Source organism: Paenibacillus cellulosilyticus (assembly GCF_003182255.1).
Classification (GTDB): Bacteria; Bacillota; Bacilli; order Paenibacillales; family Paenibacillaceae; genus Paenibacillus_T; species Paenibacillus_T cellulosilyticus.
In genome coordinates this window covers 42,876-85,859 of record NZ_QGTQ01000026.1, presented here as the reverse complement: position 1 = coordinate 85,859, position 42,984 = coordinate 42,876, and the positions used below count along the sequence as shown (strand labels likewise).

37 protein-coding genes and 1 rRNA gene are annotated in these 42,984 nt (G+C 50.8%); 6 read left to right on the top strand and 32 right to left on the bottom strand.

Going from position 1 to position 42,984, the window contains the following annotated elements:
* The 4 genes from DFQ01_RS23890 to DFQ01_RS23875 form a co-directional block, all read right to left on the bottom strand.
* Positions 1-241, bottom strand: a 16S ribosomal RNA gene (locus DFQ01_RS23890); the annotation flags it as partial.
* A gap of 327 nt (positions 242-568) precedes the next feature.
* Complete coding sequence (locus DFQ01_RS23885; protein WP_110046420.1) at positions 569-6,799, bottom strand: glycoside hydrolase family 78 protein; 6,231 nt, start codon at positions 6,797-6,799, stop codon at positions 569-571.
* A gap of 672 nt (positions 6,800-7,471) precedes the next feature.
* Entirely contained in the window at positions 7,472-8,596 is a 1,125-nt protein-coding gene (locus DFQ01_RS23880) for an S-layer homology domain-containing protein (protein WP_174812823.1), read from the bottom strand.
* Positions 8,597-8,917: 321 nt separating this feature from the next.
* Positions 8,918-9,796 (bottom strand): nucleotidyltransferase-like protein, encoded by an 879-nt coding sequence (locus DFQ01_RS23875; RefSeq protein WP_110046418.1) that lies wholly within the window; start codon positions 9,794-9,796, stop codon positions 8,918-8,920.
* A 151-nt stretch (positions 9,797-9,947) separates the two neighbouring features.
* Here DFQ01_RS23875 and DFQ01_RS23870 point away from each other — a divergent pair, with 151 nt between their 5' ends.
* The gene (locus tag DFQ01_RS23870; protein WP_110046417.1) at positions 9,948-10,346 is read left to right on the top strand and encodes a DUF2614 family zinc ribbon-containing protein; all 399 of its coding nucleotides are present in this window, start codon (positions 9,948-9,950) and stop codon (positions 10,344-10,346) included.
* A gap of 105 nt (positions 10,347-10,451) precedes the next feature.
* Here DFQ01_RS23870 and DFQ01_RS23865 read toward each other — a convergent pair whose 3' ends face one another.
* From DFQ01_RS23865 to DFQ01_RS23785, 19 genes are all read right to left on the bottom strand, one after another.
* Positions 10,452-12,170: a glycosyl hydrolase family 18 protein gene (locus DFQ01_RS23865; protein ID WP_174812824.1), complete on the bottom strand. Its 1,719-nt coding sequence runs from the start codon at positions 12,168-12,170 to the stop codon at positions 10,452-10,454.
* Between the two features lie 353 nt (positions 12,171-12,523).
* The gene (gene perR / locus DFQ01_RS23860; protein ID WP_110046416.1) at positions 12,524-12,946 is read right to left on the bottom strand and encodes a peroxide-responsive transcriptional repressor PerR; all 423 of its coding nucleotides are present in this window, start codon (positions 12,944-12,946) and stop codon (positions 12,524-12,526) included.
* Between the two features lie 114 nt (positions 12,947-13,060).
* Positions 13,061-15,133: a DUF4097 family beta strand repeat-containing protein gene (locus DFQ01_RS23855; RefSeq protein ID WP_110046415.1), complete on the bottom strand. Its 2,073-nt coding sequence runs from the start codon at positions 15,131-15,133 to the stop codon at positions 13,061-13,063.
* The gene (locus DFQ01_RS23850) at positions 15,130-15,834 is read right to left on the bottom strand and encodes an MgtC/SapB family protein (protein WP_110046414.1); all 705 of its coding nucleotides are present in this window, start codon (positions 15,832-15,834) and stop codon (positions 15,130-15,132) included. Before DFQ01_RS23850 ends, DFQ01_RS23855 begins: the two co-directional genes overlap by 4 nt.
* 147 nt (positions 15,835-15,981) lie before the next feature.
* Positions 15,982-17,421, bottom strand: a complete 1,440-nt coding sequence (gene gatB, locus DFQ01_RS23845) for an Asp-tRNA(Asn)/Glu-tRNA(Gln) amidotransferase subunit GatB (protein ID WP_110046413.1) — start codon at positions 17,419-17,421, stop codon at positions 15,982-15,984.
* Positions 17,422-17,693: 272 nt separating this feature from the next.
* A complete protein-coding gene (gene gatA / locus DFQ01_RS23840) occupies positions 17,694-19,151 on the bottom strand; it encodes an Asp-tRNA(Asn)/Glu-tRNA(Gln) amidotransferase subunit GatA (protein ID WP_110046412.1) in 1,458 nt (485 codons plus the stop codon).
* A gap of 39 nt (positions 19,152-19,190) precedes the next feature.
* A complete protein-coding gene (gene gatC / locus DFQ01_RS23835) occupies positions 19,191-19,478 on the bottom strand; it encodes an Asp-tRNA(Asn)/Glu-tRNA(Gln) amidotransferase subunit GatC (RefSeq protein WP_110046411.1) in 288 nt (95 codons plus the stop codon).
* 197 nt (positions 19,479-19,675) lie between these two features.
* Positions 19,676-20,059 carry an ATPase gene (locus DFQ01_RS23830; protein WP_110046410.1) on the bottom strand — a complete coding sequence of 128 codons (384 nt, stop codon included), beginning with the start codon at positions 20,057-20,059 and terminating at the stop codon, positions 19,676-19,678.
* 484 nt (positions 20,060-20,543) lie between these two features.
* On the bottom strand, positions 20,544-21,818 hold the full coding sequence (locus DFQ01_RS23825; protein WP_110046409.1) for a M24 family metallopeptidase: 1,275 nt from the start codon (positions 21,816-21,818) through the stop codon (positions 20,544-20,546).
* 60 nt (positions 21,819-21,878) lie between these two features.
* Positions 21,879-22,361 (bottom strand): hypothetical protein, encoded by a 483-nt coding sequence (locus DFQ01_RS23820; protein WP_110046408.1) that lies wholly within the window; start codon positions 22,359-22,361, stop codon positions 21,879-21,881.
* Positions 22,362-22,384: 23 nt separating this feature from the next.
* On the bottom strand, positions 22,385-22,810 hold the full coding sequence (locus DFQ01_RS23815) for a hypothetical protein (RefSeq protein ID WP_110046407.1): 426 nt from the start codon (positions 22,808-22,810) through the stop codon (positions 22,385-22,387).
* 68 nt (positions 22,811-22,878) lie between these two features.
* The gene (locus tag DFQ01_RS31235) at positions 22,879-23,025 is read right to left on the bottom strand and encodes a hypothetical protein (RefSeq protein ID WP_174812825.1); all 147 of its coding nucleotides are present in this window, start codon (positions 23,023-23,025) and stop codon (positions 22,879-22,881) included.
* A 34-nt stretch (positions 23,026-23,059) separates the two neighbouring features.
* Entirely contained in the window at positions 23,060-23,209 is a 150-nt protein-coding gene (locus DFQ01_RS31230; RefSeq protein ID WP_174812826.1) for a hypothetical protein, read from the bottom strand.
* Positions 23,210-23,246: 37 nt separating this feature from the next.
* Positions 23,247-24,146 carry a hypothetical protein gene (locus DFQ01_RS23810; protein ID WP_110046406.1) on the bottom strand — a complete coding sequence of 300 codons (900 nt, stop codon included), beginning with the start codon at positions 24,144-24,146 and terminating at the stop codon, positions 23,247-23,249.
* 55 nt (positions 24,147-24,201) lie between these two features.
* Positions 24,202-25,143 carry a type II secretion system F family protein gene (locus tag DFQ01_RS23805; protein WP_110046405.1) on the bottom strand — a complete coding sequence of 314 codons (942 nt, stop codon included), beginning with the start codon at positions 25,141-25,143 and terminating at the stop codon, positions 24,202-24,204.
* Positions 25,140-26,594 (bottom strand): ATPase, T2SS/T4P/T4SS family, encoded by a 1,455-nt coding sequence (locus tag DFQ01_RS23800; protein ID WP_110046404.1) that lies wholly within the window; start codon positions 26,592-26,594, stop codon positions 25,140-25,142. Before DFQ01_RS23800 ends, DFQ01_RS23805 begins: the two co-directional genes overlap by 4 nt.
* On the bottom strand, positions 26,591-27,436 hold the full coding sequence (locus DFQ01_RS23795) for a CpaE/TadZ family protein (RefSeq protein ID WP_245946852.1): 846 nt from the start codon (positions 27,434-27,436) through the stop codon (positions 26,591-26,593). Before DFQ01_RS23795 ends, DFQ01_RS23800 begins: the two co-directional genes overlap by 4 nt.
* Positions 27,433-28,164, bottom strand: a complete 732-nt coding sequence (locus tag DFQ01_RS23790; RefSeq protein ID WP_110046403.1) for an SAF domain-containing protein — start codon at positions 28,162-28,164, stop codon at positions 27,433-27,435. The genes DFQ01_RS23795 and DFQ01_RS23790 overlap by 4 nt, the downstream gene beginning before the upstream one ends.
* A 214-nt stretch (positions 28,165-28,378) precedes the next feature.
* Positions 28,379-29,284, bottom strand: a complete 906-nt coding sequence (locus DFQ01_RS23785; RefSeq protein ID WP_110046402.1) for a LysR family transcriptional regulator — start codon at positions 29,282-29,284, stop codon at positions 28,379-28,381.
* A 115-nt stretch (positions 29,285-29,399) separates the two neighbouring features.
* Here DFQ01_RS23785 and DFQ01_RS23780 point away from each other — a divergent pair, with 115 nt between their 5' ends.
* The 3 genes from DFQ01_RS23780 (at position 29,400) to hxlB (ending at position 32,118) form a co-directional block, all read left to right on the top strand.
* Positions 29,400-30,776: a uracil/xanthine transporter gene (locus DFQ01_RS23780; RefSeq protein ID WP_245946851.1), complete on the top strand. Its 1,377-nt coding sequence runs from the start codon at positions 29,400-29,402 to the stop codon at positions 30,774-30,776.
* A 145-nt stretch (positions 30,777-30,921) separates the two neighbouring features.
* A complete protein-coding gene (gene hxlA / locus DFQ01_RS23775) occupies positions 30,922-31,554 on the top strand; it encodes a 3-hexulose-6-phosphate synthase (protein WP_110046401.1) in 633 nt (210 codons plus the stop codon).
* A 3-nt stretch (positions 31,555-31,557) separates the two neighbouring features.
* Entirely contained in the window at positions 31,558-32,118 is a 561-nt protein-coding gene (hxlB, locus tag DFQ01_RS23770) for a 6-phospho-3-hexuloisomerase (RefSeq protein ID WP_110046400.1), read from the top strand.
* Between the two features lie 106 nt (positions 32,119-32,224).
* On the opposite strand, the gene DFQ01_RS23765 is transcribed toward hxlB, so the two are convergent.
* The 3 genes from DFQ01_RS23765 to DFQ01_RS23755 form a co-directional block, all read right to left on the bottom strand.
* Complete coding sequence (locus DFQ01_RS23765; protein WP_245946850.1) at positions 32,225-32,998, bottom strand: IclR family transcriptional regulator; 774 nt, start codon at positions 32,996-32,998, stop codon at positions 32,225-32,227.
* 184 nt (positions 32,999-33,182) lie between these two features.
* Positions 33,183-33,548 carry a hypothetical protein gene (locus tag DFQ01_RS23760; RefSeq protein ID WP_110046399.1) on the bottom strand — a complete coding sequence of 122 codons (366 nt, stop codon included), beginning with the start codon at positions 33,546-33,548 and terminating at the stop codon, positions 33,183-33,185.
* A 69-nt stretch (positions 33,549-33,617) separates the two neighbouring features.
* Entirely contained in the window at positions 33,618-35,561 is a 1,944-nt protein-coding gene (locus DFQ01_RS23755) for a primary-amine oxidase (protein ID WP_110046398.1), read from the bottom strand.
* A gap of 308 nt (positions 35,562-35,869) precedes the next feature.
* On the opposite strand from DFQ01_RS23755, the gene DFQ01_RS23750 reads away from it, so the two are divergent.
* Both DFQ01_RS23750 and DFQ01_RS23745 read left to right on the top strand, forming a co-directional pair.
* Positions 35,870-37,219, top strand: a complete 1,350-nt coding sequence (locus DFQ01_RS23750) for an ammonium transporter (RefSeq protein WP_217490361.1) — start codon at positions 35,870-35,872, stop codon at positions 37,217-37,219.
* Between the two features lie 6 nt (positions 37,220-37,225).
* Positions 37,226-37,573, top strand: a complete 348-nt coding sequence (locus DFQ01_RS23745) for a P-II family nitrogen regulator (RefSeq protein WP_110046396.1) — start codon at positions 37,226-37,228, stop codon at positions 37,571-37,573.
* 124 nt (positions 37,574-37,697) lie between these two features.
* Here DFQ01_RS23745 and DFQ01_RS23740 read toward each other — a convergent pair whose 3' ends face one another.
* From DFQ01_RS23740 to DFQ01_RS31420, 6 genes are all read right to left on the bottom strand, one after another.
* Positions 37,698-38,384, bottom strand: coding sequence for a type 1 glutamine amidotransferase (locus DFQ01_RS23740; protein ID WP_110046395.1), 687 nt, complete (start codon positions 38,382-38,384; stop codon positions 37,698-37,700).
* A gap of 245 nt (positions 38,385-38,629) precedes the next feature.
* Positions 38,630-38,980, bottom strand: coding sequence for a type II toxin-antitoxin system PemK/MazF family toxin (locus DFQ01_RS23735; protein WP_040711809.1), 351 nt, complete (start codon positions 38,978-38,980; stop codon positions 38,630-38,632).
* A gap of 3 nt (positions 38,981-38,983) precedes the next feature.
* Positions 38,984-39,265 carry a CopG family ribbon-helix-helix protein gene (locus DFQ01_RS23730; protein ID WP_110046394.1) on the bottom strand — a complete coding sequence of 94 codons (282 nt, stop codon included), beginning with the start codon at positions 39,263-39,265 and terminating at the stop codon, positions 38,984-38,986.
* A gap of 238 nt (positions 39,266-39,503) precedes the next feature.
* The gene (gene alr / locus DFQ01_RS23725) at positions 39,504-40,682 is read right to left on the bottom strand and encodes an alanine racemase (protein WP_110046393.1); all 1,179 of its coding nucleotides are present in this window, start codon (positions 40,680-40,682) and stop codon (positions 39,504-39,506) included.
* A 266-nt stretch (positions 40,683-40,948) separates the two neighbouring features.
* Positions 40,949-42,160, bottom strand: coding sequence for a LolA family protein (locus DFQ01_RS23720; protein WP_110046392.1), 1,212 nt, complete (start codon positions 42,158-42,160; stop codon positions 40,949-40,951).
* Positions 42,161-42,707: 547 nt separating this feature from the next.
* Positions 42,708-42,984 (bottom strand): hypothetical protein (locus DFQ01_RS31420; protein ID WP_219993712.1); only part of this gene is annotated, 277 nt, incomplete at its 5' end.

Genomic DNA, 42,984 nt, shown 5'->3' with positions numbered 1-42,984 from the left:
CCATCCACAGGTGACAGATTGCTCCGTCTTTCCCGATCTCCCCATGCGAGGAAATCGATTATCCGGTATTAGCATTCGTTTCCGAATGTTATCCCGGTCCTGCAGGCAGGTTGCCTACGTGTTACTCACCCGTCCGCCGCTAAGCAGTTTGAAAGCAAGCTTTCAAACTACTCCGCTCGACTTGCATGTATTAGGCACGCCGCCAGCGTTCGTCCTGAGCCAGGATCAAACTCTCCATAAAAGTTATGGTAAAGCTTGTTTAGCTCATTTAAAACATTTAAACTGACAGTTTCGCTCGTTGTTCAGTTTTCAAAGAACAATTGTTGTGATGTTTTATGTTTCTTTCGTTCGTCCGCTTCGTCAGCGGCGACCTTCATAATGTATCACATTCACCTACTCGATTGCAAGCACTTTTTTCAAAGTTTCTTTAGCTTGTTTTCTTTCGTGTGCCCGCTTCAAAAGCGGCGAGATTTAATTTATCATGAACAGCCCATAACAGTCAATACCGTTTCGACATTTTTTTCACAAAAGTTCGAACCGCCTCTGTTACGGGCTGCACAACATGGTTTTATTGCCTTCTATGTACGCCAACCACACTATATACCGATCCGATGATTCGAATCGGAACATCTGTGAACTTGGTTGTACCGTTGGCATAAATAACTGTGAACCGTAGCGTATAGAGCCCTTTCGGCAAACCTTCCTGGAGTGAGGCCCATTTTGAATCAAACAATTCTGCTTCGAATCGATCTGACGCACCAGATGTACTCATTTGCCACTCATGAGATAGATCACCACCATCGAGTCCGGTTGCAGTAAGTTTCACTGTAACCTTCCTTACTGGGGCATCCGCGGTTGTTCGAGCACTCGCCTGTATAATCTCCCCTGCATAAAAATCTTTAGGATTCGTACTTGTCTCATGACCCTCTAGATCATGGACCTTCTTCCACTCGTCAGTATGACGAACATCGGCTTCAATTGATAACGGAAGCACCACAATGTCAGAAGAAGTACTTGCGCTCGCTTTCCCATCTGAGACTTCTAACGTAACTTTATATGTTCCCGGCTCAGCTTGAGCAAATGAAGGTGTATCCGTGTAGGTCTTCACTATTCCTGATGGCGTTAGGAGCGTCCATAGTGAGGTTATCGAATCCCCATCTGGATCACTGGACAAATTGATCAACTGCAGCGGATCACCTTCCCATGCCGGCTTCGGTGTCCAATCGAATTGAGCGATCGGCGGACGATTCGTTTCAATATAGAAGTACTTAGGTGCACTCCAATCGCTCCAATCGTAACCATCGTAAGCCCGTACCAGGACGTACATGTTCACATTCTCCGGAAGATCCGCATTATTCACAAACGTTACTGCAGAACCTTCTCTAGCGTACGTATCTGCCTGCAGAATGCCGCCATAACGATAGATGCGAAGCTGGTAATAAGCTTGAGCATCCCCGTCCGCATCGCTATACGTCCATTTGAACGTTGGGCGCAATGTATCGAACTTCGTCGGGTTGGTTTGATCACTGCTGGATGGTGTCGTAATGTTTGCAATCGGAATCCTGTTCTCGATCGTCACCTGCAGCTCGAATTGATCTGATGCCCCAATCGAATCCTCAACTACTTGTCGAATTTTAAAAGTACCCAGCGTGGAGAACGTCTTCGTCCAGTTCGTTCGACTGTTGCTCGCAAGTGATTCTGCCGAATTGGTTGTGAGATTTTTCAGATACCACTCATGCGGCAGATTCTCACGTGCGCCGTCTTCCTTATCATAGGCCGTTGAATCAAACGTGATCGGGACGCCGCGATATGTCGTTACATGTGTTGTCGTAAATCCAGCGACTGGCGGTGTGTTTAATATCGCTTTCATGCTCACATCGAGCATCTTAACCGTGTAATTGCTCCACGCCCCGTATTCGTCGCGAACCGCCATCCCTACTTCGTACTGGCCTATTTCTTGCGGCGTTAGCAGCTTCTCCGCAACGTAGTCACCGCTAGGTGTGACGTAGTAGAAGCGTTTCTCTAATATGCCTCGGATCGTTTTGTAATCGATCCCTGTATCCTCGGTTGAATACTTCGTTGCACTCTCGTATCGATCGGGATCGTAACTGTGATCTGTCCACTTCACAACACCATTGCTGTCTTGTTGGACAATCTCATAGTCAGATACCGGACGTCGGTGAACTGTGATTTGGCGAATGAAAGGATCTGATTCTGCACGGTATTCGTCAAAATCATTCGCAGGCATCAAATACGATGGGTTAGGATCATCTTGTCCCTGCATGGATACCAGATAGTCGCCCACCTTATCAAACGTGAGCTGCGGCGATGTGAATGTCTTTCCGTCGAGTACCGATAGACCTTGGTTATTAATGAAACGCGGCGTATGTGTGATCGTCCATTGATAGTCTCCGCTCGATGGATCGTTCTCTGGATCTTCAAACGTAATATCCTTGTACGTAACTTCGGCTGTCTGCGTCGTTTCGTCCCAAATCGCATAATCCGTAGACCACTGTCCGGTGTCGGCTAGCGCCTTATACTGGATAGAACCGAAGGTAACAAAGGATTTATCGCTAAAGTAGCCGTATTTTCCTTTCGTATACGATGAATCTTTCACATCAAACAAAGGCACGTTACCGATGTATGCCTGCAGACGGTCATCCCTCGTCAGCAGCTTAACCGAATAAGACTTTCCATCCTCAAAGGCGTAGGTACTCGAATCGAGTACTGTCCGCTGACCCTTCTCGTACTTGGCTAGCATTACGTTCGAACCGTCCGTTTCAAACGCATACCGGTCTTCAGGATTTTGCATCCGGAAGGAGAAGCCCAGCGTTTCCTTATCGTAGCTCTTATACTTCATGGTGAAGCTGATTTTCATTTCGGCATTCGCCAGTTGATCGGTCGAATAGAACTGGCCGCTCGTAAACGATTTTCGAACAACTGGTGTTGTTGTCGGCGTTCCCTTTGACAACGTGAGATAGAAACCATCAGCGGTACCAGTGGTCTCATTTTTCGTGAGAGAGGCATAAATGCCATCCCCTACGTATTCGCCGAAAATCTGGAACGTGCCTATACAAGTAACTCCAGCTCGGCCTACTTCTTGTCCTGCATCGTTGCGAACGCTATTGTAGCCAATTTTTACGCCAGTGACATTGTAAGCACTCGTACACGTAGCCTCTTTACGCGACGTATGATAGCCGTCAATCGTCGTTGTGCTTGGATTTCCGCTGGTCGTAGTGCCGTCATGGTTTACGTAAAACTTAGCCGCTGCTTCTATATAACCATCGCTGTACGCATACATATCGAGACTATCGCCATTTTCTAGTGACTTCGTCTGCTTGATTGCGCCTGTCTTCGTGTTAATGACATATACGTTTTCGCCCGCGCTCGCTGTCACCTGCGACGTACTTGTTCGATAGTCATAATACTTCTTGGCGTACAAGGTGCTCGCATCATAGTTAATCATGAGGCTCGCTACATTGTTTGGGTACACATAAGTGGCGTTAGTGGTAGCGGTATAAGCCGGCCCCCCTGATCCAAGCGCGGTACGCCATGCAAACGTGTAGTCTGCATTGTATTTCGTAACGTACAGTTCTGAGAACGTAGTCGCACTTGAGGTCGCACCATATCCCTCGTAAAAATACATGGCTCCGGTTGGATCAAAGAACATATCACTAACCTGAACATAAACGCCTGCCGTTGAGCCCAGCTTCGGTGCTGTGCTCCAAGTCGCCTTGTATTGAACTGACAAGTCTGGAAGCAACTCGAACAATACCTTATAAGGAACTTCTGAAGATGTGCCGCCTATCCTTTCTTCGAATACGACACGATCACCATTCGTTGAAATGATCTTCATTAACGACCCAAGTCCGTAGGTACCCGTGCTTCCGGAAATATCTTGAATCGCCGAAATCTGTTCTTGCAGATCCTCGTTTGCTGAATAACGATCAATCAGCGATCCAGTGAAGGCGTCGTAGATGAGCAGATCATAGACACTGAATGTCTGCGTTTTCGATGAACTTTCTCCGGCTGGGGTGTACTTATTTGTCGCTTGGAACAACGCTCTTGCATAGATCTTATCTCCTGCAAGCTCCCATTCATTAATTTCGATGAGTGAATAGGTTAGAGGCCCTGTTGCTGTACCGGTCTTGGTATTATAGGTTGTGGTCTTTGAAAAACTGGGTAATCCAATGATCTTAAATGCAAACGGCGTTGTACCGCTTTCGTACTTCGGACAGATTACCCAGCCACACACTTCGTAACTCAGCTGCGGAAGGTTGTTTATATCGACTGCGTAAAGCGCTGACACGTCAGTAGTGGAATTGTACGTATCGTAATAAATGAATTTTTTATTGGACCGAATCCGACTCACAGTACCTTGCGCTGCGAGTTTCCATGCTGCAGCGGTTTCATTGAGAATAGGGTTCGTCTGTGTTGAATCATAGTCCGTGCTGCTGCGCCAAGGTGAAAGGTTATTCGGTCCATACCCATTGTCTTGGAATCCTGCTGGCAGTGTTGTATACAGGTTTGCGCTGCCTCTTGTATAATTAAAGCCCTTGAAATATTGATGCGGACTGCCGGAGTTGCGCGCTTCCCCGCTGATAAGATTATTGCCGCTTACCCGCCATAAATTATGCTTGTTGAATACTTCCGTTGATGTTCCTGTTACATAGACCGGCCAGCTGAGCATCGTTTCAGGCTTCACCTGCGTATAAGGCTCTAGATCGGGCTGTTCGTTCTTTCCTTCGACTGTAAAAGATACATACGGAGCATTGTTGACTACGTCCATCACGAGTCCGTCAGAAACTAAAACATTCGTCTCGGCTGTCAGCCCGTATTCGTCGGTGACTTTCACGTAAAACCAATACTTACCTACCTTCGACGGGGAGTAAACAATGCGCTGCATGCTGCCGTATACCTTCTGCCAAGCATCGTCATCAAAACCGTTGTTTGCTGCGTCGTACTTGAACTGATACTCAGCCGTTACGATGTCGTCGCCATCTGGCGAATACGATTCATTCAGGATGGTTGCCGATTCGTCACGAACAGCCTTCGCCGGTACATTCAGCTTCGCGATCGGTGGAAGGTCAGGCTTAACGATAATGACGCACTGCGCGTTCGTAAGTGAATGTAATCCTTTTTCGTCCGTTACGCCTAGTTCCACGATGACTGTAATATTATGATCAGTATCGTTCGTATACGCCGTTTGCTTGTTCACCCATTCGTCGAGCGTATGGTCGATCTTGCGGCTAATGGGACTATAGCTCTTCGAAGCATCGAATAGAGATTGATCGACCGGATGATTAGCGGTGACGACATCTGGACAATACGCTACTGGAACAGGGTTCTTCGGCACAACTTCGATATATGTCGTTGCTTTTGCCATCGCGCCAAGTGAATCTCTCATGTAGGCTGTTATGTAATGAAAACCTATTTCATCCATTGTAATACTAGGAATTATGTATGAAGTAGTGTAGTTATAGCCACTGTTGTTGATCTTGTTCTGCAGCCATTCGTCAGCCGAATTGATATCGTAACCGGCGAAAGTGATCGTATCACCATTGGGATCGTATGGCGTCGGTACCGACGAATCCATAATGACGGTCAGATCCATAATCGCCCCCTCAGTTACTTGGGCAATTGGCTTTGTTCGAGCAGTATTATATACAAATCCTAGCTGAAACTCCGGTGGATCATTATTAGAATCTTCAGTAACAGTGAGCGTCTTCGGACCGATCCAGTTGCTTGTTCCGCAACTCGTGACCACTTTCATATAGACCTCGTGATCCCCTACCCCAATATTCCACGGATAGCTTGAATAGGTGTACGAACTGTCCGTTGTCATGCCATTGATCGTCGAGGAAGTCCACGTTGAACCATCACGTTCGATCTTGTAGTAGTGTCCTGCATAAGTACAGCCGTTAAGAACAAAGTCCTTAGGGTGGATTTTGAAGGATTCACGGTATTTAATCGATGATGGTGTTACATCGAAATCTGCAGTAAAATCGGCGGCCTTCTCATAATAGAATGAAACCCATGCTTCGTTGCTGCTCCTGGTTAACGATACGGTTACCGTGCTGCCGCCGATCGTTATAATCGAATCGGAATACCCGCCTGATTTACTGGAACTACGTCCTTGGTACGTACCATATGACGTATTTGCAGATAGCGACTTTGTCGTTTCGGCGTCTGTTAGATTTGGGACGACAACCGTCTCCTCGCCAGCTTTCGTATAGGTTCCCGTTGAGCTAGTTCGTACCATATGACGAACATGAATCGTACCCATACCCGCTTGGATGTCTACGTCGTATACATAATACAGATAGAGCGTACTAAAGCTGCCATCGTATGGTGCGATTTTCGGAAACTCACCGTCTGCCGGATTTGTAAAGTCGGTGGGTTCGACGCCCGTGGTCGTCTTGACGTAACCGGCGTATGTATATCCGGTAGGTGGTGTACTAGATGTGGAGCTGAAATCTTGTTTCAGCTCCAAAATTTCTTCTCTATCGGTTAGGCCGGGAATCGGAATGCCATTACGGTCAACGTGGCGAATGATTGCTTTACCACCTGTCCCTGACGTTCTTTCGTAGGTCACTACAATATCGAATCCAAGTTCGTATGTTGTAGCGGCCCATGTAGTGTCCGAGTCCATGAGATACTTTCTACCTTCAATTACACCTGATGAACCCGCAAGCTTCTCATAATGAACGCCTTCAATGTTATAATTTCCAGTCATTAATGTATGAGCCTTAATATAGCCATACCCGTCAGCACCTTTGCCAAAGTAATCGATTTTCATCCCTTCCTGTACTTCTTTGGCTGCTGTAATGGTTATAGACTTTTGGTTGATAAATTTACCGTCGATCTTTTTTTCTTCTGATGTGTAAAAAACATCTGGTGGTCCTAACTTGTCTGACCAAGCAGCAGCAGCACCATTAGAGTATCTTAACTCTGCAGGGATAGCCTTTCCGCTATCATCTTTTGCTGGGAACAGCCCAGGATACTGAGAGACTCCATTTATGTAGGTGGAAGAGCTTGTAAAAGTATAGCTAACTACGCCATCTAAGCTAGTCGTCCACTGTTTCCCTGTACTGTTCCGCCATATTGAATGGTACATGTGAGATTCACGAGTTCCTGTAAGAGCGACAGCATCGCCGTTTATTTCAGCGATATTAATTTTGTGAGCTGTCTCGTCATATTTACCAAGTTGCCCCTTGTTTATGCCATTCTTTTTCGTTAATACCCACGATTTCACCTCGTAGTTTTCATACTGAGGTACGCTTATAGATAGACTCCTTACATTTTCAGAATAGTATTTCTCGTAGCCTGAAATTTTGTCGCTATTAATCGTTTCTGTATAAGTAGTCGCTGCCGCAGATGCATCATCGTTTTGAAGCGGTAGCAACGTGACCAGTATAGACATTATTAGAAAAATGGATAGAAATCTCTTCATATACATTTGTCATCCCCTTTAATTGGAGAAGAGTGTTCCATCTTCTGAAAGTTTAATGGAATATCCCATATTAGTATCGAAGTACCAAAAAGTACTGTTGACAGTTTTCTTATGTTCAAGATCTTCCTTACTAATTGTTAATAGATGCCATGTTGTAACTTTATCGAGTTTATCCAATTGCAATGGGGTTCTTGTACTAATAGGCGATGTTTTATCTTGAATAATAGCTCTCTTGAAGGCTGTATTGCCCAATAAATCGTAGAAATAAGCAGTTGTTCCCTTTGCTGCCGTTTTGGTATTTTGCATTGTTACTTTCATTGCGATGAGATAATCGTTACTCCAATCTTTAGTGTTAACTTTGATTAAATCCGGCACCCAACTCCGGTACGGACTGTTTTTATCAGAAAGATCGATAATTAGAATCTCTTCGAACGTACCATTCACAGTCCAAGAAAATTGCATTGACAAAGGCAGTGCTTTCATCTTGCCGCCCCACATCGTTTCGATATTCGTGTGATGCCATGCGACTTCTGCATATGATGCAGCACGTTTGTCAGCCTGCAGCGTGCCACCATTTTCAACCGTCAGTACACGTTGGGTAATAACGACAGCCTGCGCTCGCGTCGAGTTCTGATCGATCCCAAGCTCACCATTAGAAAGGCCACTAATCAAACCTTGCTTTGTTGCTTCGTACATGAGCTGCGTACTGGTCTCTTTGCCGGTGCGCAGCTCTTTTGTTGTTGCGCGAACGGCAATCTGAGCAATTTCTTGTCTTGTAATCGGACGATCGTAGTTAGCGTTGAAATCCTTTGTATTATGGATGCCGGCTGCAACAGCCGCATTGACGTAAGGGACGTACCATTTTCCCGTAGTGCTGGTGTCGACCTTCAGCTCCATTGCATTAACAACCATTTTCAAAAATTCAGCGCGTGTAATCGTAGCGTTCGGCTTAAATGTGCCGTCAGGATAGCCGCTAACGTAGCCTTTGCTGATCATGCTCGTAATGCTTGATTCGGCCCAGTGACCAGCAATATCCTTGACGGTCGTTGCGCTAACCGTTGCAGCATTGGTCGAGCCGACTGTATTCATCGAAGCGGTGAGAATTGTAATAGCAGTCATAATGGAAAGCAGTCGTTTTTTCATCCTAATCAACCTCTCAATTGGGAATTTATCATGCATTATTGATTTGATCGTTCTATGAATTAATCTTACAAAATTAAAATACTCAATTATTACCATGGTAACATTAGATGGTTTTGGCGAAAACAAGTTTTATTGCAATATTCGACAAAAATGGATGACTCATCATTCATCACTCCTGATACACAAAAAAAGCACCCGCCCGCACACGACTGAATAAAACAGTCACATGCGAGCAGGTGCTTCCTGCCCGATTGATTGATATGTCAATTATTATAAGTGCTCGACATTCATTCGACAAGAGGGATCTTGTACGCTCTGCTCCTATTGAGAAACGACCGTATAACGAAGCTCGAGCGCTTCCTGGTCGCCGGACTCGGAGAGGTAGGCGACTTCACGGACGAAAGAGCGGTTGACAAGCTTCTGCAGCACGAGCGATAGATCGACGTGCAGGTCACAGAAGTTCGGGTGATGCTGCAGCTCCATGATGCTCCACGGCTCCTCACGGCTTGCGAGCGTACGTAGGAGATGCGAGCAGCAAGTTTTCATTTTGCTCATAACGGTGAATTCACAGGCCAGCAATACGAGCTGAACACGCTGTTCGAGCGTCTCGGCACTCGTTGTCAGCTCTTCATACAGCTTGTAGATGCCCGGATGCACGCGCCGGATCTGCCGCCATACGGTGAGCTCTGGATGCTGTCCCTCTTCGATGAGCGCAATGTGTGCCCAATAATGCAAACCTGACAAAATGCTCGTATAAGCATCCAGAAGGTTGCCGTCCTGAATATCCTGCTTCGCTTGCAGATAGGTACGGATATAGGCAGCGAATTCAACGAAGAGTCGCTGCTCCCGCCATAGATCAGGGAAGTGCAGCAGGTCGTTTCGAATGTTCCCTAGGTAGCCGTCGCGGTCGATAAGCAGTTGCCCCCGTTCCAACCACTGAATAATGTTCCGATTCTCTCCGCCGTAGATCCACCGGCGAAGCATCTCCTTGTCAACCGTTCGAACAAGCACACGTCGACCATCAATGCGTAAATGCTCTGTTCGGCCAACACGAGACTTTTCTTCCGTAACGATCAACAGCAGCAAATCATGTCCATCGATCAACGGATTATAAGGAACCGGGTTCTCGATCGCAGCGAGGCTGACCAATCCAGTGTCGGCAGAATAACAATCGATAAAGTGTTGTTTGATATTTTCCAACGTGAGGCCTCCATATAGCTTCACCGCGAGGTTTCGGCTATAATATTAGTCATCAGTATGTAGTTGTTCGACATATATCGGACGGATTCCTGCTAATTTTACGGATTTCACAAACGGGTATTTTCGACAATTACTGGAAGGAGATTCTAAATTGTTCTTCAAAACGGCTAAAATCAACGAATTTCGTCTTTGGGGTCTATTCTTCATGCTTGCTGGTATGGGACTGATGATATTCGGAACCGCTGGCATCGTATTTTGGGGCGGCCTCGCCGGTAAGATATTTGCCGGTACCTTCATGGTGCTCGGCTCGATTCTGCTGCTAGTCAGCTGTGGTATCTACTTCTGGGCTGGCATGATGTCGACTAGTGTGAAGACGATTGAATGTCCGGCATGTCAAAAACCAACGAAGATGATCGGCAAGACTGACCGCTGCATGCATTGCAAAACGAAAATGTCGTTCGATGAATCGCTCGCGAACGATTTCAGCGCTTATGAGGACGAGCCTGCAGCACCAAACGCTCCGGTAGTCGCTGCTCCTCCGCAATCCTAGTCGCAAATGAAAATGAAAAACCCCAAGCTACGACTGCATCCGCAGCGCGATAGCTTGGGGTTTTTCATTTGAATATAACGAATAATAGCTTATTGATTCTTCAATTTACTGATTCTTCAATGCGTTCTCGATCGTCGTCCACACGGTTCCGCCCTGGAACGCTCGCTGCCAAGTTGCAACACCGGCCAATCCGTATTTGTGCGCCAACGCAACCCTTGCTTGGAGCGAAACCTCGTCCTCAATCCAGATTCGCTGACGCGCATCGCCTTCCGTGTATTCCACATAGTTCTGTCCAGTCGCTTCGTCCAGCGTAGGTGTGAGCTTCTGTTCTTCAATAATGGAAGCGACCTTGTCCATTCCAATCGCTTTGGAAGAAACTTTGCCGTCCGCCTCCGTCCATAGACGCGTATAGAGTGGCATGGCAAGAACGAGCTTCTGCGCAGGAACCTTATCTTCATTCAAAATGCGGGTGATAGACTGCTCCGTCCATGGCAGCGATGCAACCGATCCAGCTGTCGGACTCGATGCCCAATGCTCGTCGTACGCCATCAGCATCATGTAATCGACGGTCTTGCCAAGCGCAACCCGATCCAAGAACATCGACCAGGTCGGGCTTGTCGATTTCGGTGTCACATCTATCGATACAACAAGACCCTGCTCATGCAGCAGCGGCGTCAGCTCGCGAATAAACTGCACCAGATTGTCTTTGTCGGATACATTCACATTCTCAAAATCGACGTTGATCCCTTGCAAATCGTACAGTTGAGCAAATGCGAGAATTTGCTGAATCATTTTGAACCGCGTTTCAACCGTTGCGAGTGCTTCCGTTGTCCGCTCTTGCTCAAATCCGTTGCTGAACAATGCCCAGACCTGCATTCCTCGATTGTGAGCCCATGCCACATACTTTGCATCTGCTTTGCTTCGGATATCACCTTGCCCATTCTGAAGCTCGAACCACGTTGGACTTACAACGCTAACCCCCGGCATATCACCAATCTTGGCCGTATTCGTCGGGTTGTCATATACCGCTTCCCAAGTCATATTGAGCTTCCCACCTGCTAGAGCTGGCGCTTCGAAAGGTTCCGGACGCTCCGGCGTTGGCACGGTTAGACTATCCGCGGCTTGCAGCTGAGATAACTTGGCGTACCCAACCGCTCCGTTAGGTCCTTGTACAACTGCCCATTTGTCGTTCTCTTGCTGCCACTGCTTAATAAGTCCATCTCCGGTTACAAGTTCAACAATTGGAGCTTTAATCGACGGCTCGGTACGAATAACAACCCCGCTGGTGCTGTTCGCGGGCTTCGCTCGTTGAATCTCATCCCCCGCCTGCATTAGCGTAACTGTGCCACTCGCGGATTGGTATTCCGCTTGCAAACCATATAGCTGTGTTAATGGTGCAGCAGGCAAGTAGACGTCGTCGCCTTTCTTCTCAGCCGCAACATGAAGCTCGTATTCCTTACTATTCAAAGTAGCCGTCAACTCATCCGTCTTCATACGGAGTACATGATCGGCTGTCGTCATTATGATCGAGCCACTTGCTTCTTCATATCTTATGAGGTTGTCATCGAACACTTCTTCCAGCGCTGACAGAGGCAGCTTCAGCTCGTCTCCGTCCATGATCGCATTTTGTTCCAGACGAACTCCTTCATAGAAAAGGGCATAAGCATCACCGTAATCCGGTTTTACCTGCGTTTTATTCGGAGCGAACTGCATCCAGCCAATCCATATCCCGAGGGCTAGTCCAATCAAAACTAGTACAATAATTGCAGTAAAACCGCGCCGGCGCCGTCTACGGCTGTTGACGCGCAGTCGTATCGTTTCCACCAATACACGCTCCTAAAAGTAATTTGCTCACTTCCTCGAATATACTACTGTAAGCAAATTGCTTGCTTCGTAAGCATACGCTTAGCAATTTGCGCTTCATCGTTACTTCTACTTGTAAGCAAATTGCTTACTTCGTAAGCACACGCTTAGTAATTTGCTCACTTCCTCGAATATACTACTGTAAGCAAATTGCTTGCTTCGTAAGCATACGCTTAGCAATTTGCGCTTCGTCGTTAGTTCTACTTGTAAGCAAATTGCTTACTTCGATAAATAAAAACGTGCAGCGGGAAGTCTAGCCTCCATCTGCACGTTATTCACGCAGAATATTCAATCTTGAAACATCATGCGCGCTCCTATTTCACACATTGCTCGCATACGCCGTAAATTTCCATCCGATGACCCTCGACGGTAAAGCCCGTCGTCTGCGACGCCGCTCGTTCGACCTCCAGCAATGGAGGATATTCGAAATCGACGATTCGGCCGCAGCATTTGCAAATCGCATGGTAATGATCGGACAAATCCGCATCAAAACGGCTGGAGGCATCTCCATAAGTCAGCTCGCGTACAAGCCCAGCTTCAACGAACAGCCTTAGGTTGTTATAAATCGTCGCAACACTCATGCTAGGGAAGCTTGGCGACAGCGATTTATAAATTTCATCGGCTGTCGGATGAGACATCGCATTCATCAAATAGCTCAAAATCGCATGACGCTGAGGAGTCATTCGGACGCCGTTATTTTTCAGTTGTTCTAGTGCTCTCTCAACGGTCGCACCCATACCTTTCACGCCCTTCTGCATCGTTAAAATTATTGTACGTGCAGATTAAACTTTTTGTCAATGTAAGCGCTCAGCTGAACAAGCATAAATAGGAATTATTTGTATGGAATCTTGTCAATATGGCGCAATCGAAATACTGTTGTTCGCGTTAATATAAATGCGATGTTCGCCGCTTCCGGCAATGCCTCGAACGGTCTTCTTCGTTGTCGTTAGCGGCAGTTCAGGCTTACTATCAATGGTTCCAAAAGTAACCGATCCATTCAGTTCATAATCCGCCTCAATCGGCAGCTTCAATCGAATATCGCCGACGAGTCCCACGATGTCCCAATCGCCGCCTACGGTTGCACTGATGACCTCGATTGAACCGTTAAGCGTGTCCGCTTTGACCTGTCCGCCCGCTTCATGGATTGTAATTTCTCCATTCTTCGTATCAACCTCAACATCGTGTGCCACATCATTCAAGTGTATGCCGCCGTTGGCAGTAGATGCTGTCACATTACCCGAGGCTGTCTTCACATCTATCGAACCGTTGCTAACGGATGCAGCCACGTCCCCGTTGATTCGAGCCAATTCAATGCTGCCGTTCACTGTTTTGACCGTAACATTACCGGTTATATCCGATGTCTTAATTCTACCGTCACCAACTTCAACGGACAACCCAATCGGATTGGTAATACTGCTTATATCCGCATCACCAAGTTGAATGGAGACATGAACATCAAGTGGCGGTATGACCGGCTCCTCATCCTGGCTCGGCTCCGTATCATCCGTAGTTGCGGAAGGCTCGTCCGATTCTGCAGAATCATTTGCATCATCTTCATCTGTCTGAATGGCTGTATCCGTTGATGCAGCCTCCTTGGAACCTGTTGCTGCCTCTTGAGATACAGGCCCCTCTGTATCCGCAACCGTATCGACCGGATCGGTGGATGCGGCTTGATCTGTATCGACATTTATACCAGTGTCCGCACCAGCGCTGCTGCCATCATCTGACGTCGGAGGCTGTGTCGTGTCCACCGGCGGAGGCACAGGCGCATCTGCCAGCGAAGGCGGCAAATAAACAATGACATTCACACGAGGTTGACGATCACCTTTGTCACCAAAGCCTACACTCTTCGTTACAATGGTTGTCTCTTCACCCACTGTCAGCTCGACATTCGTCTGTTCAGCAGCATGATCTGCCGTTTCCTTATCGCCGGAATCAATCCAGACCGTTGACTTCACGATAATTTGTTCTTCTGTTCCGCGCAGCAAACGGACATTTCCGTTCGGATTATCGATCGTAATCCGTTTCATATCGTCGACGCGATCCGCTGTAATATCAGGCTTGGTGTAGTTGAACCCTTTCTCCTCACCAAAATTGGTGTATCCGTTACGCTGCGCAGCCCACTGATCGAGCCAGCGATAAGGAAGCTCAGCATACTGCGTAACACTGTAAGCTGTAATAGCGATTACTGAGGCCCATATAATTCCGGATGCATCAGCGGAGAGTCGCGGCAGTGGCTTCTTGCGTCGCAGCGTATGCACGAGCAGTTCGATGCCAATTAGAACGAATAGGACAGGCCACCAAGTGCCGAGCAAAGCAATCCGCTCTTGACCTGTCCATTCATCGAATAGCAACAGCCCGCCTGTTGCAAATGTTGCGATTGCTGCTGTCCAGCGGCCAAGCCTTGGACCATTCGAACGTTTACGCACAAGAATCCATCCCGCCACAGCGAACAGCAAGATCGGGGCGCCGAAGCCCCCTATCTCATCCAAAGCAGGACGAAGCTTGTCCGGGGTGACAAGCAAAGAAGTAAGCAGCAGCCCCGCCGCCACAATGCCGATTGCATTGCGAACCCGCTGTCTGTAGCTGCTGTCGTCATCATTTGGCCCCGAGTCACGCGACTGCACGGAACGATCACCTGTATGATTCATACCCGTTGTTTGCAAAATATCGAATACACCATAAAAATAAAGAACAGGCAGCACGATGCCCAAATAAACAATAAGAAGCAGATGCTTGCCTCCCGCCGCATCCGCCAGCCGAACAATCATCGCTGCATCCAGCACAGCAATCGCCATCAGCAGCAGTCCGCGCGCATGCCGCCCCATAATAAAATGACCTGCTCCGGGCAGGAGACAGGAGCTGAACACAGCTGCCCAGCGTCGCATAGCGTAGCCGAAGCTTCGCCTCTTCCATTCACTCATTCTGCACTTACTCCTCTTACGCCTCCGACATCGTTAATCTCATTCACGAGCAGCATAATCGACAACTGCTTCGGCAGCGTCACATACATCTGGACCATCACACGGCCTTCGTGAATGTCAGTCTGATCACTAACGGTCATTTTACGGACAACGATATCCTGCTCCTGAATGATCGCATTTATCGCCTGCAGCAGCGTGCTCCGATCATCCGCGTAGATACGTATCATCTGCTCGCGTTTTCCTTTAAGAAACCGTTTCTCGATCTTGTTCATCGCCCACAATATGAAATAAACCGAACCCGTAGCCGTCACCGCGGCCAAATAAAAACCCGCCCCTACAGCGAGGCCAATCGCCGAAACAACCCACAGCGAAGCCGCCGTCGTCAGACCTGTAATGGACTTCCCTGTAAAAAGTATCGTGCCCGCTCCAAGAAATCCGATTCCGGTTATCACTTGAGCCGCAAGACGTGCAGGGTCGAGCCGGACATTCGTTTCATTCGCAAAATCGCCAAAGCCGTACATGGACAGCATCATCAGCAAGCAGGAGCCGAGACAAACAAGCGTGTTGGTCCGAAGTCCCGCTGCATGATTCGATTGTTCCCGCTCGAAACCAATCAGGCCGCCAAGCAGCAGTGCAAGCCCCATACGCAGCAGCATGTGCGTATTATCGATAAACCAAGGACTAGCGACCCCATTCGTCATATAGCCATCCATCCTTTCGGTTAAAAATGATTGTATCATATCGTATGCATCACGATGAACTTATCAGCTTTTTCTTAATAATTAAAAAAGAGGCGGCTATTCGCCACCTCATTTGTGTAGATCATATAGGTTCCGTCATTGCCTTGCTTATAGCGAGGACAATACTTCGACCAGCAATTTGTTCGCGAGTGCAGGGTTTGCTTTGCCCTTCGATGCTTTCATGACTTGGCCGACGAGGAAGCCGATCGCTTTCTCTTTGCCCGCTTTGTAGTCCGCAACCGATTGTGGGTTCGCCGCAACGATTTCTTCGCAAATCGCCTTGATCGCACCTTCGTCGCTAATTTGGACTAGTCCTTGCTCTTCAACGATCTGCTTCGGCAGCTTGCCCGTCTCGAGCATCGACTTGAATACGGTCTTCGCGATTTTGCTGTTGATCGTATTCGATTCCAGCAGGCCGATCATCTCACCAAGGCCCTGAGCCGTCAGCTTGATATCGCCGAACTCCAAGCTGTTCGCGTTCAGGTAGCCAAGCAGGTCGCCCATAATCCAGTTGGAGACAGCTTTGGCATCCTTCGTGTAGTTCAGGCTCTCTTCGAAGAAGTTCGCCATCTTCATCGAAGACGTCAGCACTTCCGCATCGTACGATGGCAGCTCGTATTCCGCGATGTAGCGCGCTTTGCGAGCATCCGGGAGCTCAGGAATCGAAGCGCGGATGCGCTCCTTCCACTCCGCGTCGATTACGACTCGAACGAGGTCCGGGTCCGGGAAGTAACGGTAGTCGTGCGCTTCTTCTTTGCCGCGCATCGACAATGTTTTCCCTTGTGCTTCATCCCAACGGCGCGTCTCTTGCACGACCTCGCCACCGCTGTTCAGAATGTCCGCTTGACGCCATTGCTCATATTCAAGTCCGCGCTGTACACCGCGGAACGAGTTCATGTTCTTGAGCTCCGCGCGTGTACCGAACTTCTCTTGTCCGTATGGACGAAGGGAAATGTTCGCGTCACAGCGCATGCTGCCCTCTTCCATCTTCACGTCAGAAACGTCGCAGTACTGCATGATCGCGCGAATTTTCTCGAGGTAAGCTTTCGCTTCCTCTGGCGTGCGGATGTCCGGCTCGGATACGATCTCGATGAGCGGTGTTCCGACACGGTTGAAGTCGACGAGCGATGCATAGCCGCCATCAACATGCGTCAGCTTACCTGCATCTTCCTCGAGGTGAACACGCGTAATGCCGATACGCTTCGTTTCGCCATTCACTTCGATATCGATCCAGCCATGCTCGCCGACCGGTTGGTCGTACTGCGAGATTTGGTACGCTTTTGGGCTGTCCGGGTAAAAATAGTTTTTGCGGTCGAATTTGCTCACGTCTGCAACGGTGCAGTTGAGCGCCATCGACGCTTTCATCGCATATTCCAGCGCTTGACGGTTCAGAACCGGAAGCACGCCTGGATGGCCAAGGCAGATCGGGCACGTATGCGTATTCGGCGGAGCGCCGAACGCTGTGGAACAGCCGCAAAAGATTTTGCTGTTCGTGTGCAGCTCGACGTGCACTTCAAGACCGACGACTGTCTCGTATTGGGTCGACATGGTTTGATCCTCCTGCTATTTCTCGCAAGCTCGATGTCGTCTGGCTCGCTGCGCGTGCGGATCATTCCTCCGATCGCTGTTGTCCTCGGATTGTTCTGATTATATAAATTCAGAAGCGGTAACAATCCGAGTGACAAAGGCGAACACTACGTTTCTCCGGAATGATTCCGCCCTCTTCGCGAGCGACGATCATCTTGCTTGAAGTTTTTATTAATTTAGTCGCACCGATTTAAACCGATCAGTGCTCCTAATAAGTTAGTTACTTGTAAGGCCTACAGCTGTGGGCGAGCTTTGTGGTGGTCGGTGTTCTGCTCGAACGCGTGTGCTGCGCGCAGAACCGTTGACTCGTCGAACGCTTTGCCGATGATTTGCAGGCCGACAGGCATGCCTTCTGCAAGTCCGCATGGAATGCTGACTGCCGGTACGCCTGCAAGGCTGACTGGAATCGTCAGGATGTCGTTCAAGTACATCGTCAGCGGATCGCCAACTTGCTCGCCGATACGGAATGCCGTTGTAGGCGCCGTAGGTCCGATCAGAATGTCGTACTTCTCGAACGCTTGGTCGAAGTCACGTTTGATCAGCGTACGAACTTGCTGCGCTTTCTTATAATAAGCATCGTAGTAGCCGGAGCTGAGCGCATACGTACCAAGCATGATGCGGCGCTTCACTTCGGAGCCGAAGCCTTCGCTGCGCGATTTGCGATACAAATCGATCAGGTTCTCCGGGTTCTCAGCGCGAACGCCATAGCGTACGCCGTCGAAACGAGCCAGGTTGGAGGATGCTTCGGACGATGCGAGCAGGTAGTACGTTGCAACCGCATATTCCGTATGCGGCATCGACACTTCTTCCCACGTTGCGCCGAGGCTCTCGTATACTTTGAGCGCTGCGAGTACAGCTTCTTTGACCTTTGGATCTACGCCTTGGCCCATGTATTCCTTCGGAACGCCAATGCGGAGACCTTTCACGTCGCCCGTGAGGGCAGAAGTGTAATCCGGAATTTCAACATTCGCCGAAGTGGAATCCATCTGGTCGTAGCCAGCGATCGCCTGCAGGACGTATGCGGAATCCTCTACATTTTTCGTAAGAGGACCGATCTGGTCAAGCGACGAAGCGAACGCTACGAGACCGAAACGCGATACGAGACCATACGTTGGCTTCAGACCAACGATACCGCAGTAGGAAGCCGGCTGACGGATCGAACCGCCTGTGTCGGAACCGAGCGAGAAATACACTTGACCAGCTGCAACCGATGCAGCGGAACCGCCGCTGGAGCCGCCTGGTACATATTCTGTATTCCATGGGTTGCGGGTCGCGAAGAAGCTAGAGTTCTCGTTGGAACCGCCCATCGCGAATTCGTCCATGTTCAGTTTACCGATCGCAACCGATTGTGCAGCCTTCAGCTTGCGAACAACCGTTGCATCATAGATTGGATCATAGTTGCGCAGGAATTGGCTCGCACATGTCGTACGCAGCCCTTCCGTCACGATGTTGTCCTTGATGCCCGCGGGCAGACCAAAGAGCAGACCGCGTTCGCCGCCTGCCTGCAGCTGCTTGTCGAGCTCTGCCGCTTGAGCGCGAGCGCCCTCTTCATTCAATGTAAGGAATGCTTGAACTGCCGAATCCGTATCAGCAATCCGTTTGAACGAAGCTTCTGTCAATTCGGATACGGAAAACTGCTTGTCCTTCAATCCGTTATGTATATCCTGCAAGCGCAAATCAAACTGTGCCAACAGTCGTTCCTCCCTTCATCTATCAAACCGGTCAGCGTGCTACTCGAGCACCGCCGGCACTTTAATTTGTCCATCCTCTTCATCAGGCGCATTGCGCAGTACTGCTTCGATCGACAGCGATTGACGCACTTCGTCAGCGCGCATCACGTTAGCGAGCGGCAGCACGTGGCTCGTAGGCTCAACGCCATCCGTATTCAGCTCGTTCAGCTTCTCGGCATATTTCAAAATCGCGTTAAGCTGACCCGTGAACGTTTCTTTCTCTTCGTCCGTCAATGCGAGGCGTGCCAGGTTGGCAACGTGCTGCACATCGTTCGTCGTAATACTCATCGTCATTCTCCTTCCACACTTGCGGTCATTCCCCCTATTATAGCCGATGGTCGACAAAAAAAGAAAGGTGCTGCACAAGCGCACAGCCCTTTCCTGCATGACGATGACGGGAGTAATTTGGATACAAAAAAAGCGACCTGCTGTAGGCATACAGTCGCAGGAACGCCGTGGTTTGTGCTACTCGATGAAGAATAGGATTAGATCCATGCCTTGAGGCGGATTTGTCGAACAAAATCTTCTGGACTCTGCGTCTCTTCCGTCGGCTCTTCGGCCGCCTGATCTTCTGCTTCGCCGCCATTCATAATAAAGCGGAACAGCTCTTCGTTGCGCGTCAGGAGCGCGTAATCGATTAGCGCCTCGCGCTCGATCCGGTCAACCTCTTGACGGACAAGCACTTCCTCACGCTCAATATCGTCGCCAGGCACGAGGAAATTCCGTCCCGCCTTCGGCACACGTACAACATATTCAAATATATTATCGGCATTCCGATCATACGCGATTACGTAGCCGTACTCGCCGATCGGCAAATTTTGCTCAAAGCGATCATCTACGATAATGACCTTCTCTCCAAGTTTCAGCATGATTTGCTGCCTCCCCTGTTCCAAGCTTCCAAAGTGTTACTGACTCTATCCTACTAAAATTTAAGAGGGAAGTCCAATCGGAAGTCAGACAAATATCGCGAGGAGCTAGAGTGGTGCCAGAGTGTAATAGGGTGTGAGAAAGAATCCAGGCTTACATTGAACTTTCCATGAGGCAATGGAACAATTTCTGCTATCCTTTAATAGCTGAGGTATACATAATAGTCTTATATAGCAATAATCATTTAGGACGTGACGCAATGAAAATGAAATGGCTGCTAAGCCTCTTAGCTTGCGCGTTTCTGTTCGTCGGGTGTACCTCATACGATAAGCTGGACAGTCCCTCTTTAGCCGAGTTTCGTGATGGTATAGGGAGCCAATTCCCTGATCTCGTCAAACTCGACTAGCATCATACCGCAAATAAGGAAAAACCAAAAAAGCTGCTATCCTTCCGCCAATGCGAAGGATAGCAGCCCATTACTAATTCCTACAGCACAAACAACTGCTCCTTCGTTCGCGTCAACGCTCTTGGCGGCGTTCCGCCCGCTGTGATGACGTAGCTGTTCTCAATGCCGACGACACCAACGCCTGGGAAGGTAAACTTCGGCTCGACCGCCAGCACCATACCTGGCTCGAGCGGCATATCGAAGCCATTAGCCAGCACCGGCCACTCGTCAATCTCCAGACCAATGCCATGACCAAGGAACCGAACCTGATCAGCTCCAAAGCCCATGAAGTGATCCGCGAGCCCGTGATCGGCCGCGAGCTTCAATGAAGCGTTGTATATATCCGAGCAGCGCGCCCCTTCAACCATGAGCTTCTCGACCTCACGGATAATGTGTTCAGCCGACTTGTATGCTTCCTTGAGTTCATCCGAGAGTTCGCCGATAACAGCCGTACGCGTCTGGTCGATAACATAACCATCAATGCAGCAGCCCAAATCTAGCAGGATCGGTTCATTACGTGCGAAGCGTTTCATGCTGACGCTCTGCGGTGCAGCTGGCCCCAGTCCTCGTCCACCTGCGGGTCCATCAAAATATGTAGGCTCCGCCGCAGCTGTTCCTGACCCAACCATCCCTGTCGGAACCTCCTGGTTATAGCCACGAAGACGCATCACGCCGATATGTCCGCGACGTCTAACGCCGTATTCCACGCGGGCAATCCATTCGAGCTCGGTCACGCCTTCTTTCAACTCAGGCAGCGACTCTGCAAGCGATTCCTCCAGCGCCTGTGCCGCCCGCTCAATTCGCTCAATCTCCCAAGCAGACTTGACCATCCTAGCACGGCGCAGCAGTGGAGAAGCATCTATTAAGCGGCTCAAACCGCGATCTGGCAATGTCTTGTCACCATATGCTTCTGCTACGAATGAAGCCAGCTTCAAATAGGTCGCCGCAGGCAGCGCATCCAGATCAGCTCCAATAAGCGGCGGTGTATCTCCTTCGAATAACGACGTATAATCCTTCCGCAGCGTCTCGCCGAATCGACTGAATGAACCTAGCGGTATTGTACGAATCGAAGCCTCCTGCTTCGCACGTTCAATACTGCGTCTAACGTATAGGATTGGCTCTCCTTCAGCTGGAACGAACAAATACCCCGTCTGCATCGTACCGGTCCAATAAAGGATCGAAACATTATGTGTAATAAGAACGGCATCCAGCTTGTCATCGGCAAGACGCTTCTGCAAATTCCCAATCCGATTCGCAATCTCAGCCGCTGGAATCAGCTCATACTGATCCGCAGCAAACTCATTCGTACCAGTCATTAAGTATCAGCTCCGATTTATCATTCATCCCCCACATTACAACAGTTTTCAAGTATGCAGTCAACCGCTTAGCTCCGCCGCCCCCTTCACATACCAATCAATCGGCTCAAGAGCGCTGAACGCCCTTGGATAATCCAGATGAATAATAAGAATGACGCCGGGGTGTTCAAGCGTAACTTCGTAGTTATAGGTAGAGTTGCGATAGATATAAGGAAACGTCTCATCCGCGTTGATGACTTTGAAAACAACGATTTCGATCGGCTCCTGCAAATACGATCCGGCAAGCGGCTTCAAATTGCTATCCAGCGACAGATTGGACATCAAGTACTCCTTCGCCGCCGCCGAAGCGCGCGTAGAATCGATCCATATCGTACCGCGAGCTAGCTGCTCTTCATCCATCTGCTGAGCGGCAGCATGTGCGGCCCGATTCACTGCGTGCTTCCCTTGGAACAACGCCTTCATCGCCATCTCCTCATCCATCTGCTGCGCATGCGCGGTTACCCACACGACCAGCATAAGCGCGAACAACAGCAGCTTCTCCATCGCCTCGACACCCCGGTTTCTTCTTAAGGTACATATTCACTCATTTTCATTCCTCGCGCGCTCATTCGATCGGTCGAGGGCGGAGGTTCAATACCTACGAGCTGATCGATTGTAAACAACCCCTCGTAAGGATAGCTGATCGTCAGAGACAGACCCGTACCGCGCAAAAGAGGAGCAGATGCACTTGTCGCAACGGTGCCGTCCGTGGATGCCACGGTGTAGATAATATCCGCCGACTTCAGACCAAGCGCAGCAAGCCGCGCCTTCGATTCCGCAATCATCGCAGCATCAATATAGCCGTGACTGCCGTTCGCTCCAATCTCCAGCAAGTAATCAACCTCCTGCTGAAGCGCAGCCTGACGAACGATAAGAATGTGCTTATAGATAGGCGAGAACATCATCCAACACAGCATAGCTGCAAATAAAACGAAGACGAGAATGCTCCGCATGCCTGCCCCTCCTTTCACGACTGATCATCGTTCCCGACCCTGACTTTCCTCTTTCATGCCCTTGCTCACTATGGGCTCATTCGCTGGATTGCTTCCCTTATATGACCGCCGCTTTGCTGCAGCTGCTTGTTCGTCCCATCTTCCCCTTCCACTACCTGCTCATAAATAAGAACGACGGTCAGCAGCAGTAGAATGGTCATTAATATGGCTCTCAACCTGCTGGCCTCCTGTACAGATTCATTGCGACATCTAAGGCGCAAGAGTTGAAATTTTCCCATTCGCTGTCGAGCCTTGTGAAAGGATCTGCTGCTTCGTGCCCGTCGTGTCACCGGCAATAATCGTGTTGAACAGCACGATAACAACAACAATCATCATGACCGCCATCAAAATGTTACGCATCCGCCTCACCTCCTTTAATAAAAAACGATCACCGTCGTTAACCGTTAAGTGATTGGAACAGCTGCTGTCCTTCACGCACCCACGGATAAAGAAATACTTCAAACATGTACATGATCGGCAAACCCGCGACCGTAAACAGCACGTACGAGGTCGTCTCCTTACGGCTTTCCTTGGCCAGCTCCAGCTTCTCCTTATAATCTTGAATGCGTTGGCGGAGCAGCTTGTAGAACTCTTCATTGTCGTGAAGCCGAAGCGAATCCAGCGTCTCTACGAAGCTTGCGCCATCATCCGTCCCAAGCCGCTGCTTGAATCGGCGCAGCGCCTCCTCCGCATCGTGATACCATTCGGCCAGCAGCCGCTGAAGATCGTTTTGCACCACCGTAGCGAATGGCACACAGCGCGACAGCTTCGTATGCAAATGCAAATTGGAGCCAGCGAAATAAAGCAGCTGATTGCTAATTTGAAAAACATCCTTCGTAATGCGATGCGAACGCATCCGATGAATGGAGCGAAGCCACGGCAGATCGAAGTACAACATGATAGAGGCAATAATGATTCCTCCGACAACGAAAACCGAAGGCCAGCTCCCTGCCCTTGTGCGCCAATACATGATGATCACTGCAGCGGCCGGGCATATAACGGAAAGCGCGATACGCCTTAGCACGATATACAACGCCGGGTCGCCTTCAACGCCGCATCCGCTAATGAGCGCTTCACGCTCCATGAAGGAAGGGTGGCTTCTCGACAACCGAAGCCGCGTAAGCAAGCGGTCCGATACGGTCGTCGTGCGCCAGTTTAAGCTGCTCAGGTGAAGCCAGCGCTGTTTGCGCTTCGGCAGCATCTGAAGCAGCATGTACAGCGCGATGAATAACAGTATGAATTGCGCAACGGTACCCAATCCAAGCACCAATCTGCCAATCCAGAGCGAGGTAGACATGGGGTTGCTCCTTTCTGTTTATATAGTTTAGGTACGGTCACTTGAATGACCCCGCCTACATTTTGCGCCGAGACAGCCAAATCCCCATCAGGAATGAAGCGAAGATAAGCACGATCGCATTCAACATCAGATCGCGGCCCTTCGGATCAACCAAATAATAGTGATAGGCATTCTCCGGGCTGTAGTGAACATTGAGTCCAACGAACAAAATAAGGAATAGAATCGGTGTAAAGTTCGCGATGCGAATCTCGAGCAGCTTGTTCCGCTCCTGTTCATTCGCGCGCCGTGAACGGCGCATATCCTTCAGCAGCTCACGCAAGCTCTCGCTAATGGTGCTGCCCTCCGACAATGAAACCCGCATCAGATTCACAAAATATTCGCCCCACACATGCCCGAGCGCCCCGGCGAAAATCCTTAAACTTGCCTCATCATCACCCCGGACCGACAGGTTGCGGTACAGCTGGTCGAACACCGGCTGCATCCGAGCTGGCAGGCGCCGCTCTTCAATCGTTCGCTGCAAGGCATGACGGACATGACGCTCCCCCGTCACAAGATAGCTCTGATAGAACAGCTCGACGGATGGCAGGAAGTCTATTCGTGTCTGCAGTTGACTCTGCAGCAGCGTCATTCGAACGATCGTGTACGGCATTAGACCGCCGATTACAGTGGGCAGCAGCGTCCCTTTCAAGCTTTGGAACAAGAGCAGCCCTACTATACAGCTGATTATGGCAAGTGCAAACGACAGTGTAATGAAAGCAAGCGGTTGAAAAGGTGCCCGCGTCGACTCCAGCAGGTCGGATAGATGCCGATACAGCTTCTCCTGCCGCATGAGCTGCGACTCCAGCAAGCCCGATATCCCTCGCTTCTGCTTATAATGCAGACGGCCCGCTCGATGGTTATGCGCAAGCATCCCGGCAATAACGACGCGGAGTGCTATGAAGAGCGTTATAAACAGTGCCACAACAAGCAGCACAATGATGCTCGACTGATCCTTCATCGTTGTAATCCTCCGACTGCTTCACACCCCATATCCACTTCCCGCTGCATCTCAGACGGAAACGGAATGACGCCGTGCCGACGGAAACGTTCCATCGCAGCTGACGAAGGCGCCACGGGGTACGTCCACTCCCCGCTTCCTTCATCGTACCGTACCCAATCGTTCACGAGGACCACTCCGTCCTTCCAGCCGATCTCGCCAATTCGGCAAATGCGGCGTTTTCCGTTCACGATCCGCAGCTCAACGCCAATCTGTGTTACATATTCCGCTATCCGTTTCGTCAGCCGCTCTGGATTCATCCCCCGGCCATCCAGCATACACATGTCGCTGACCGCTTCTGGCACGTCCTCCAGCGTATTTGCATGGACGGTCGTCATACTTCCTTCGTGTCCACGCGTGCAGGCACGGACATAGATGTTCGCGTCTTGGTCCCGAATCTCGGCATGAACGATTCGTTGTGGCGATTGCCGCAGAGCCAGCTTGAACGCCTGCGCTGATCGGTGTGCCGAATCGTCTTCATCGAACTCGTACTCCACGGCATTTTTGTTTGGAAAATCCCGATGAATCATCATCTCCAGCCGATTCTCCAGCGTTATAATCCGCTCTTCGTCCGGCAGCTCGGCTATAAGCGACTTCATCAAGTGGGTTTTCCCTGAGTTGGTCGGCCCAATGATGACAAGGTTGAACTTCGCCTGAAGGATGTGTAGCAGCAGCTGACAGACCGTCTCATTCATCGTTCCGTAGGAGGGCTCACAAAGTGCCCGCAGCCGGAACAGCTGCACCGTATAGAAGCGGATCGTCAGCGTAGGTGAGGCTGTGAAGCCAAACCCCGTCATCGTTACGCGTGATCCGTCTCTTAGCATCACTTCCGCCCATCGCTTGCGCGGATTGATCCGATCGTTGTTGTAAAGCACAAGGTTCTGTTGAATTCGCTCCACGTCACGAACGGAATTGAAAGAATAACGAGACTGCACCGGCATACCGCCGCGAACCTCATAGATGCGCGTGCCGACCACTTGGATCTCCTCCAGCCCTGTCCGTTCCGCGAGAACCAACTCCAATACATTCAAGCCAATAACCTCTGCGAACAAAGCTTCTGCCAGCGACTCGTACGGATGGTTGTAATCCTGCAAATCATGAACCCGATGCCGGATGAGCCAATCATTAATAAGCGCCAGCACATGCTCTCGATCCTTGGCGAAGCCCAGCACAGCCCGATTCAGCCGTTCGCTGTATTGGTGTCGCTCCTCCTCCGTCATGCCGCGCGGAGCGGACAGGTAGGCGCGTACTTCGTCGGCAATTCTGGCGAAGCCGCTTCCCTCCTCGTCACTCCGACCTCTTCTGACAGCTAAACGCTCAACCGGTGAAGCCTCCGACCGTAATCTGGAGGAGAATCCAGCAGGGGAGAAACGCTCCTGTCCAGCTTGGTTCCCCTGACCGCCCCCACTCATGAACCTACCCCATTCCGATGAGCGAGCAGCTTGCGATACCACGGTTGACGATGCACCGATCGCACCCGTTGAATGTCATACTGCTGCATCCATTTCTGTGTCGGCTGCTCCATGACAGCCTGCCCTTCGTCGCCAGCAAGCCATTGATCATATTGTCCACTGTCCAGCTGCATGAGCAGCGGCTTCGTCAACTGCAGCTCTCCCGCCAGCGGCAGCCCTGTTTCTTTGCGTACATCCTTCACACGAAATCCCCCCATTGTCCAAGGTGAATGAATAACTAGCAGCTCATAATTGGCGGATGGCACACCGAACAACGGCGATATTTGGCCAATCCAGCGATTCAGATCTTCTTGAAAATGCGACAATGCATTCGTCGTAACAAGCACCCGAGTCGATGCTTCACGTACAGCGCAGACCGTCGCAGCGTTATCCCAGTAGGCGCCAACGTCGGCGATCACAACATCAAACGTTCGACGAGCCGTATCGAGCAAATATTCCATTTGATCCGCTGTGTAGAACTCCGCCTGATCCCGCTCCATATTGCCGAACAACACATGAAGCCCCACGATCCCCCGAACGGGATACGTGCATCGAAGCAGTTGGTTTGGTTGCAAGGAGCGATCACGCAGCTCCGGACGAATATGATCCATCCCAACCTCCGGTTGATCCACCCCGATATAACGCTGCAGCTTCGCACTCTTCAAATTCAGGCACAGGTATCCGACCTTCGCGTCGCTGCATTGTGCAATCCGACAAGCGGCAGCAAACGCAGCTACAGTTGTGCCGATATTCGGGGTCGTCCCGATAAAAACAAGCAGCGGCGCAGCGTCCAGCTCCGTCACTGTTGATCACCTCCCCCGCTATTAGCCGCATCCACCATATCGAACGACTGCGGACTGAACGCGATGACCAGCTTCCCACCACTCTTGCACAGCTCGTCAATTCGAAGCCACTGCGCTTCCGTTAGGTTCAAATTGACGTACTCAATCATCGCATTCGCATCTCGCCGCGAAGCGTACATCCGATCTTTATCGTTATCTGCAAGCGACATTAGATTCGATTTATCGACATTATCCACTTCCAGGTTGCTCGATGACTTCACCGATGCGACCGTTATTGGTTCATCAAACAGCCTTACAGAAGGCGTGTTCTCTCCCGTTGCATACAACATGACACGGTCACCAGCACGAATGCCGTTGGAGACGGACAGCACATAGTTCCGTGGAATTTGGAACGTGGACTCTGAGCGATTCGGCATGAGCCGATAGCGATCCAGCTTCCATTTCAACACAGGTTCATCCACGCCGAGAGGAACGACCGCTTCCCAGCCATCCACATCTGCGGGCTGCAACAGCATGGAATCATTCACTGATGATCTCGCCAGCTGCATATAGGACAAATCATCTGACGTAACCCGCTCGCCCGCTGCGATATAACGATTCGGCACAACGACGCGCACCATTTCTTCATCCTGCACATGCCGCAGCTGCACCACATAGATGCTGTAGACAAGCACGCCTGACAATAATGCCGCTGCTAAGCTGACGGCTGTATTTCGTTTTTTACTCATGGACGATCGAACTCCTCTTCTGATCGGTCAGCGCTGATGCCTATCCATAGGACGCATAACACCCATGGAACGCAAAAAAGAACGCAGCCATCGCACGTATTTCGTGCGTATAGGCATGCGTTCTTCGCATCCGGTCATGTATGCAGCGCCGTCATCATCGACGGTTCGCTTAGATTTGACTATATATTAGCAAGCTAGGAGACATTTGTCTATCCTATATTTGTGAATTTTGTCGAATTTCATCCGATTGTGGCTTAAGAAGCTCAATGAGCCGCTGTGCCGCTTTGCTCAAATACTGCGCTTTGGGCCAAATTAAAGCGGAGCGCGACAAATCCTGCGGCCCGTCGATCGTATACACATGCAAACGATGACCGCCATAGCGCCGAAGCGAGGTGCCTGGAAGAATAGAAGCGCCAAAGCCGGACACGACAAGCTCCATGAGCATGCCAATATCGGAGCATTCCGCTGCAACGACCGGGGACAGTCCTCTCATATGGAACTGCTCTAGAATGAGATGGTACAACCCAAGCCCCTCCGTCGTGGGCAAAACAAGCGAATGCTGTGCGATTTGCGCATAGCTGACCGCCTCTGAAGCGCCTATGTCCAACGGGTCCGTCGTCACAAAATAAAGCGGCTCCGCCCCGAGCTCGACGTAATCGAAATCATCGAGCGCGATCGGCAGACGTACAATAGCTAAATCCAACGCTTTCTCTTTCACAAGCTTGGCCAGCATCCTCGTCTCGTTCTGTTGAATTCGGAACGTGACATTCGGATATAGCTCCCGGAACGTGCTAAGCACCTGCGGCAACCGCTCATCCGACAGCGTATTGACGCCAACCGATAGCTTGCCCCGCAGCCCAAGACCTGATTCCCGCACCTCAGCCTGCGCCTGATCCATAAGCCGGGTAATCGTCAACGCGTATTCATACAGTGTCTGCCCCGGTGCAGTCAGCTCGAGGTGACGGCCATTGCGGATAAACAACGGGACGCCCAGCTCGGTCTCCATCAGCTTGAGCTGCTGACTGAGCGGCGGCTGGGACATATGGAGACGATTCGCAGCCGATGTCACTTGCAGCTCTTCCGCCAATGCGATGAAATAACGCAGCTGTTTCATATCCATGGGACTCATACTCCTGCTTAAGACGATGTAATCTATATGATTATCATATACTTTTTGAATGTTATTAATATTATTCATATAGTTGCTCCCATGATACCATAGGTGCAGCATTCACATGCGCATATTACAAATGAGTGTTCAAAAAGCGGTCTTTTTGAACTACATCTACAAGAAAGCTGGAATGACAATGCTGGAACGCAATTCATCGCAATCGACAGCCAGTATGCTGCTTGCCGGCGTGCAATGGCTGTTCTTCATTTTTACGAATACGGTCATGGTGCCGCTATCGATCGGGCATGCTCTGGACCTATCTCCCGCTGTAATCGCTGAGTCGATGCAGCGCTCCTTCATCTTGACCGGCGCCGTCTGTATCGTTCAGGCTGCTTGGGGGCACCGATTTGCCCTAATGGACGGTCCCGCCGGCGTCTGGTGGGGGCTTGTCCTTAGCATATGCGCCTCCGCACCTGCGATGGGCATGGACCTTGGTACGGTCGCAGCGAGCCTAGCGAGCGGATTCATCATCTCTGGTGTGCTCGTCATCGTATTGGCATTATGCGGATTCCTCCGCGTGATGAAACGACTATTTTCCCCGAGCGTAATGGGGGTCTTCTTGTTCTTAATCGCCTTCCAGCTCGAGAACACTTTCTTCAAAGGAATGGTCGGCTATGACCAAGGCGGTCGGTTCGACCTGCCGATTGCCGGCCTGTCTGTTGTCATCATTGCGGTTGTTGCAATTATTCACATCAAAGGCAAAGGCGTATTCGGTCAGTTCTCGCTGCTCGGCGGCATTGTGTTCGGTTGGATTGCATACTCTTTGATCTTCGGTCAGTCGAGCCGAATTGATGCCGCAGGTACCGATGTCATCTCGATCTGGCATTGGATGCCGTGGGGAACGCCGCACATTGACGCTGGTATTCTCGTAGTCAGCATACTCGCGGGTATTGTGAACATGATGAACACGCTGACGAGCCTGACGGCTGCCAGCACGCTTTATGGGCGGGAATCGACCAGGAAGGAAGCGATCCGTTCGGTTCTATTCACAAATACGTTCTCCATAATCGCCGCCTGCTTCGGGCTTATTCCGTTCGGTACATTCGCATCTTCTATCGGTTTTCTCGAAAATACACGCGTACTGCGGCGGGGAGCGCTCATCGTTGGTGCAGGCCTGTTCATTATCGTGGGTGCCGTTCCGGCCCTAAGCGGCTGGCTTGTACAGCTTCCGCTGTCGGTAGGTGGCGCGGCGCTGTTCGCGGCCTATCTGCAAATGTTCGGCACAGCCTTTCGCACGTTGTCCAGCACGACGTACACGCCGAAGACGATCTACCGTATTGCGCTGCCCATCCTGACAGGCATCTGCATTATGAACCTGCCGGCATCGGCCTTCTCCGATTTGCCGCCGCTGCTGACACCGCTGCTGTCGAATGGCCTTGTTATCGGTGTTCTGCTCGTGCTAGTCGTGGACAATGTGGTGAAATGGGATCGGATCAAATAAGGCTCAAGTAAGCCCGAAACAGCTTGCCATAGTAACTCACAGGTAACTCCATTACTTGAAAGTGCGTTCTTCCGCAATCTCTCCTGACGGACTAAGATGGACACATCGGATCCAATCCAATATCCCAAAGGAGAGAATATAACTTATGAAATTGCAATTAGCGCTTGATCTCGTGAACATTCCGGAAGCAGTAGAGGTTGTCCAAGAAGTGGCTGAATTCATCGACATCGTTGAAATCGGTACACCTGTTGTTATCAATGAAGGACTGCACGCAGTAAAAGAATTGAAGAACGCTTTCCCTTCGCTTCAAGTGCTGGCCGATCTCAAAATCATGGACGCAGGCGGCTACGAAGTCATGAAAGCATCTGAAGCTGGCGCCGACATCATCACGGTACTTGGCGTATCCGATGACTCGACGATCAAAGGCGCGGTTGTTGAAGCACGTAAACAAAACAAAGAAATTATGGTCGATATGATCAACGTAAAAGACATGGCTGCACGTGCTCGTGAGATTGACGCACTTGGCGTCGACTACATCTGCGTTCACTCCGGCTACGATCATCAAGCGGCGGGCCTGAACTCGTTCCAAGACCTTGCGACGATCAAGAGTGTTGTGAAAAATGCTAAAACAGCAATCGCTGGCGGCATCAAGCTCGACACGCTTCCTGAAGTCATCAGCGCGAAGCCTGACCTCGTCATCGTTGGCGGCGGCATTACGAGCCAATCGGATAAAAAAGCAGTCGCTGCTCAAATGCAGCAGCTGATCAAGCAGGCCTAATTCATGACGGCCACTGCTGCTGCGCCAATTCCGGCTATCTTACTGGAATTGCAAAGAACGCTTCAGTCTGTCGATGAGCTGCAGATCAATAAGCTGGCTGAGCACATTATCGGTGCCGGTACGGTCTTCGTCGCAGGCGCAGGACGTTCTGGACTTATGATGCGAGCGTTCGCGATGCGCCTGATGCATCTGGGAATCCGCGCATATGTCGTCGGCGAGACGGTGACACCAGGCATCGCAGCTGGCGACCTGCTCCTGATCGGCTCCGGTTCCGGGGAGACGAAAGGTTTGGTCTCGATGGCTAGCAAAGCGCAGTCGCTGCAGGCGACTGTCGCGGCTATCACCGTCGTGCCTGAATCCACGATCGGCTCGCTGGCTGCCGCGCTCATTCATGTGCCCGCCGCGACCAAAGAAGCCGGTACGACGGCAGCATCCATTCAACCGATGGGGAGCTTGTTCGAACAGAGCATGCTGCTTGTCCTTGACGCCGTCGTCCTGCGGCTGATGGAGCGAACCGGACTACGTGCCGACGCCATGTTCGGCAATCACGCGAACTTGGAATAGCATGTCTGAATGCGCTCGTGCGCTTGATAAACAATAAAGGCTGGCTTAACGGAGCAGTGGCAACACCACTTCGTTAAGCCAGCCTTATTTTTATATATACATAGTGCTAGTCTCGAATCCGGTACAGGTTCCGGTAACCAAGCTCCTTCGAGATCTGTTCGGCATACTTCTTCACGAAGAAGCTGTATTTCTCGACATTGTCAGGTGTGAACCGTATGGATGGGCCTGCGCAATTGAGCGAGCCGATAACCGTGTTCTCGTAAGAGAAGATCGGAGCGGCAATTCCTGTCGTTCCTTCGGTCATCTCCCCATCTGTAATCGCATAGCCTCGGCTGCGGATCAGCTCCATATCCTTCTCGATATATTCGCGCGTCAGCGGCTTCAACGACGGATGCGAGGCCCAGTCCGCTTCGGATAGAATGGCGTCACGTAGAGGCTGAGGCATGTAAGCTAGGATGACACGATTCGAAGCACCGATGAAAAGCGGCAGCTTGAGCCCGATCGGCTCGGATATTTTGAGAATTTGCGGTGAGTCGATGCTGTCGATATAGACTCCTTCGGTATTTTCCCGAGAGGCAAGATAGATCGTTTCCTTCGTATGGCGGCTCAGCTCCTCCATGAACGGGCGCGAGATGGAACGGAACATGAGGCTATCCCACATGAGAAAGCCGTATTTCATAATGGATAGGCCGAGCTTATATTTCTTCGTCTTCTGATTTTGCGCAACAAAGCCATGCTCGGAGAGTGAATTCAGGATGCGGTGCACGCTCTGAACCGGCATATCCAGCTCTCGGCTAATCGTCGTGACGCTAACTTCCTTATCACTACCCTGTGGTACCAGCATGTCTAAAATTTGAATAGCTTTCGTTATAACGGACACGACCGCACCTCCCCAAATCGTTCGAACTGTCACTTTAACGTTAACTAAACTAACATTAAGCCTATTATACTGTATGATCCACCTGTATGTTCAAGAGGGATAGGTAAGATCGTGTAAATTTTTCTACCTTAACTCTAAGCCAAGAGCGGAAAGGCTGATGCAGCTTATGCACCAGCCTCCCTAATCACAGCGTTATGATCGTATAAATGCCAACGGCTAGTATGAGCAGTGAGATGCTGCTGCACAGCATTGTATGCTTCGTGAATTGGCTCCTCTGGCGGTACGCCTCATTCAATTGTCGTGCGGCAAAATACATGCTGACGAGATTGACCACGAACAGCAGCAGCATCAGAATATTCATCATGAGCGATGACCCTTCGCCTGATGACGCCTGCCCGGACATATGATGCGCGTGCATCTCTGTCGCCGATCCCATTAGAATCGGGGCGGACAAATAATGCACAAGATGCAGGGCTGCTGCGCCTGCGGTGGAATAGACCGAAAGCAAGGCGTTACGCGAACCCATCAAACGCATACCAAGCTGCGACATGGCTCCACCCCTTTCTATGAGCTTCTTTGACCTAGCTGCTTAGCTGCTATACGATCAACTACTATGCGCTTAGCTTTGGCAGCCGTCCGCTTTCATCTTGCTGCCGCAGTAGTTCTTCTTCGGCTGTGCAGGCAGATCAAGCGCCGGGCTTTGGTTGAAGAAGCTGACCGGCTTCAGCATGAAGCCGATATAAGCCGCAGGCATGACCGGCCAGTCCTCCGGACGAGGCACGTGCGTGTGACCCATCGTGTACCAAACGACGATGTCGGTGTTCTTAATATCACGGTCCTGCTCCGCCCAATACGACAGACCATCCCCGCCAATATGCTGATTCGGGTATTTGCCGGAAGCGTACAGCTCATCTTCGTTATAAGGCGTCACCCACAGGTGGTGCTTGATGAAGCCGGCCCGCTTAAGAAGACTCGAATTGTCCGATGCAAACGGGAAGCAGTTCTCGCCCGTTACGATTTTGTACCCGACCGATTGGCCCAGCTCATTCTTCACGTTGTCATTCACGAATTTCCAGTAACGAGCCGTCTCCAGCTTAATATCCCGTTTCGCCTGTTGTTCCGTTTCAAGCAGTGTCGACTTCGCGTAGAATGCGTTCTCACGCGGGTTATCTGGCCCAAGCTCCTCGGAGACGACGTTCACCTCGTACACCGAGTTGTCGTTGCCGTCCAGCTGCATATCCATTCGAACGTTGAAGAAGTGCTGGTGGTTCGGCGCATACAGCTCTGGACCTACCATATTGCCGTATTTCGGCTTCTCGCCCGGGTGCAGACCAGCAGTGGAAAGAATGCCCGTCAGCTTCACTTCGAATTGAATGTTGCCGTCTTGATACAGGTACCAGAAGAAGCCGTATTCGTAGTTCGCAACCGTCGAGATGGAGGAGACGACGAGTCTGCGGGAACGTCTCACCTCAACATCATTCGTCCGCCAGTCCGTATGCTTCCACAGAATGCCGAAGTCCTCTTCGTGCATGCAGATCGCATTTTTGATGACAAAAAGCTCGCCCCGGCTGTCGGACATGACGCCGTCGAAATATTTGATATAACCAACACAGTCGCAGCCAAGCTCCAAGCTGTTCGCCAGCTGGCCGATGCCGTATTCGCCGCTGTCGAATGCATTCTTGCGGTTCTGAATCGGACCCGGGTCGCCGTAAGGAACGACCATCTCGGACAGAGAGCCGCGGTACATGATCGGACGCTCGCGTCCTTGGTCATTGTAGGACAACGTATGGAGCGTCAAACCTTCACGGGCATTGAAGCCGATGCGGAACTTCCACTTCTCCCACTCCACCTCATGGCCGTTGATCGAGAAGCTCGGACCTTCCGGCTGCGTGATCTCAACAGGCTTGATCGTATTGCGCAGCGGACCTACACGATCCGGTGTGTAGTTGAATTCCTTCGATGGAATGGCCGTGTACTCATACTCTTCTACCCGAAGCACTTCCATTGTGTTCAGATCGATAATCGGCACAATCGGAAGCGGACGCGCATAACCGTTGTCCTTCTCATCGCTGCGGAGGAAGCAAAGCGGCCTTGCCAAACGAACCGTTGCATCTTCTTCCGTCCCCCAGTTGCCCGGCGACCACAGGTCGACCATGACGAGCTCCGGCGTATCGATGCCAAGTCGCTCGAGCGCTTCTATGAACAACAGACTCTTGCGAACCGCTGCCTCGCACTCGACTTGCTCATCCAGCATAATCATCGGCTGCACCCCAGGCACATGGACCCAGGAGACGACTTGCTGAGAAGCGAGCGATACGACCGCCTCGTACGTTGCATTCTGTTGTTTGTTCAAAATAATAATGAACACTTCGCGATCGAACGGCTGCGTACCATCAAACCCGATCACAACCTCCTTCTTCGGCTCCTTCAGCGATACCGTGACGAAGCGGTCCGCCTCCGTCAGTTGACGTTGATCCTTCAGAATTTGTACGGCCGCCTTCAGTTCTTCACGCGAGAGCGGCTCCAATGGGTGATTCGCTAACGTTACAGAAAGTTGTGTCATGTTTTTCCCTCACTTTTCGTATTTGATGTGAACTTATGTGACAATCATATCCCGTAAAAGATCGCCCACATATACCCATTTCCCGCATATTGAGATAAAAGAAAGTAAATTCTGAAAAATCTGACCATTTATCATATAGTGGGATACTTCAATGTACGAGACCTACGACTTCAGGCCATAATCATGTCATCAAATCTTACATATATATTAGGAGGGATTGAACGATGCGATCAACGAGAAGGTTCAATGGATGGAAAAAGTATGTACTCGTTCTTGCTGTACTCGTACTTAGCCTCACCCTGCTGCCGATGGCGGCATTCGCAGAGGATACGGCTGCTGCCGCTTCCGCGGTCGACACCGGAGACACGACTTGGATTATCGTTGCTACTGTTCTCGTCATGTTCATGTTCATGCCAGGACTGGCCTTATTCTATGGAGGACTAGTTGGTCAACGCAACATTTTATCGACTGTCATGCACAGCTTGAGTGCATTCGTCATCGTTACATTAGTATGGGTGCTCTGGGGTTACAGCTTCGCCTTTGGTCCAGGTGTAGGCGGGGTGTTCGGCGGATTCGAGTTCCTTGGCTTCGATGGTGTCGGTATGGATGCCAAAGACGGCCTGACCATCCCTCATCTCATCTTCGCGTGTTACCAAGGAATGTTCGCCGCAATTACGACTGCGCTCATCTCTGGCGGCGTTGCAGAACGTATCCGTTTCTCGGCATGGGTTGCCTTCTGCGTCCTGTGGGTATCGCTTGTCTATGCGCCGATGGCGTACTGGGCTTGGGGCGGCGGCTGGCTGTCGAAGCTTGGTGGTCTGGATTTCGCAGGCGGAACAGTCGTTCATATTCTCTCTGGCGTCAGCGCATTGGTCGCTGCTCTGGTGGTCGGCAAACGCCGTTCCTTCCCGAATCAAACCCTGCCTCCGCACAATCTTATCTTCTTCATGATCGGCGGCATGTGTCTCTGGTTCGGCTGGTTCGGCTTCAATGCCGGCAGCGCCCTTGCATCCGGCGGACTGGCAAGCCTTGCGGTCGTTACGACCCAAGTCGCAGCAGCGGCAGGCGGTGTTGTATGGCTGGCGATGGAATGGAAGCTTCGCGGCAAAGCAACGCTCGTCGGCGGCGTAACCGGCGTAATCGCCGGATTGGTCGCAATCACGCCGGCAGCCGGCTTCGTATCGGTGCTGTCCGCGATTCCGATCGGCGGACTGGCAAGTGTGATCTGCTACTGGGGACTGCATGTCGTGAAGGCGAAGCTGCAATATGACGACTCGCTCGACGTATTCGGCATTCACGGCATCGGCGGCATATGGGGCGCGATTGCGACAGGTATTTTCTCCAGCACAGAGGTAAACCCAGCTGGTGCAGACGGCCTGATCCACGGCAATGCAGCACAGGTCGGCATTCAAGCAATCGACGTTCTCGTCGCAGTCGCTCTTGCTACAGTAGGCACATTCGTCATCTTGAAGGCGATCTCCTTATTCACCCCGCTCCGCGTTACCGAAGAGCAAGAGCTGACCGGCCTCGATCTCAGCCTCCACGGCGAAAATGCGTACAACACATTCGAAGCGGTGCGCAGCGAGCTGCCTAGACCACAAGGAGATTTCAGTCCAGGCGGTTCCGTAACGGCTATCCCTGAGATGAAAGGAGTCTAACCAGGCATGAAACTACTAACGATCATCGTTCGACCCGAGAAGCTGAGCAGCGTAACAGCGGCCCTCCACACCGTCGGCATTAGCGGCATGACAATAAGCGATGTGCGCGGTCAGGGCATTCAGAAGGGCGTGCGCACCCACTATCGCGGCGTCGAGTACCAGACCGATTTTGTGCTCAAAAATAAAATCGAGACCGTCGTCAGCGACGACATCTATGAGCCAGCGCTCGAGGCAATCATCGATGCGGCCCGAACGGGCTCCATCGGGGATGGGAAGATCTTCGTCACCGAAATCGCTGACGTGATCCGAATCCGAACTGGCGAGCACGGCAAGGACGCTTTGGGTCAGAAGTAGATAGCAGAACAGAAGAAGGCCCTGCAGCACGGTATGCTGCAGGGCCTTTTTGGATCAAATACAACGCTGGATTGCCGCCGCTCGCGCTCATGCTCTCACGCTCTAGCTACAACTTGCTAGCTAGCTAACTAGCCGCAATTCGGTCCAGAATGGAGTGAAGCATGCGGAACGATGCCTCACTTCGGTTCGTCTCCGACCGGATGCGTGTCGAATCCTGCACATAGGGCGCCGCTGTTAGTTCGTTCGCCCAGCGCGTAAGCATCTGATCGATGCAGGCCGGTGTCGTTTCGAGATGAAACTGAAGGGCCAGGACACGGTCTCCCCACGCAAAAGCCTGCTGGCCGCACGCTTCCGATTCCGCTAGACGACGAGCCCCTGTCGGCAGCACATACGTATCGCCATGCCACTGGAACGAGTGAAATTCCGCCGGCAGATCATCTAACCAAGGATGCTGCTCGGATGTCCGCGTAATTCGATGCCAACCGATCTCTTTGGCCTCGTGACGATGTACACTGCCGCCGAGAAGCTCCGCCAGCATCTGAGCTCCGAGACAAATGCCTAATATTTTCTTATCCTGCGCAATCGCTCGTGTAATAAACCGCTTCTCTGGCGCCAGCCAATCAAGCTTCGCATCATCATAAGCGCTCATTGGACCACCGAGAATGACCAGCAGATCTGTTGTTGTAAGCCACGCTTCATGCAGCCCTTTAGATGGATCCACGATTTGCAGATGATGCCCGCCATGGGATGCCCAGTCCTCCAGCGCCATCGTATCGTCGAATTCAAAATGCTTCAATGCCAGTACATTCATGCGTTTCCCTCCAAGCATCATCCGTCGGCCGGATCTATTAACCTCTATACCGTAATCGTACACTCGCATGGCGGACAACGCAGTCCCCTTTTCCCATATAGTAGGATTTGCTCGAATAAAACTTGTCTAAAATGAGAAAACGACAAGAACGCCGACACGTCAAAGAGCTGATCCTTACGACCCAGCTTGCAATTTAAATAACAAAAAACCCTCTGCAAGCTTAGCTCGCTAGAGGGTTAGATGATTTAAAAATCGATTAATCCAACGCTAATTTGCAGCGCTTCATCGACTTTACGCATCATTTCGTCGTCCAAATGCGTTATTTTGTCGGTGAGTCGCTGCTTGTCGATCGTACGAATCTGTTCGAGCAGCACAACAGAATCACGATCGAAGCCGTGCGATTCCGCTTCAATCTCGACATGTGTAGGCAGCTTCGCCTTCTGAATTTGAGCGGTAATGGCCGCTACAATCACTGTCGGACTGAATCGATTGCCGATATCATTCTGGATGACGAGTACGGGACGAACGCCGCCTTGCTCAGACCCGACAACGGGTGACAAGTCCGCAAAAAATACATCGCCGCGTTTTACGATCAAGCTTTACACCCCGCTTACGAGACGGCCGAGCGTGAGATCGGCATCTTCCTCCGCGTGAAATGCTTCCGAGGCCATGTTCAAGTTGATCTTTGCCATCTCCATATATCCGCGCTGCATCGATTCGCGGATCTGCCGCTTCTTTCGCTCCATCAGATACAGCTTCATAGCTTGACGGATAAATTCGCTGCGGTTGGAATTTTCTTTGGCGACGATGCCGTCGACTTCCTCCAGCAGCTGATCCGGCAAGCTGATCATGATCCTCTTGGTGTTCTGCATATTGGCCACCGAACTCGCACCTCCAAAACTTTTCCAGACCCTTATAACCATTATGTCAAAATAACGATGGCGCTATACTCCACATACTTATGAGACGAATAGAAGCCTTATGCAACGGTCTGAATGCTGCACGTCCATCTATTCGAAAAGGATGCCAAATCGCCATTTCAAATCCGATTGCAATAAATTTCGCGATAAAACTCATTTTTCCTGCTGCAAATCGCAAATTATGCACTGGAAATTCGCACTAATCCAATAATGGATTGACAACTGCTGTCACTTCATCGCCTCTTCTGTAGACACGAGGTATGCGAGCCGCGAGCATGCAGATTACTTCGTATGGAATCGTGCCGAGCTTCTCGGCGATTTGCTCTGCTGTAATACAAGCTTCGCCTTGACGGCCAAGCAATACAACTTCTTCGTCCTGTGCGACCTGATGACCATCCGTCTCCGCAGGAGCAAGTGCGATCATACACTGGTCCATACAAATAGTGCCGAGAACTGGAACGCGTACACCGCGTACAAGCGCCTCCGCTTTGCCAGTCAGCATTCGGCTGAAGCCGTCCGCATATCCGATCGGCAATGTGCCGATTCGTTCTTCACCCGCTGTTATATAACGCGCTCCATAGCTGATTCCCCAGCCTTGAGGCGCCGTCTTCGTCATTGCAATTGCCGTCTTCAGCGACATCACGGGCTCAAGCTGAATCCGCTGCTTATTCACTTCTTCTGATGGATAGAGACCGTACATGCCGATGCCAAGACGAAGCATGCCATGTCCCCATTCCGGTGTATCAATGCCTGTCGCGCTATTCGCTGCATGGAACAGTTTGATCGGCAGTTCGTTCTTTTTGACGTAGTCGACTACGCTCGAGAACCGCTCATACTGCTGTTCCGTATACGTTTTGTCCAGCTCATCAGCTTTGGAATAGTGGGTGAACAATCCTTCAACGTGGATCTGCTTCACCTTCAGTGCGCGTTCGATGAAAGCTTCCGCATGGCCGCCTGCCAGCTTGCCAAGACGTCCCATGCCCGAGTCGATCTTGATATGCACCTTGAGCTTCTTCTCATTGTTCGGCAGCATAGCTGCAGCCTCAAGAATATCATCTCGGAATAAAGCAATCGTAATATCATGATCCCGCGCTGCAATAAGTCCTTCAACCGGTACATAACCTAACACTAGAATCGGAGTACGAATCCCCTTCCGACGCAGCTGGAGGGCCTCATCCAGAAATGCAACTCCCATGTAATCGACGCCGAACGCTTCCGCTTCTCGTGCAATCTCTACAGCACCATGTCCATAAGCATTCGCTTTCACAGAAGCCATCAGCAGCATGTCACTTGGAATCGCTTGTCGAAATGCCGTCAAATTGCTGCGCAACGCATCAAGCGAAATTTCCGCTCGCGTTGCTCGATAATAAGCTTCCACTCTTCGTCACCTTCTTCTCATGCCGTAGCAACCCAATAGAAACTATGTTAAAGGTTGCGGCTAGCAGTGTCAATGAATCGAAGCCGTTTTCCGAAGGGAAGAAGTTGGAAAAACCTCTGTCGTGGCCACCCGTGATGAGTGACCTACAGCGTTGCGGAGCAAAGCAGCTTCGTAAGCATGAGATCGTTTTTATCGCCTAAAGCAGTATAGGGACGGCGTCGATCCTGATCGGATCGCGCCGTCCCTTGTAGGACTGCCGATTTACTCTACTTCGTTGCGCCTTCATCCATCGATTGGGCAATAAGCACCATTTCGGACTCCGGTAGATCCGCACTCGTCATGCGGTATTCGACTCCTTCATAGGTCCACGTCAGCGTCTGCTGCTCTTCACCGTCGCTGATGGAGCCCATCGTAAAGCCGAGGTCGAGCATATAGCCCGGATTGTAGGATGCTGCCACATCCTTCGGCTGCGTTTGAATGATACTGAAATTGTACGCGCCTTGATAACGCTGCATGATGCCTGGGTTGCCGCCAAACGTAATTTCCTGCGAGTCCTTGAACGCGACACCTGCAGGCAGGTAGGCCGGATCAAGTTCAAGGAATTCAAGCAGCGGCTGCGCTGTCGTCTCATCGGCTTGCTGATCGTCTGCCTGATCGTCCGTTACGCCTTTATCACCCGTTGAGTTCGTGTTGCTGTTGTTTTGCTCATCTGCACCGTTCGTTGATGCATTGTCAGTGGATGGCTCCGTGCTGCTCGTCGTGCCTTGCTGATCGGTGCCACTCGTATTATTAGCATTGTTTGCTTTATCCGTGCTGCCCGCTTGATCGTTCGTCGATGGCGTGCCGCTAGCATTCAAGTTCGCCTGCGTATCGAAGGCGTTCTTATCGAATTTCGGATCGAAGTTAAATTCATCGAACGTCACTTTCACCATGACAGATGCATTCGTATCGGACACTTCGACTTGGCGAGGCGCGAAGTCCTCTTTGTTCAACCAAATCTTTTGCCGAGCGAGCGATCCGTTCTGGTAGTTAGCCATGACGTCGAATACATACGAATCGTTCTCTGTTGCGAATTGTCTCGATTGGTCGAGCAGAATGCTGGACAGCAGCGTTTGGTACAAGTAAACCTGTCCTTGGTTGTCCGGCCAGTCGCTTTGGAAGCGGAACACCTTGTTCAACCTTGGCGTCAGCACGAACACGCCGTCATCGTTGCGCAGTACGATCTGAGTAATATCCTTCTTCGCATTCGTCAGAGCAATTCGATAGTAATGATCCTTCTGGTACCATACTTCTACCTTGTACTCGAGCGGTTGCTGGCTTGTATTGAGTGTCATCGTACCTTTGGCTGTGTAGCTCTCCAACTTGTTCTGTACCTTGTCCAGTTCTTTGACTACTGAGTCTGCATTTTTAGCTCCGCAGGCGGAAGCCACCACCGTGATGAGCATCATAATGGCCGTGATCAATACGATCCGACGCATGCGATCAACCCCTTCAGCACTTTGTGTGAACAACTGATAACATGTCTATGTGCGGACTTGGCCAAATATGCAGACTAGCTTGACGAGCATGACAAGCTAGGGGTTGGATGGTGGCGGTGGCGTTGCTCCTGGCGCTGGTTTGGTGCAGTTCTGCACCTACAGATGCTCCATTGCACCATTCGGCGGCACGTAGGTGCAGTTCTGCACCTACAGTTGCTCGATTGCACCATTCGGTGGCATGTAGGTGCATTTCTGCACCTACAGATGCTCAATTGCACCATGTGGCGGCACGTAGGTGCATAATTGCACCTACAGTTGCTCGATTGCACCATTCGGCGGCACGTAGGTGCATTTCTGCACCTACAGTTGCTCGATTGCACCATTCGGTGGCACGTAGGTGCAGTTCTGCACCTACAGATGCTCGATTGCACCATTCGGCGGCACGTAGGTGCATAATTGCACCTACAGATGCTCGATTGCACCATTCGGCGGCACGTAGGTGCATTTCTGCACCTACAGTTGCTCCATTGCACCATTCGGCGGCACGTTAGTGCATTTCTGCACCTACAGTTGCTCCATTGCACCATTCGGTGGCACGTAGGTGCATAATTGCACCTACAGATGCTCGACCGCTCCTTGAGGCGGCATGTAGGTGCATTTCTGCACCTACAGTTGCTCGATTGCACCATTCGGCGGCACGTAAGTGCACTTCTGCACCTACAGTTGCTCCATTGCACCATTCGGCGGCACGTAGGTGCAGTTCTGCACCTACAGTTGCTCGATTGCACCATTCGGTGGCATGTAGGTGCATTTCTGCACCTATC

What these genes read in the sequence shown, in the direction of transcription:
- DFQ01_RS23780 (WP_245946851.1), top strand. Translation starts at nt 29,400, where the DNA reads ATGCGCATATTACAAATGAGTGTTCAAAAAGCGGTCTTTTTGAACTAC.
- DFQ01_RS23830 (WP_110046410.1), bottom strand. Translation starts at nt 20,059, where the DNA reads ATGCTGAAACTTGGAGAGAAGGTCATTATCGTAGATGATCGCTTTGAG.
- DFQ01_RS23880 (WP_174812823.1), bottom strand. Translation starts at nt 8,596, where the DNA reads ATGAAAAAACGACTGCTTTCCATTATGACTGCTATTACAATTCTCACC.
- DFQ01_RS23810 (WP_110046406.1), bottom strand. Translation starts at nt 24,146, where the DNA reads ATGTCTACCTCGCTCTGGATTGGCAGATTGGTGCTTGGATTGGGTACC.
- DFQ01_RS23855 (WP_110046415.1), bottom strand. Translation starts at nt 15,133, where the DNA reads ATGAGTGAATGGAAGAGGCGAAGCTTCGGCTACGCTATGCGACGCTGG.
- DFQ01_RS23760 (WP_110046399.1), bottom strand. Translation starts at nt 33,548, where the DNA reads ATGTCGCAGCTTGGTATGCGTTTGATGGGTTCGCGTAACGCCTTGCTT.
- DFQ01_RS23745 (WP_110046396.1), top strand. Translation starts at nt 37,226, where the DNA reads ATGAAACTACTAACGATCATCGTTCGACCCGAGAAGCTGAGCAGCGTA.
- DFQ01_RS23785 (WP_110046402.1), bottom strand. Translation starts at nt 29,284, where the DNA reads ATGGATATGAAACAGCTGCGTTATTTCATCGCATTGGCGGAAGAGCTG.
- DFQ01_RS23800 (WP_110046404.1), bottom strand. Translation starts at nt 26,594, where the DNA reads ATGAGTGGGGGCGGTCAGGGGAACCAAGCTGGACAGGAGCGTTTCTCC.
- DFQ01_RS23750 (WP_217490361.1), top strand. Translation starts at nt 35,870, where the DNA reads ATGGCGGCATTCGCAGAGGATACGGCTGCTGCCGCTTCCGCGGTCGAC.
- DFQ01_RS23825 (WP_110046409.1), bottom strand. Translation starts at nt 21,818, where the DNA reads ATGACTGGTACGAATGAGTTTGCTGCGGATCAGTATGAGCTGATTCCA.
- DFQ01_RS23805 (WP_110046405.1), bottom strand. Translation starts at nt 25,143, where the DNA reads ATGAAGGATCAGTCGAGCATCATTGTGCTGCTTGTTGTGGCACTGTTT.
- DFQ01_RS23820 (WP_110046408.1), bottom strand. Translation starts at nt 22,361, where the DNA reads ATGGAGAAGCTGCTGTTGTTCGCGCTTATGCTGGTCGTGTGGGTAACC.
- DFQ01_RS23755 (WP_110046398.1), bottom strand. Translation starts at nt 35,561, where the DNA reads ATGACACAACTTTCTGTAACGTTAGCGAATCACCCATTGGAGCCGCTC.
- DFQ01_RS23815 (WP_110046407.1), bottom strand. Translation starts at nt 22,810, where the DNA reads ATGCGGAGCATTCTCGTCTTCGTTTTATTTGCAGCTATGCTGTGTTGG.
- DFQ01_RS31230 (WP_174812826.1), bottom strand. Translation starts at nt 23,209, where the DNA reads ATGCGTAACATTTTGATGGCGGTCATGATGATTGTTGTTGTTATCGTG.
- DFQ01_RS23720 (WP_110046392.1), bottom strand. Translation starts at nt 42,160, where the DNA reads ATGCGTCGGATCGTATTGATCACGGCCATTATGATGCTCATCACGGTG.
- DFQ01_RS23790 (WP_110046403.1), bottom strand. Translation starts at nt 28,164, where the DNA reads ATGAGTAAAAAACGAAATACAGCCGTCAGCTTAGCAGCGGCATTATTG.
- DFQ01_RS23740 (WP_110046395.1), bottom strand. Translation starts at nt 38,384, where the DNA reads ATGAATGTACTGGCATTGAAGCATTTTGAATTCGACGATACGATGGCG.
- hxlA (WP_110046401.1), top strand. Translation starts at nt 30,922, where the DNA reads ATGAAATTGCAATTAGCGCTTGATCTCGTGAACATTCCGGAAGCAGTA.
- hxlB (WP_110046400.1), top strand. Translation starts at nt 31,558, where the DNA reads ATGACGGCCACTGCTGCTGCGCCAATTCCGGCTATCTTACTGGAATTG.
- gatC (WP_110046411.1), bottom strand. Translation starts at nt 19,478, where the DNA reads ATGAGTATTACGACGAACGATGTGCAGCACGTTGCCAACCTGGCACGC.
- gatB (WP_110046413.1), bottom strand. Translation starts at nt 17,421, where the DNA reads ATGTCGACCCAATACGAGACAGTCGTCGGTCTTGAAGTGCACGTCGAG.
- perR (WP_110046416.1), bottom strand. Translation starts at nt 12,946, where the DNA reads ATGGGTGCGACCGTTGAGAGAGCACTAGAACAACTGAAAAATAACGGC.
- DFQ01_RS23885 (WP_110046420.1), bottom strand. Translation starts at nt 6,799, where the DNA reads ATGAAAATCGATTACTTTGGCAAAGGTGCTGACGGGTATGGCTATATT.
- DFQ01_RS23850 (WP_110046414.1), bottom strand. Translation starts at nt 15,834, where the DNA reads ATGACGAATGGGGTCGCTAGTCCTTGGTTTATCGATAATACGCACATG.